Below are 43,103 nucleotides of genomic sequence, written 5' to 3'. Positions count from 1 at the left end.
GGACACTCTTATCGACAAGTCGGTCGGCTGGTCAATCTAAGCAAAAATACCGTGTTGGATATCGTTAAAAGAAGTCGGAGTGAAAATCCTTAGCGTGCTATATTTTCCGTTTCCTGAGACGACCCCTGGTTCAGATCATGGCGAATGGAGTGAACAAGACAGAAAAGATATTGCTCAACTACGTGAATCACACCCTGAACTAGCACACTGGGGCGATTTAGCAATAGGTGTTGCATTTGGTAGCTTCTCCGATGATGTCTTAGAGGTTGGTTGGGGTAATTGGATAATTGGTCAACGTAGTGAAGATTTCTTAACTTATTGTTGTTGGCGACAAATTAAAGGAACTTGGAATTTTGGTATGTTTTTCAAGACACCTAATCAAGAAGTTTTACCAATTTGGAAAAGCTAGGTTTACAACTATATTGTAAAAACTGCTATTTTTCTAAACTGAAAAATTCATTGAGTTTAGAACTGTAATGTAGATTTATTTAATTAGATTTGATGTAAGTTGTTGATTTTACACTTTGCTAGTTTAAGACATTAATGTACAAAGACACAGCCATTTATTTTGTGCTAACTTTTCAATCACAAGAATCCCAGCTCGCTTTAACTTTGCAACAATTCGTTTGATTGTTGAGATGCTGTACACGCCAAGCGTGCTTTGCCACTGTTCATAACTATGGAACCAATATTTTTTTCCATTAAAGGTTTTTCCTTCGTTATTTTCTAAAAAGTAATGCAACTTCTGTAAAAAATTGGCGGCAGCCACGCCAAACGCTTTTGCAAGCGTTGGCGAAGCAATGAGAGGATAGTCTCCAGATACGAGAAGATGATTATTCTTATTGGTCTTGGACATGATTCGCCCCACGTAGCACACGTTGTGCACGTTCAATCATCTTGTGACGTTGATGTGTACGAAATGCCCAGAGCGACGATAAATTGTTATTTTGATTGAGCTTTGCGACTTTAAGAATTTGCTCATCAGTCATTTCATGCATGCATTGACGAATGATTTCATGGGCTTGTTCAAGTTCGTTGAGCAGGGAGTTTGCAGTGTCAACAGCAATATAAAGATTGGCAAGTGTTTGACGTTGAGGATTTGAAATTGATTTGCCCAGTTCAACAATCAGTTGCGAGGCTTGTTGTTTAGATGTGCACGTATTTGCACCATGAAGAATTGCGTTCATAGTCGTTTCCTTGTAGATAAGTTTAATACTTACCCCCATTACTTCTCACGGTAATGGTGGCAGCAAAACAGGGGTGAGAATACCGTTCTACAAGGTACGGCCAGCATAAAGCTGCCCTGTCAAGCTGCCATAACGACTGCTAAACAGTAGACAAAAAAATAGCCGCATAAGCGACATTGTTTTGCGCTTGTAGAATATAACAGGTTCTCACGCCTGTACACAGATTTTGCTGTGTTCAATTAGCTTAACTGGGTATCGCTTGAGCTGTCAACGATGTAATTGGATCTTTTTACATATTTTAACATTAAATAATAGATCTCTTGCGAAAGTCATTATTGAAAATTTATCCGGTTTACCAGTGCAGCGATTAAGTTAATGCGTAAACCGAATCTTTTCCGTCTATTTCGATAGCGTTCACTTAATATTCTAAATGTCTTCAATTGACTATTGATGTGTTCGATCACAACTCGTATTTTTCCAATCATTTTATTGTACTTTTTCTCAACATCAAATAAGGGTATATTCTTCTTTTTCTTTATTGGCATCAATAATTTAAAGCCATCTTGCTCTAATCCGTAGTACCCTAAATCGGTCATAACATATTCACAATGTTTGAATTTCTTAACCGTTTTTCTTGCCAGTTTAATGTCATGCTGACTGCCATTCGATATATCTAGCCCTATGATTTGTTTGCTCTTCGGATGATAGATCACTTGTGCTTTTAGCGTATGTTTCTTCTTTTTACCACTGTAGAACTTACTCTGATTTTTTTTTCGGGCGTTCTATTGAACATTCTGTCGCATCGATAATGACCCAGTTAAAGTGTTCGTCTGCTGTGGTAATGCTTCGTTTTGGCAGAGTAAAACATCTTGATTTCATCAATGCATCTTCAACCTTTTTAATGGTTCGATTCACATTACTTTCAGCGATATGGTAGTGTGCCGCCAATTCCAGTTGAGTACTGTAGTTACGTAAGTAATTGAGCGTTAATAACAACTGATCCTCTATAGCTAAAGTATGAGGACGACCTGATTTCTTTTTGAGTGATTCTGCTTTTTCTAAAACATCTACCATTTCGGTAAAAACTGGTCGAGGTACGCCAACCAAGCGTTTAAATTCAGAATCTGAAAAACGATTTAAGTTCTGATATCTCATGAAACTTAGATTGAGGTGGTTTTTACTTTCGCAAGAGATCTAATGTATTGATTAACCTGAAGATATTTTAAATTTCTGACGGCTAGGAATTTGATTGTGAATCATGTTTGTGGTGGTTTGTTGAGCACAAATTTTAATCTTTGCTGTGTTTTTAACGGAAGTGATGCTAATGATGATCAGAATTTCTAATCAAGCAAATTGAAGCTGATTCGCTAAAAGAATGATTTAAATAAATCATCGATTGTTTAGGGCTTCAACAACTGTTAAGACTTTCTCTAAGCCTTTTCTAGTTTGAATTTGCTGAATCGGGACACCATCGGTTGCGGTATTGAATGCATTCATAAAATAATCAATCCATTCAGAATCATCGCCCGTGAGTGCTGATAAGCTTTGATAAAGGCGAATCAGTAATAATCCAGTTTCACCTTGTGCAGATGCGGGTTCTAATACAGCTGAGAATTCGATTTGCTTCATCGAAGCGAGATCGCGACCTATCACAGCAGCCAGTTGAGTATTACTAAGACCGAGTAAATCCGCAGTTTTCAATATGGCTTCTGCTAAAACCATTGTTGTACTGGCTGAGTTCATTTAATCGACCCGCTGAGCTTTGCTGATTATTTATTCTATCCCATTTAATAGGCTATTTCTGAAGGTGCGTGAGCTTCAGTTTGATCGCTTTAAATCAGCCTGAGCCAATACATTCTTCTTATTAACAGCTCATTAGGCATTGATTCATCTCAATGCGTTGAATGTAAAAGCTGAACTGAGCCTGATTTAATTCTTTATTTTATTGTTTTATTTTAATAGAGAACAACAGTCCATTTTAGCCTCATCCATCAAAGCAAAATGAGCCTATCGATTGGACGAATTTGACCTTATGGGAAAAATCAAAGATTTAATGCGATTACATTTGGCGAATCTAATTGTCTAGATTTTAGTGCTTTGTAAAATTGACTAAAGCGCTGGATAAAATTAATATGAGCTCGCTGGCCTACATTGCCAGTCGGTTTTAGCAGACCGTCCAACACAAGAGCATTAAAGGACTTGTCTTTTAGTGTTTATCCCCTCGTGCCCCTCTGCGGTGGAACGGGAGGGGGACGTCTTCGGACGTGCTGGATTCTTGTGTTCCAGTCTGCTAACCCGCTCTCGTTCTGCCACCATTATTTAGCAGTAATTGGTAGAACTTCTTAACACAAGGAGCTTCTCATGCTGTACCAATCTTTTCTAATTTGTGTTTCACCCCATGTTCAACCTTGTTGTGCTTTGCAACGGGGGCGATACGGCTAATTTTTTATTATTCGTCTGTTATTCAAACAACATTTTTACAAGAACAATCCAACGGTGGACGGCTAAATCACGCCTATAAAAAATAAACCTTTTTATATCTGCTGGTGATTGTGCATTGCATTGAACATGCGGGAAACAACCATGACTGAATTAAGCAAACCCAAAATCATACCCATTGAACACCGTCCACAAAAATCTAAGCTCTTTATAAAATGTGTGGTCTTACCCATCGTGATCTTTCTCATCGTTGCCAAAATCTTCTCCTTTGGTGCTTTCGGTTACATCTTCTTTGGCTTTGACCTGTTCTGGTTTGTGATCCTTTACTACCTTTATGAATATGGAAATACCTACTTTGACGGGATGACTGAACAACTGAAACGTCAAGGAGAAAGCTTTAACTACCAAAACCGTGGTGTTTGGATCAACAGCCAAGATAAAACCATTATTCTGTTTGATCAGTCTGATCAACGCCTCGTCAAATATCCCTTTGATTACATCACTTCCGTTGGACACTACAACTTAGTCGAAGATAACTTTAGAACCACGACCACTGTGATCAGCAATCCAATGATGGGAACACATGTCAATCAACAGGTCCATCGCACACCGATGAAACGAGAGTTTCAAGTCAATATTGGTACACGAGATCCATTCAAACCGAATTACAGCCTAAAAGTCCTATTTCCTTGGCGTAGTCCACAAATGGCCAGTGAAATCCGTCAATTATTATCGGCTGATCATTATCAATAACAACAATATAAAAATTTAAGGCAGTCAATCATGATGATTTCAAAATCGTTCATGCCATCAGTTCTAATGATGGCAATCAGTACAGCAATGGTCGGGTGTGGTAGTGGTTCGGGTGGAGATTCAAGTTCATCCAATGGCGGTGGAACGGATAATCCAGATAATGGCAATCCAATCCCTAAGCCCGTGACCTGTGTTGAAAGCCAATATCTGGAAGAGGGTGTATGTAAAAACAAGGTAGTGCAGAATATTCAGTCACTACCATTCAGTACGCTGATTCAAGGTCAACGCTATCCATTATCGCTGCAAACAGATCAAGGTCTAGTAGTAACGTTTAGCAGTAACACACCCAACATCTGTAGTGTAAGTGGCGGTGAACTTAAAGCGCATAAAGTCGGTCAGTGTAATCTGGTATTGACACAGGCAGGGACGGCAAAAGTTCTAGCACTGAATAGCAGCATGACCGTCAATGTGAGTTGTGCGGCTGAGCAATATCTAGAAAATAATGTGTGCGTGAATAAGCTCAAGCAAACCATTACCCCACTAAAAATCAAATATATCCTGACGGAGAGTGTGTATTCACTGGATACGGAATCCAGTGCCAAACTACCTGTCACGATTAGCAGCCTTTCTTCATCAACCTGTACCTATAGTCAGGGGGAACTCAAAGGGATTGGTGCAGGGTTATGTACCCTTAAACTTACTCAAGAGGGGGATGCTAAAACACTGGCAGCAGAGAGTAAAACCATCAGCTTTGATGTGTTTAAAGCTTCATCTATGGGTGATGCACCCGATATCAATAACTGTTATGCAGGTAAGCTCAGAGCAAAGTTTAGAAATGAGTTTTTACATGAGCTCAATACGGTTCGTGCCTTGCATGGGTTGCCAAGTATTACATACGATTATGCCCATGAAGATGAGATGATGCAGACTGCCCTGATTCTTGCGGCAAACAACATCTTGACTCATTACCCTGAAGCGACCACAAACTGCTATTCAGATATTGGTGCAGTGGGTGCAAAAACCAGTAGTTTGGAAATGGGGGTAAGACAGAATAAATATGACTATTCACCTGCCGAAAGCATTACAAATATGGTGCATGACAAATTAAATCTGTTTGCAGGAGATGTGGGGCATCGCCTCTGGATGCTTAATCCTTTCTTACAAAAATCGGCGTATGGTTCAGTTAATGCGCCATCATTTAAAGATACCCGATTCCCTTATGTGGTCGGTACGTCCTACAAAGTGGTTTATCCCTTCGACAATCCAACCACTGCACCACTCGGTGTGATTGCCTATCCCTACCACAACTATCCAGCCAAATATTATATGGCGGGTTCAATTCTCTCGATTTCAGTTTTAACCGATCAAAAGAATTTCTTTGCCAATCGAAATGTGGATTACGCCAAAGCCACTGTTGTTGTCACTGAACGAAGTAGTGGAGCTAAACAGAAGATCAGCAATATACGCTATGAAAATATCGGAGTTCCTAACCATATCCAATTTAACTTCGACGATTTGAAACTGAATGTGATCTACGACGTCAAACTCAGCAATGTCTTGGTGAATGGTCAGCCTAAAGAATATTCCTACTGGTTTAATGTGAATGATTAATAAGGATAAGAATCAGATGAAAAAATTAATACTCCATCTTGCTGTCGCTAACAGTATGGTAATGACCAGTTCAACAGTATCTGCTGAAACCAAGAAAGTGAACCTGTCGGCAGGACTGAACTATGTACTGTCACAAGTCGTGACCAAAGGAGATAATAATCAAAGTCACCATAATATGGGAATGCTTTACTACTTAGGAAAGAAAGGTGTACCTGTAGATCATAAAAAAGCGGCTGAATGGTTTTCCAAGGCAGCAGTGAATGGTTTTGCTCCTTCACAGTACGCATTAGCAGTCATGTATCTTAATGGGGATGGTGTACCACAGGATGCAAAAAAGGGCGTTACCTTGTTGCAAAGTGCTGCACGGCAGGGACAACCTGAAGCGGTCAAGTTATACAATGTATTGCAGGCTAATAAAGCACAGCAGCTCAATGCTGTTCAAACGACATCAGTACAAACAGCTACAACAGCCATTAAATACTATGATACATCCAAGCTTGAACCTAAGAACTTTAAGCAAGTTGTACTCCCTAACCTAAGTACAGATACCGTTGCTCGAAGTTTTTATAAAGTGACATCATCCAGAGAAAGAGGAAAAGATGATTACTGGGGAAGTGGCAAATACTACTATGTTAATAAGCCTAGCGACTTGGATGATCTCACTGATGCTGTAATCAGTATCGCGCCTATTATTACTTACCAGAATATGCAGGGGGAAGCCCGTTATTTAGTCCCTGTGGAAGTGACTTTAGCAATCGAAGGGAGGATAGAAACTTCACATGCTACACGAGGCACTTTGGAATTATATCTCTTTAAAAAATTGGACAATGGACAATTCCAAATGATTTCAAAAACAGCCCAAGGGGGAATTGAAAGTATAGAGGGATATGGTCGAACCTCATGGAATGCTCAAGAATTTAAAAAGAACTTACAAGCTTTTGGAAACAATACACTAGGAAGCTATACCATTGATGGTTATTACGGCAATGGTTATGGGGAAAGCGTGTGGTCACTTCTTCTGTTAAATGAAGACGACTATATTGTTGAACAAATGTTCGAAGAAGGAAAAGTTTCAGAACAACCAGAGTACGGCTATTCTTCAGCAATCAAAGTTAACAAAAATGGACAACCATTTTATCCATTCCAGATTCAATATCAGGGAACGGATTTGAACGACAATAGTCAGATGGTTAAAGTAAATAAAATTGTACCTTATCAGTATGATAGTAAGAATAAGTTTTATTCAAAGCTGAAATAATACTCGTAAATTAGAATAGCTATATTGATGTCTATCCTCCTGTTTCTAGGTATTGGGAATTGGAGGACACTATAAGAATGAGGAAATATCAGTGAATATTAAACCAATTAAAAATGATGTTGAACTTACTAACGCTTTTATTCGATATTGAAAATAGATGAAAAATATGTGCAACATATTAAAGATGGTAGAATTGGCAATTATTTTGCACCAGTTGGTACTCCAGCAAACCATTTAGGAATTAACCCAGCAGGAAGAGTGCCAATTACTTTTGCTCCAGTAAAGGAAACAGAGGTGCTTAAATCAAAAGCTAAAGAAATTGTTGATACATGGACTGATCCGAATAAACCTTATCCAGCAAAAGGTGGTGGTACACAGTATTTTGTTCCAAACAAAGAAAATTTAAAACAGGTGAAGTGATTAATGAATAAACGGCTAGAACTATTTTATATTGCACTAGAAAAATGCGAGAATCTAATAGGTTTATATCCAGATTTAATTGTGTTGAAATCTATTTATAACCAAATTGAATATTTAATAAGTTTTGAAAAAAATATGGATATTGATAAAAGTCGAATATCTGAAATTATTATTGGGGTACAGACAGTAAGGGAAATTGAACCTTTAGATGATATAGCTTCAGAAATTTTTTATAGGGTAGCTGATGAAGCAAGAAAAATGAATAAATCCATGTGAATTGAAAAACGTGCATTACCTTTTAGCTCATTAAATAAACCTTATAGGCAATATGAAGTTATAAAGCCTATTACTCCTACAGCTGAATCAAAAATCTTACCATGGTTTGGACAACCTGGCCAAGGAACTCAGTATAAGTTGCCAAAATCTGTTCAGGAACTTTTAGATCCTAATAATCCATATTTAAAGGAAATTCGTAATGACAAGAGGTAAGTTAATTCAATATTTGTCTTCGTTGGGAGTGCATGATAGTAGTTATGCTTTCGACAAAATAAAAAATTCTGAGTGCGTAAGCATATTAAAGGAGAGAGAGATGTGGAATGTTTATTATACGGAAAGGAATATTCCTGACTGGCTTTGTTGCATAAATATGTAAGCATCTGATTTAAATAAATTTAATTTTGGATCAAGAAATAATCAAAACTTTTAAAATCATATAGTTATGAAATCTTTGTGCAACAAAGCCCTAATTAATCAAAATTTTTTTGTAGACTCAAGTTTTAGTGCCTGAGTCTATTCTTTCCCAAGGAGGCAATACAGTCCATTGTTCAACGAGGTAATCGATAAACATTCTGATTCTTGGAGACAAATGTTTTTTGCTTGGATAAATAATGCGAATAGGCTCGGGTTCAACTGTATATTTTTCAAGAAGAGGAATAAGTTGGAGCTGATCAATACTTTCTTGTGTGATATAGGTGGGTAGTTGTATGATACCAAACCCTGAAACTGCAGATGCCAAGATAGCATCTGAACTATCGATTTTCATCTTCTCAGGACCTTCAAAAACATAGATCCCCGAGTCTGTCTTGAATTTCCAGCTTCTACGATTGTTGCTACCATTTAGAAAAATTGTATCAAATTTTGCTAAATCTTCTGGAGTTTGGGGGGAACCATGTAATTTAATATATTGTGGTGATGCACATGTCTGCATTTTTTGCCATGCGATGGTCCGTGTTAAAAGTCGAGAATCATCCTTGGGTTCACCAACACGAATACCTATGTCAAAGCCTTCTTCAATGATGTCAACAAAGCGATCTGTAAAAGAAATGTCTGCTTTTAATCCAGGCCATTTTTTTAGAAAGGTGTCTAAAATGGGTAAAATATATCGATTTCCAAGTGAGTGAGGAGCTGTAATTTTTAAAGTACCAATCGGTTCAAGGCGACGTGAAGCCATTACATGATCAACTTCTTCTAAACCTTCTAAACCTTCTAAACCTTCTAAACCTTCTAAAATCTGCTGGCAATAATCAAAGAGAATTTGCCCCTCATCAGTCAAGCTTAAGCTTCGTGTCGTTCGATTTAATAGTCGCACTTTCATTTGTTCTTCTAAACGAACAATACTTTTACCAATAGCAGATCGTGATAAACCTAAATGTTTCGCTGCAAGAGTATAACTGCCATATCTGACTGAAGCTACAAAAGCAGAAATATCACCAATTCTATTGATTTCCATTGCTTTATCCCAATGTGATTATTCATTTGTTGGTAAGGTATTGAATATCCATTAATATTTAATACCTAATTTTTTTAATTTTGAAATCAGTGTCGTTGGATTAATCCCTAAAAGCTTAGCTGCACCCTCATCACCAAAAATTTTACCTTCACATTGTTTGATTGCCAGTTGAAGATTTTCAGTTTCTAACTGTTTAAGCTGTTGTATCGATAGGACTTGCTCAATTGCTGTAGCGTGATTGTGCTGCATAGTCTGAGAGGATTCTTGTTCCAGTAAATATTTAAATGAAACAGCGCCATGTTTGGCAGTAATCAATGCTCGCTCCAACACATTTTGTAATTCTCGAATATTACCCGGCCAGTCATAGTGTTGCAGTTCGAGGATGTGTTTTTGTGAAAAAGGTAAATAAGGCACTTTACGATTTTCACTGATCAGCTTGGTAAAGTGTGAAACTAATAGAGGAATATCTTCTTTTCTATCTCGTAAGGCGGGTGAGTGAATCGGGAATACATTCAAGCGGAAGTATAAGTCTTCACGGAAATTTTTGAGCTTAACTTCTTCTCTGAGATTACGATTAGTCGCTGCAATAATCCTGACATCAACGTGGCGAGTTTTTTCTTCACCAATTCGTTCAAATGTTCCTTCTTGTAATACTCTTAATAATTTACTTTGTAATTCTAGTGGGATTTCACCAATTTCATCTAGAAACAATGTTCCTTGATCTGCAAGTTCAAATCGCCCCGCTCGATCACGCACTGCTCCCGTAAATGCGCCTTTAACATGCCCGAAAAATTCACTTTCAAATAGTTCTGAGGGGATGGCTGCACAGTTAACACGTATAAGAGGTTGTTGTTTACGATGACTAGATTGATGGATTGCACGTGCAATCAGTTCCTTTCCTGTACCAGATTCGCCATAAATCATGACATTGGCATCAGTAGAAGCAACTACTTTAATTTTTTCAATGATTTGTAAAATTGAGGCACTATTTCCCACAATTTCATGATATTGATTCTCTTGTAGTATCTCTTCCTGTAAATATTCATTTTGTTGTTCTAGTCGACTTTTTAAGTCTTGTAGTTCGTTAAGAGCATGGGTGAGTTGTTTTTCTGTATTTAAGCGTTCGCTGATATCTCTAAAGACTACAACTGCACCAATGATCTCGCTTTCACGGATGATTGGTGTACTTGTAAATTCCACAGGAAAAAAACTGCCATCACGTCGCCAGAAAATCTCTTGTATTCCTTCATGTACTACACCATCGTGTACAGCTGCGTAGATTGGGCATTCCTCGACAGGATAGTGCGTACCATTCTCATGAGTATGGTGGTGTATTTTATGGATATTTTTACTAAGCACATCTTCTGGTTTTAATCCTAGCATTCTCGCGCCAACGGGATTTATAAAGGTACATAATCCTTGTTTATCGATACTATAAATTCCATCACCTACTGAGCTTAGCAGCAAATGCTTGCCAGTGTCAGAATCAATAAAAAGTTCTTGTAGAGCTTGCCATTCTTTAAGCCCTGCACGAATGACTTTATCTGCATTTTTATTCAGTTGACGTAGCTCTAAGTCTTTGACATCGACTAAGGACCAAATGAGCAGAGTCTTATTCTTATATGGGATTGAAACAGAGCTGACATCGAATTGAATTTTTTCTCCATTTTTATCAAAAGCATATAGCTCATTATTCCATGCATAGCCTTTAGCTAGTGTTTCTTCTGTAAATGCCACTAAGTCTGGGAGTTGACTAAAATGACCAAAAATAGAGGTGATAGTTTTTTGAATCAGCTCATGGCGTTCATAGCGGAGTAATTTCGTAGCACTAATATTTACATCAATAAACTGATTTTGATGTGGGTCTAAAACGAGTAAGGCTTGAGAGGTGTGTTCAAATGCAAGTGGACGAATTGAATTCTCAGTAGTAACCCAATCGGAAATGAAGTCGGTATTATTCATGCTACGAAATTTCATAGAATAGGTTATGAAATTTCATAATACTACGAAAAATCATAACCTTCCAGCACTATATTTATCATCTAAAAGAGCAGTTTTGAAAATATTAATTATTATATTTCAATGACATAAAAATTAATTCCTACCAGAAAATAGATCTTGGCACAGCTCTCGCAATAACACGGATAGACCAAAACAGTTGGTTGAATCGAAACCGTAGATATGAGGAACGGCTATGCCTAAAGTAGATATTGAACAATACAAAGATGGTGATTTTCTTGTCGATTATGAAGAAAAAGTATTTGAGGATGTAAAAGCTCAGCCGGGTGAAAAAGCATTGGTGACTTTCCACACCGTTGCCTTTGAAGGTTCTATTGGCTTGGTTAATGTCTTACAAGCAAAACGATTATTACGCAAAGGTTTTGAAACCAAAATTTTGCTCTACGGTCCAGGTGTTCAGTTGGGGGTACAACGTGGTTTCCCAACTTTAGGTGCTGAAGCTTTTCCTGGACATTTGGCGGTCAATAATCAGCTTAAAGCCTTTATGGAAGAAGGTGGTGAAGTTTATGCCTGCCGATTCGCATTACAAGCGCTATATGGTCAAACCGAAAAAGCATTAATGCCAGGGATTCGTCCAATCAATCCTTTAGATGTAATGGACTTGAAATTACTGATGCGTCGTGACAATGCACTGATCATTGATACTTGGACTGTTTAAAGATTTAAGAAAGGGGAATAAGACATGAATCAGATTGTAAAAGCAGCAGCAGTACAGTGTAGTCCAGTGCTTTATAGCCAAAAGGAAACCGTACAAAAAATCTGTAATACGATTTTAGAGCTAGGTAAACAAGGCGTACAGTTTGCTGTTTTTCCTGAAACGGTAGTGCCTTATTACCCTTACTTTTCTTTTGTACAACCACCGTTTGCAATGGGTAAGGAACATTTAAAGCTTCTCAATGAATCTGTGGTTGTCCCTTCTGAAGCAACCTTTGCGATTGGTCAAGCCTGTGCTGAAGCAAAAATGGTGGTTTCTATTGGGATTAATGAGCGCGCGGGTGGAACAATCTACAACGCACAGCTGTTATTTGATGCTGATGGCTCGATTATTCAGCATCGTCGAAAAATTACCCCAACTTATCATGAACGTATGGTGTGGGGACAAGGCGATGGCAGTGGGTTGCGTGCGATTGATTCTGCTGTCGGGCGTATTGGGTCACTGGCATGCTGGGAGCATTATAACCCTTTGGCACGTTTTGCCTTAATGGCAGATGGAGAACAGATTCATGCTGCCATGTTCCCTGGTTCATTAGTCGGACAGGTGTTCGCTGATCAGATCAGTGCCACTATTCAGCACCATGCTTTGGAGTCAGGTTGTTTCGTAGTTAATGCGACGGCATGGCTACATCCTGAGCAACAACAACAAATTATGAAAGACACTGGTTGTGAAATTGGTCCAATTTCAGGTGGATGCTTCACTGCTATTGTATTGCCTGAAGGGAAATTTCTAGCCGAACCTGTTACTCAGGGTGAAGGTTATTGTATCGCTGACTTAGACTTTTCATTAATTGATAAACGTAAACGCATGATGGATTCGGTTGGTCATTATAGCCGTCCAGAATTATTAAGTTTATTGATTGATCGTCGTCCGACACAGGTACTACATGAACTTAAAGTCGAATCCTTGGATTTAACAAATCTTGAAAAGATTTCCAGATTTACGGAAGAGCAGGTTTAAGCCTTATTAAACCAATTCTATAGAGAGGGGTGAGTATGTCTGCAATACAACTTTTGACTGATTTGCAATGTAACGGTCTGAAATGGGATGGTGAATTTGGTCTATCTCGTAAAGGCGGTGCAGGGCCAAGTGATCATAAGGCACTCAGCCTAGATGGGCAGACGATGATGATTCCAGTGTTGAATCTAGCTGCACAAGAGTCTCCATACAGTGCCAAAGCTGATCCAGATTCTGACCAAGTGATCGTATTTAAAAACCGGATTCCTGTAGCAACATTAACAGCCCCATCTCGTCCAAAGTTTTATGACTTAACTACAGACGAAGGTATTCCATATGAGCAAATTGCAACTTTGCATAGCCACGATGTCTTGGCAACAACAGTATTACAACATTGCATTCGTATGAATGATAAAGCTACGGCTTGTCAATTTTGTTCGATTGACCAATCTTTAAAAAGTGGTCGTACTTTAATTCGGAAACGTCCTGAACAGCTCGCAGAAGTTGCAAAAGCAGCTGTGGAACTCGATGGTGTACAGCAAATGGTCATTACCACTGGCACACCTAATACTCCAGACCGTGGAGCAGAGATTTTATATGACAGTGTAAAAGCAATATGTGCTGAAGTGAAGTTACCTATACAGGTGCAATGTGAGCCACCCGATGATTTTGCATGGTTTCAAAAGTTAAAAGATGCAGGTGCGGTGTCAATTGGTATGCATCTTGAAGCGGTGAGTGATCGGGTACGTCATAAAATTATGCCGGGTAAAGCAGAAGTTTCAATTAATACATATTTTGCAGCATTTAAGGCGGCAGTTGAGGTATTTGGTCGGGGGCAAGTAAGTACCTATATCTTAGCTGGGCTAGGCGATACAGAAAAAGAAATCATTGAAATGACTGCCAACTTGACCGAGATGGGCGTTTATCCGTTTGTAGTGCCATTTGTACCAATTCAGGGAACAGCACTTGAACATCATTCAAAACCTGAGCAAGCCTTTATGCAGGCACTCTATCCAAAAATTGGTGAGCAACTCCGTCTACATGGGCTTAACTCGGAAGACACTCAAGCGGGTTGTGCCAAATGTGGAGCATGTTCTTCACTGAAAGCTTATGAGTAGGAGAAACAGTATGCAACTTTCTGGTTATCCATGGTTAATAGAATTAAATGAAGACCTTAAACAGTTTGTCACAGATGACATTGTTATCAAGGTGGTCACTGAAGACTGGGAACGTCGTCAATATTATCGCCTGCGAGAGGCAACTTTTCGCGATGAACAAAAGATTCTAAAAGAAGACCGTGATGAATATGACTTTAAAGCTCTAGGTATTGTTGCGATTGGGCAAATGTTTGGTGAGCATGATCATGTCATAGGTGCAGTGCGGATCTTCCCGGATGGAGCAAATACATGGTGGGGTGGGCGTTTATGTGTAGAGCCATTATACCGCCATCATCATGCTATTGGTAAAGCGCTGATTAATGCAGCAGTGTCGACGGCAAAAAATCTAGGATGTCAAACATTCTTAGCGACTGTACAGCAACAAAATGAGCGTTATTTTCAGAAATTATGTTGGAACAGTGTCTGTGAATTAATGGTTGCTGAAATTCCACATATGATGATGCAAGCTCAAATTGAACATTATCCGCTACAGCATGTGGTCATGCAGGCTTATATGCAAAAAGAGGTGGAATGATGATGTCACTCAATCAACTTCTTGAATATTTGAGACAAACTCCAGCTATGCAATCAAAACAGGTGATTGCTAAAAGTGTAATGATCCCAAATCTGGATAAAGTGAATTCTCTGCAAGCTTTATACGCTTATCCTGGAGATGATACTGCCGCTGTTGCTGTCCAAGGACAATATATTTTACATGCGTGTGAAGGGATGTTGCCTGGTTTTGTTGCTAATCATCCTTATTTTGCGGGTTGGTCTGCAGTCATGGCCAATATCAGTGACATTGCAGCAATGGGTGGTCGTGCATTATCTGTTGTAAATAGCTTTTGGCATACAAATGTTGGGCATGCTCAATTATTAATGCAAGGCATGCAAGATGCTTGTACTGCTTATGATGTTGCATTGATTGGTGGGCATAGCAATATCGCTGAAAGTTATCAGCCTGCTTTATCCGTTGCCATTCAAGGAACAGCACAGAAATTATTGTCGGTTTTGCATGTTAAACCACAGCAAAAGATTTTGATTGCTTTAAATCTACAAGGTCAATTTCATCCTAACACTGTCTATTGGAAATGCTTTGAACGTGTATCGGGACGTATTTTGCAAGCACAGCTCTCAGTAATGCCGCAACTTGCACAACAAGGAATCGTATATGCCGCACGCGACATTAGTAATGCAGGCATTTTAGGCAGCCTGCTCATGCTACTTGAGGCAACGCAAAGTGGCGCAGACATAGACCTTCAAAAAATTCCAAAACCACAAAATGTGGACTGGCAGACGTGGCTGCAAATCTTTCCTAGTTATGGTTTTTTGCTGACAGCTGATGAAGGCGAATGCGAAGAAATCATTGAATTATTTGACAGTCAGGGTATCTGCTGTGCAGTGATTGGTGAAAGTAATGCCAGTGGAAAAGTTTATGTGCATGATCAGAAGCAAAATGCTCAATTTTGGGATTTTCATCAGCAAACATTTACTGGTTTTAACTATGCTGAAATTTTAAAAAAGTTAAAGGCTCAGTCGGATCCGATTGAGCCGATAGAGAAGGAGGCAGCATATGCCTAGCGTGAATTTTACCGTGAAATGGCCGAATGGCGAGCTGATTCAATATTACTCTCCATCCACGGTGATTTATGAATATCTAGCTAAAGGACATTCATATCCAGCAATACAGTTTTTAAAGTTGGCTGAAGATGGGTTATCTGCTGCATCAGAACGAGTACGAGTACGTTATGGCTTTGCATGTAGTTCAGCCATGGACAGCCTATCCACGATTAAACGCCAAGCTAACTTATTCGCCTTAAAAGACGAAGACCAAATTGAAATTACTGAAATGCACAATGAATAAGGGGAACAAGATGCTTAATATGCAAATTCAAGATTTACAACCAAATTATGATGTCGTGATTGTTGGTGGTGGCCAGGCAGGGTTATGTATCAGTCATTATTTACAAAAAGCAGGAATTGATCATGTGATTCTAGAAAAAGAATCAGAGTTGACCCATAGCTGGCGCAGTAAACGGTGGGATAATTTCACTTTGGTTACCCCCAATTGGCAATGTTTGCTTCCAGAGCATCCATATAACGGCAATGACCCTGATGGATTTATGAAAAAAAATGAAATTGTTGAATATCTCGACGACTTCATTGAAAAACTGAATCCACCAGTTTTATTGAATGTTCAGGTTAAGCATGTTGCAAAAATTGCACCTCAACACTTTGAAATTGAAACCAGTTTAGGCACAACGACTGCGAAACAATTAGTTGTAGCGGCTGGTGGTTATCACACCCCAATTTATCCAAAACTAAGTGATCAAGTCCCTGAACAAGTGTTGGTAATGCATTCAGAACAATATTTTAATGTGGAACAGTTACCTGAAGGTAATGTCTTGGTTGTCGGTTCAGGACAATCAGGTGCCCAAATTGCAGAAGATTTACATTTGGCAGGTAAAAAGGTTTATCTTTCTACGGGAGATGCACCACGCTGTGCGCGTTTTTATCGTGGTAAAGACGTAGTGAAGTGGCTTTATGAAATGGGTTATTACGAAACAACCGTCAAAGATCACCGATATAGTGAAGAGGTTCGTAACAGCACTAATCATTATGTGACTGGGCGAGATGGTGGTCGTGATATTGATCTACGTAAATTTGCATTAGAAGGTATGCGATTGTTTGGACGATTTGAGGACTATAAGGAAGGACAGTTTGTCTTCCGTCCAGATTTAATCCAGAACCTAGACATGGCAGATGCAACTTACAATCGTATTAATGCCTCTATTGATGACTATCTAGAGAAAAATAATATTGTGACTGAAGAGCCAGCATCTGTATATCAGCCACTTTGGCAGCCAGAACAGGAAATTACCCATATTGATTTAGTTGAAGAGAACATCACTTCGATCATTTGGTGTATCGGATTTAGACCAGACTATTCTTGGATTGATTTAGATATATTCCAGACAAATGGATATCCAAAACATGATCGCGGTATTACCGTTGACCCTGAAGTAAGCTTTATTGGTTTACCTTGGTTAAACACATGGGGTTCAGGACGTTTTATGGATGTTGCTAAAGATGCTGAGTTTATTGCTGATCATCTCATTCAACAATTAAATGTTACACCACAGCATATATCCTCAACATTATCATCATTGGCCTAATTATCAGGTAGCTGAATAGTCTCAACTTTCGGCTGCATCAAATCTCCAATATTGTTAAAAAACATAGGATAGCCATAATGAATCAACAACCTTTTGTAATTAATACTAATACTGAACCATGGGAATTTCTTCCTGTTCCATTTTTAAATAGTGAACTTCCCGTTAAAACCTGCTTAGCATGTCCTGATACAGGAATGATGATTTGGAAACGGCTTTGTTGCACAAAGATTTGAAATGCAAAGCGCCCTAATTGAGCTAAATTTAAGGCGTAACTTAGGTAAGTGGTCGACCTAATTCCGTGTCGAGGCATTTCAATTAATGCCATTTCGCACTTGTTGCAAAATCCAATCCTCATATTCTTGTAGTGTTTCTTGTAGCATATCCATAGGTCGTACGATGTAGTGCCTTACAACTAATGCACTTGGTTTATGACCTGATATCTGTGCTAAAGATCCTTCATTGATTTTTGCCCAAATAGCTAACGTTTTATATGATCTCCTCAATCCATGGGGAGTAAGTTCAATATTTAGTTTTTTACATATTTTCTCTAAGCTATCGTAAGGATTGACAATATGACCGCATTTAGCACCCTTACTGCTAAATATGAATTTAGAATCAGAATTTTTCCTTAGTTCTAAAAATAGGCTTTCAACATATGCCGTCAGAGGAATTAGGCGACCTTCATCTTCAATTTTATCTCTAACTTTTGCTGTTTTCCAACGAAAATCGACATCTGTCCATTTTAATGAAAGCAGCTCATTCTTTCTGCAACCAGTGATTAAACTACATATCAAAAAATCGCTATTTTTCTACTAGTTAACTTATTTACCTCTTCAAACCATGGTTTTAGATGCTGTTTCATCAAACAATCATTCTTGGCTTTTGGGGAAGGGACCTTATCTTTAACTTTTTTTGAGTTGTATGATTTTGGAGGCACTAAGTTTTCATAATCCTCGTGTTCCTCGCACCAATTCAGGAAAGCTCGTGTAAGTCTGTATGCTTTAGCTGATGTTGTTGGACGGAAGTCATTGTGATCAAGCCAATCGCAAAATACATCTTCAGTTAATTCAGAAAGTTTGTACTCAAACAGTTGAAAAATGGGTTGACTGGTATAGGTAATCCCCCCTAAAAATAAAAGGAAGTAAAAGTAGAATTTTCTCTTAAGATTAGAGCAGGAGATTCTGCATGAAAACATCTAAATTTACTGACAGTCAGATCATGTCTATTTTGAAACAGGCGGAGTCTGGCACGCCTGTTACTACCCTGTGCCGTGAACATGGCATGAGTAATGCGACTTTCTACAAGTGGCGTGCTAAATATGGCTGAACCGTACCGGGTTTGTCGGAGAGTCAATATTCTGAGAGACTATCCCGATGACAAAATTAAAATATACCCCTGAAATCAGAGAAAGAGCGGTTCAATTATTGATTGAATCTGAAAAAGATTATCCTTCTACTTGGGCTGCAATCACAGCAATTGCGCCTAAGATCGGTTGTACTCCTGAAACACTTCGTGCCTGGCATCAAAAGCATTTAGATCAGCAAAATCCTATTAAAGTACAACAGATATCTGATCAAGAAAAAATGAAGCAAATGGAACGTGAAATTAAAGAATTAAAGCGTGCCAATGAAATTCTACGTAAAGCAGCCGCTTTTTTCGCCCAGGCGGAGCTCGACCGCCCACACAAGTAATGGTGGATTTTATCCATAACAATAAAGATCAATATGGTGTTGAAGCGATTTGTAGGATTTTACCAATCGCACCTTCAACCTATTACCGGACTCTAGATCTCACAGTAAATCCAGAACATCGAGCGAAACGAGATCTACATGATGAGCATCATGCTGAACAAATTAAACGAATTTGGAAGGAAAGTTTAGGTCGATATGGCGCACGTAAAGTCTGGCAACAACTGAAACGTGAAGGCTCTGTTATTGCACGTTGTACAATTGCTCGATTGATGCAAAAGCTAGGTATACAAGGTGTTTGGCGTGGTAAGAATAAACAAACCACCCGTAACCGAGATGACCAAAAACGGGCAGATGATTTAGTGAAACGTAATTTTAATGCTGATCATCCAAACCCTTGCGAAGCAATGCTTCTCAGGTGGGTGACTTCACGTATATTCAAACAAATTCAGGCTGGGTTTATACTGCATTTATTATTGATGTCTTCTCACGAGCAATTGTTGGATGGAAAGTATCGACACGGATGAATACAGATATGGTGCTCGATGCACTGGAGCAAGCATTGCATGATCGAGGCATGCCAAAGAACGTGATTCATCATAGTGACAGAGGTGTGCAATATCTTTCCATTCGTTATACCAATCGTTTAGAAGCAGCAAATTTACGAGCATCAGTCGGTACGACCGGTGATTCATACGATAATGCTTTGGCTGAAACGGTGAATGGCTTATACAAAACAGAGGTGATTGAATATTTAAAAGCGGATTGGCAAGGTTTAGCGGATGTACAACTTGCGACACTAAGCTGGGTAGATTGGTTCAATAAAAAGCGTGTACATAGTGCACTAGGTTATGTGTCACCTTTTGATTTTGAAGCAATGTACTATCATAAAATTAACCCATTAGGTCAGGTGGCCTAACTTAAATAAAAAAGTCTCCGACAAACCCGGTACGGTTCAGTTCAAAACCTATTTAGGGCATACCATTGTGAAAAAACATACCCAGATTGATAACTGTCACTATATTGATGTCGGTTCCTCTTATACCCAGAAGCTGTGTATAGTCAAAATTAAATAAGGATAAAGACGGTGATATAAAAGATCTCCTTACGAAGAAATGAAAAGCCATCAATATGATGGCTTTATCAAACGATTAATTAATAGGTTTTATAAGGTAAAAACTTGCCAGACAATACGACATTTACCCGGTCACCGTTCGGGTTTTCCTCACGCTGAATATTCATGCTGAAGTCGATTGCGCTCATAATGCCATCACCGAATTCTTCATGGATCAGCTCTTTAATAGTCGAACCATATACATTTACAACTTCATACCAGCGGTAAATTAAAGGGTCCGTAGGCACACTGGTCGGTAAAGAGCCTTTGTAAGGTACAATTTGCAGCCATGCTACTGCCTCATCACTAAGGTCAAAAATCTGACCAATTTTCTCTGCCTGCTGTTTATTAAATGCCATTTGTCCCAGGCAGGCAGCCGTTACCCATTCTTTAGAAAGACCAATCTCTTTGGCAACATCTGACCACTTAATTGACTTTAAAACTTTCGCTGAAATGATCATGTCAGTTACTTGTTGACGATGGGTAATCATAATCCTCTCCAAATTATTATCAAATGAATGTATGCAGAACGCATAATGCAGATATCATGCCAACAGCATTCTAGAGTTCATGCTAAATAGAAAATGAATATTTAAGTGATTGTTAATTATTTGTGGCATAGCTTTTGCTTATATTTCGATATACATGGCAACGACGCCATTCACCATTACCTGTTCTAATATTCAAGGCAACGGCGCCTAAGGTCTTCAATGATCTTAGGCGTCTTTTTTTCGAAAAACAGGTCCGTATATTGAAAAAGAGGACGACAACATGGCATATCTTGCTCCTGCGGAGTTTGCAAAAAAAGTAGTAGATGCGGGTGAATCCAAATTGCATATGGCAACCCGTGATGTATTGATTCGTGCCTTTATGGCAGGGGCCATTCTGGCCTTGGCAGCGGTATTTGCCATTACCATAGCCGTGCAAACAGGATCACCATTGATTGGTGCGCTCCTGTTTCCAGTTGGTTTTTGTATGTTGTATTTATTGGGCTATGACCTATTAACTGGGGTGTTTGTACTTACGCCGCTGGCATGGCTAGATAAACGCCCAGGGGTGACATGGGGACGTATTCTAAAAAACTGGGGCTTGGTGTTTGTAGGGAACTTTACAGGCTGTTTAGTCGTTGCGGTGCTCATGGCAGCGGTTTATACCATGGGTTTTGCAGCGGATCCAAACCCTGTCGGCGTAAAAATTGCGCATATTGGCGAGGAGCGGACATTAGGTTATGCCGAATACGGATTCGCCGGCTGGATGACTATTTTTATCCGTGGCATGCTGTGTAACTGGATGGTGTCATTAGGTGTCATTGGCGCGATGATGTCTACTACGGTGAGTGGCAAATTTATTGCCATGTGGATGCCAATTATGCTGTTCTTTGCCATGGGCTTTGAGCACTCTGTCGTGAACATGTTCCTGTTCCCATTTGCCATGATGATGGGCGGTGACTTCTCGATTGCTGACTACTTCCTATGGAATGAACTGCCGGTTGCTTTAGGTAATCTGGTGGGCGGTTTGGCATTAACAGGTCTGGCACTTTATACCACCCATGTCCGTACTGGTGTTAAAAAAGAATTTTAACATTCATCATTTTATAAAGGGATCATATAGATCCCTTTTTGAGCTTTCAGCATGAAAAAAACATTAAAAGTCACTATTGGGCAATATTCTACTGCCGGAGTTAAACAACAGAACCAGGATTTCCATGGAGTATATCTGCCCGAAGGACATGTGCTGAAACAGAAAGGTATTGCATGTGTTATAGCGGATGGAATCGGTAGCAGTAATGTCAGTCATCTTGCAGCAGAAACAGCCGTTGGTAGTTTTTTATCTGACTATTATTCTACTTCAGATGCCTGGAGTACACAGACTTCAGCAGAACGAGTGATCCGCGCGACCAATTCATGGCTTTATGCACAGACTCAACAAAGTCAAGGACGTTTTGATAAAGACCGAGGGTATGTCTGTACCTTATCTGCACTGATTTTAAAACAGCAACAAGCCCATGTTTTTCATGTTGGTGATAGTCGTATTTACCGCATTCGCGATCATGAAATTGAATTACTAACCCATGATCATCGTGTCTGGTTGTCTTCCAAAGAGCATTATCTTAGTCGAGCCTTAGGTGCGGATTATCGTATTGAAATTGATTATCGAAATATTGAACTCAAAGAAAAAGATATTTTTTTACTAATGACCGATGGGGTCTATGAATTTGTCACAGATCAACAATTATTAGATTTAACTTTAATAGATGCAGATTTAAATCAACTTGCCAAAGGATTAGTTGAAAAAGCTTTAGAACAGGGCAGTGATGATAACTTAAGTTTCCAGGTGATCCGTGTAGAACAGTTGCCTGAACTGAATCAGTTTCATATTCAGCAGGATTATGTATTTCCACAACAGCTCAGTAAAGGTGAAGTTTTTGAAGGTTATGTGATTGATAAGATTTTGCACCAAAATCATCGCAGTTGCCTGTATTTGGCACACGATACTCAGCAGCAGCCTTTGGTCATAAAAACTTTGGGGGTAGATTTACAGCAAGATAAAAATGCCGTAGAGCAGTTTCAACTCGAAGATTGGGTATCGAAACGTCTGAAACATGACAACCTGATGCACTGTTATCCACATAACACTGAGAAAAAATATTTATTCCAATGTTATGAATATTTGCAGGGTGAAACCTTGGCTCAATGGCTGCATCGCCAGGAAAAGCCTTTAAAGCTCGATGATATTTTACCAATTTTGCAACAAACGGCCTTGGCTTTAAATGCAATGCACCGGCTGGAGATGCTGCATCAGGATATACGGCCAAAGAATATCATGGTTTTAAATGCAGAAAATGCCATGAAAATTAAACTGATTGATTATGGTTCAACAGCAGTAAGAGGCCTGGTCGAAATTAATCCTAAAAATGCGAATCGACCACTCGGAACCTTAGCATTTATGGCACCGGAGTATTTTATTGATCATTCGCCATCTGTACATTCAGACCAATTTTCTTTGGCGGTCATGGCCTATTATTTACTCACCAAACAATTACCTTATGGCACAGATTTAGCTCGCTGTAACAGTTTAAAGCAGCTTAAAAAAGTTCAATATCATTCCATCAGGAAATATCGGCCTGATTTACCTATATGGTTAGATAAAATTTTAGGCCAAGCGCTGAGTATTGAACCGACACATCGTTTTGAGGCCTTGTCTGAACTCATTCATAATCTAATGCATCCTTCCAAAGAATTATTAAACTCTAAACCACCAGCAATCATTGAACGAGATCCTTTACGTTTTTGGCAAATGAGTTGCGCCGTATTAGGGCTATTATTTTTACTGAGTATTGCATGGCCATTTATTTGAAAAGATAGGATCAAACCATGCTTAAAATTGAAGGTACATAGATAAGTTTTTATTCAAACAGCTTTGTTGCACAAAGATTTGAAATGCAAAGCGCCCCTAATTGAGCTAAATTTAAGGCGTAATTTGGGTAAGTGGTCGACCTAATTCCGTAAATCTGTTGAGGACTGCTACACGTGCATGAATCTCATTGACTTGGCTATCAAAACGCCTTGCTCTGAGTTTATCTCCTAATAATTTAATGCAGTGCATCTTAGTTTCAACCAAACTTCACCGATGATAGCCTGATTTTTTCCATAGTGTCCTGCCTGAGAAGCACTGCTTCCAAGATTAACTGTTCGAAGTAATTCATTTCGATCTAGCGAGCTGCTCTTTGTATCTTTCCAAGGTTTCGCATTTTTTCTAGGTGGAAACACCGCATGCGCTTGCCGATCTGCAATGACCTCACGGCATTGCTTGGTGTCATAAGCTCCATCGGTATAAACAGAGTCAATCTGCTCATCTTGTGGAATCTGATTAAGTAAATCACCAAGCACCTGTGAATCACTGACATTATTGGTTGTAAGCTGAATAGCGCGTATTTGTAGAGTTTTAGCATCTATGCCAATATGAAGTTTACGCCATTGGCGACGATATTCAGGTCCATATTTCTTGCGTTTCCATTCGCCCTCACCTAGAAACTTCATGCCTGTAGAGTCTATGAGTAGATGCAGCCCATCGCTACTTTTTTGGTAATTGATTGCAATATTAATATGCTTTTGTCTTCTACAAAGCGTGGTGTAATCTGGAGCTATCCAATTTAATCCGCAAAGTTTAATCAGACTTTGCACAAAGCCAGTGACCATACGTAAAGACAGACGGAATAAGGATTTAATCATTAAGCAGCATTGGATGGCTGCGTCGGAGTAGGTTTGATTTCGCCCTTGTTTGCCTTTTGATGGCGCATACCATTGCGTAGCAGGATCAAACCAAATGGCAATATTTCCGCGACTCATAAGTGCTCGGTTATATGCGGGCCAATTGGTTGTGCGGTAGATTTTGTGTGTAGGCTTCTTCATTTGAAAATTATATCGCTGAAAAACCCTTTACAGATAGGTTTGTGCAACAAAGCCGATAACAATTAAAAAATAAAGGAAAGTTTTTATTGGTTTTATTATCGATAAGTATTAATGATAATATATTGTTACATAAAAAATTGGCACCAATTTAGCACCAATTATTCTTTAGTTGTTGATTTTAATATGAAAATATTACGTTGACATCGTAGAGGTCTCCAGTTCGAGTCTGGATATACCTACCAAAATTCACTGTGAAAACAGTATATTAAAGCCCACTCAAAAAGTGGTTTTTTTGTTTTCGGTGAGTTCAATCTATGGGGGCATGATATGATGAGGGCTTTAGATAGAACGTAGATTAATCATAGGTAGATTTATCAGGATCAACGTATTTAATCGATAAATTATTTTAAGCAAACACTGCTTGAAAGTATTCATTAGTATTTAAAATAACGTCATAAGCAACATTAAATTTCATAACTTGACCTTGTACAACGGGTATGGCCTATTTTTGCTGTAGTGAGCGAAGTTATAATAGTTAACTAAGTTTATTAAAAGCTCATCGAATGGTGAGCTTTTTTGTTGTAAGAGTAGTTTATAGAATAGTAAGTAAATTTAATACTTAGATATTACTATTTATAATTAGGCTAATTTTTTAAGTGCTAAATACATATACATGATAACAACAGCAAGACTTAATCACACCTCATCTTTCGGCGGAAGTGGCGATGAACGTAACCCAAAAGAAAAATTTATAGACTATTGTGAATCGAAATATTTTGCTTCTAGTCATTACTCTTATTACTCGAGGAAATTGTCTAAACGGGAATTAACTGAAACTGAATTAGTAGAAAAGCAGAAATGTGAAGACGCAATAAATAAAAAATTTACGACGGAGGACTATTTTTCAATTGGTTTAATTCTTATTGCATTTTTATTTTTTTCGATTTGCAATATGAAGGGATATCTTTCAGTAAAAAAATTTGAACGCGAAACAGGTAAGAAAGCTGACATGTCTACTGAGATGGTACCTATATCTTCGCTCTCATTTGTTTTAACTGCCTTTCTCTGGTTGATACTCTATATCATGTATTATGCATATCTTTATCATAAGTATCCATATTGAGTATAGTTCTGAAAGTAACTTTCCTCTAGATTTGCCGAACGGATTATGGTGCACAAAGCCTCACTAACACAGATGTGATAGCGGGGCTTTATATTTTATGTGTTAAGCTGAGATTCATAATTATGGATTCTTAAAATGTATATTTGTATTGGTGGCGATTTAGATGGGGAAGTAGTTATAGGTCGTGAAGGCACATATTTTGAAGCGAGTGAAATTAACGCCGAAAAAAAGTCTACATACAATCGTCAGACTTATATTATTGGTGAAAACATTTATCGTTTTTGGCTTTGCGCGGAAATGACCTACGCTGAAACAACCAGAATTGCGAATAACTATTTAGCTCAAGAACATTCTTATCTTTCGTAACTCAAATATTTAAAAATAAGCCCGCCCATTTTGGTGGGTTTAATTTATATAGAGTGAGTTAGTCGGATAAATATTGGTAAAAAAAACCAATTAAAAAAGCCCCTCATATCTGAGAGACTAGTTATATCAATTATCTGGTATGAATGGCTGCAATTTCTTAAATAGCTAAACAAATCAAATTGATAAAAGTAGTTAATAGTATAATAAATCAGTGCACTAATTTATTCTTTATAGTATCAGAGCCTCAAAACTGATTCTAAGGCGCTATTAATAAGAAATTATTTGTTATTTGGATCAGGTTGTTCATTATTCTCAGGCAGATCCTTTACGGTGCCAGGAACTTGTGTGGGTGGTGTTTCAGTAGGTGGAGTTACTGCAGAATGCTCCATTGCTTGAGCTTTGATAACTTTTGCATGGTTTGTTGTATTTTGAGAAAAACTTTTGAAACCTGACATTTTTATCTTCTTAACTTCACTGTGGAGAACCCATAGTACGCTTTATAAACCGTTATACTACAGTTGTTTTAAGAACTATATGTGTTGATATGTGCTAAAAAAGATGTTTATCTCGAGGAAATATTTCATAAATAAAATCAATTATATATAACTGCTTGAGTAGTATCGTTTAAAGCTTGAAACTACACTGTGCAAATTTCAAGTGCGAGTACATAAAACACACATATATATTTTGATAAGAGATTTACTAAACAAACAATAAAACCTAAAGGTTGTAAAATTATAGTTTGTATTCGATAGCCGCTAAGCATAGTATGATTGATTAAACAGGAGCATATGAATGCTAAAAGACATTACAATTATTGATTTTCAAGGCAAAGAAAGAAGAGCACAGGCAAACTATACGGAAGTAAATGCTAATAAAATCAATCATTCATCGAGAGTTCGGAAACCTAACGTTGAATATATTTTATTTAAAGGAGAATTTATCTTTCCTACTTTAGATTTAGTTTTCAACAGCTCTGATGGCAATAGCTATTATATAGAGTGAGCATAACCCACTTCGGTGGTTTTTTAATGCTTGACGCTTGAGATGGAAAGAAATGAGCAGAGCAGATTAGCGCTTACTCTCATTAGTGCAAAGCGATTCAACTTTCTGAACTGATTACGGCGCAGAAAGCCTTGCTAAGACAGATGTGATAGCGGGGCTTTTTCTTTTTCATATTCGAGGATCAATCTATGAAATTTGTAAATTGTCAGGGTTATGAACAACGGAGAGAATGGCTACATGACCTAGCAAAACAATCATTCAGTTCAATCCAGCGAGCAATTGAAGTTCTCTCACGTGTTGGAACGGTAATTCCCCCGAAAAATAAAAAGATCTAAAAAGTAGAATTTTCTCTTGCGGTAGAAGCAGGAGGTTCTGCACAAAATATATAAATCCACTGTGAAATCAGTATATTAAATCCAAGTCAAAAGTGGGGTTTTTGTGATTGTATGATTGTAAAAACAATCTTAGAAGGGCGATAGGGGTATCTATTCTAATTCAATTTGATGGTCGTCTTTTGTCACTTTAATTTTCAATTTTTTATATTTTCGCTTATTGGGATCAAGTGCTGAGTTTTTCACCTCTGTTGCAAACACGGAATCTTTCATCAAGGTCCCATATGCTTTATATCCTAAGATTATACGATTTGGCGGTTGACTATTTCTAGAAACGTAATAATCAATCATTTGATTTAATTCATTTAAAAGACTTGTATCGCTCATGGTTTAGATGCATCACTTTTAAGAATTTATTAAATAATAATATAATTCAACTTTGTTATTTATTTGAAAAATAGAAAAAATTTATTAAATCATTGTCATAAAATTGAAACATAATTGAAATAATTTTTTAAATTACATGATATTTCAACCTATCTAAATCCTTTAACGATTTCTTGAAATTTAGATCGATAAGCTTAATAAAGAATTGTTTAAAATAAGAGATTCTTAAAAGTGGTTAAGCATTTTAAGCAAATTTCAGGTAGAAAAATGAGAGGGCTTATGCGGATAATTGAGTTTGAGCCTATATACCATCTTTTAGATGGGGAGGATGAATGTAACACAAAAGAGAAATTTATAGGTTTTTGTGAGTCAAAGTTATTCGCGTCTAGCGATTAGTATTATTGTATGTGTTACTTCAAAACTGGTAGGAGTTTAACCCCCTTGACCCGAATAAAAAATGGTGATAATTTAAACAATAAGGAAGTCATATACGATTTGGGATTTAAGAGAAATCTTGCCTAGATAATAAACGTTATGACAAACCCGTATATATCAGCTAACAACGAACGAAACGGTTCTGATCGTTTTTAAAAATGTTCAAGGTTGTAGAAAAGCCCGTAAATCGGGCTTTTTTAATGTCTACAACTTAGAAGGACCATTAAGGCAAATCAAACCAAATCATTTGACTGTCTTGTGATGCGGTAATGGTTGCAGTTTCATCAAACAGTAAAGCATCACCAGCTTTGACTACATGATCAGCAATCATAACTTCACCAGAGATCACATGAACATAGTTCACTTTTTTCTTTGCACTGATCTCTAATTGTTGACCCTTTTCAAGAACAGCAGTTTTCACTTCTGCATTTTGACGAATCAACATTGGTGCAGACTCATCACCTGCAATCAAATGCCATTGGTTAGGATGATCTTTCGGATTTAAGTGAATTTGCTGATAAGTTGGTTCAGCATCTTGTACATTCGGTTGAATCCAAATCTGTAACAGATGTACCGCTTTATCATGCTTATTCATTTCACTATGGGTAACGCCTGTACCCGCACTCATCAACTGCCATTCACCCGCATTGATTTGACCCTCATTGCCCATACTATCTTTATGAGAAATGGTACCATCAAGAACACAAGTTAAGATTTCCATGTTGTCATGAGGGTGAGTACCAAAACCATTATGTGCAGCAATGGTATCGTCATTAATCACGCGGAGAGCACTGACACCCATATATTTCGGATTGTACCAGCTCCCAAATGAAAAGCTATGGTAGGTGTCTAACCATCCTGCTTTTACATGGCCACGGTTTTCACTACGATGTAGATAAGCATTCATCCTTCATCTCCTAAATTATTGTGTTTTGCTTAATGCTTATATTATTGATTCATAATAGTGATAGATAGTCTTTAATTGCGACATATTGTTCTATAAATGCAATGATTAAATATGATGTATTTTTATGAGTTGAATAAAAAAGGCCGAATAAAATATTCAGCCTTTTCAAATTATTAAGCTAATTTACCAATTTATTATTTTGATTTATTTCCAAGTTGCGGAATCGCAGAACCTTGACCTACAGAAAGTAAACCAGTTTCTGTATAAAGACCAAGTTTTGCACGGGTATCAGTAATATCCAGATTACGCATTGTTAACTGGCCAATACGATCCATTGGTGTAAATACTGAATCACCTTTCTCCATTGTTAAACGTTCAGCTTCATAAGTGAGGTTAGGAGATTCAGTGTTCATAATCGTGTAGTCATTACCACGACGTAACTCTAAAGTAACCGTACCCGTAATAGCTTTAGCCACCCAACGTTGTGCTGTTTCACGTAGCATAAGTGCTTGTGAGTCGAACCAACGACCTTGGTAAAGCAAACGACCTAAACGTAAACCGTTAATACGATATTGTTCAATCGTATCTTCGTTATGAATACCTGTCACTAAACGCTCATAAGCAATGTGCAATAAAGCCATACCAGGTGCTTCATAAATACCACGAGATTTGGCTTCGATAATACGGTTTTCGATTTGGTCAGACATACCTAAACCATGGCGACCACCGATACGATTCGCTTCTAAGATAAGTTCAACAGGATCTTCGATACGTTGACCATTTAATGCAACAGGGAAGCCTTCTTCGAAAGTGATTGATACTTCTTCAGCATCAATTTTTACATCATCTTTCCAGAATGCAACGCCCATGATTGGCTCAACGATTTTGATACCAGCATCAAGATATTCTAAATCTTTTGCTTCGTGAGTAGCACCCAACATGTTTGAGTCAGTTGAGTAGGCCTTTTCTTTTGACATTTTATAGTCAAAACCATTGTCGATGAGGAATTGTGACATTTCCGCACGACCACCCAACTCATCAATAAAGGTTTGGTCTAACCATGGCTTGTAAATTTTAAGCGCAGGATTAGTTAATAAACCATAACGATAGAAACGCTCAATATCGTTACCTTTATAAGTCGAACCGTCACCCCAAATGTTCACATCATCTTCTTTCATTGCAGTGACAAGCATTGTACCCGTTACTGCACGACCTAAAGGTGTAGTATTGAAATAAGGAACACCACCAGTGCTGATGTGAAATGCACCACATTGAATCGCAGCAATACCTTCAAGCGCAAGTTGTAAACGACAATCGATTAATCGAGCTTTGACTGCACCGTATTGTTCAGCTTTCTTTGGAATCGCATCATAGTCATCTTCATCAGGTTGACCTAAGTTTGCTGTATAAGCATAAGGCTCTGAACCCTTTTGCTTCATCCACAATAAAGCTGCTGAAGTATCGAGACCACCAGAAAAGGCAATCCCAACTTTTTTGCCTACAGGTACGTGCTGCAAGATAGTTGCATTATCAGTCATTGCTTGTCCTAACGTTTATTAGTAAAGACCCCAATTCGGTGGTCTTGAGAATAAAAAATCGGAGCTATTGTAACACTTTTCATTGAGCTTGTTTTCTCCAAAGAAAAACTAAGCAGAAAAATTATCTGTTCTTCATGGGGAAGATTGAATTTTTGAGATGTAAATCATAACGGTTACATTTGTTTTGACTTTAGTGTCAGCATTTTCTTAAAAAAAGCCATAAACACAGATAAAAATTCAGTTAAAGTACTATGCAACAAGTTGCAAAGCCAAAAATATAGAAGGAAAATCATGACTAGCTATGCAAATATTTTAAAACCATTACATTTGGGATTTACCACCATTAAAAATCGTGTGGTAATGGGCTCTATGCATTCAGGCTTAGAAGATCGGTTCTTTAACTATCCTAAACTTGCTGCTTACTTTGAAGAAAGAGCCAAGGGTGGTGTTGGACTAATCATTACAGGTGGTATTTCTCCTAATCGTCAAGGTTGGTTGTTGCCTGCTGGCGGTACTATGAATAGTTTGGCTGATATTCCTCACCATCGTCTGGTAACCCATGCCGTACATAAACATGGTTCAAAAATTTTAATGCAAATTTTGCATTCTGGTCGTTATGGTTATCATCCATTTTCCGTTTCTTCATCTGCGATTAAAGCACCGATTAATCCGTTTAAACCGCGCCAAATGTCAGATTCTCAGATTTTGGCAACTATTAGTGATTATGCGCGCTGTGCTAGCTTGGCAAAGAAAGCGGGTTATGATGGTGTGGAAATTATGGGTTCAGAAGGTTATCTGATTAACCAATTTCTAAGCAATCATGTAAATAAACGTACAGATCGCTGGGGCGGGGACATTGAAAATCGGATGCGTTTCCCTGTTGAGATCGTAAAAGCAATTCGCGCTAAAGTCGGTGAAAAATTTATTATCGCTTTTCGTTTATCGTTGTTGGATTTAGTACACGACGGTAATACCATGCAAGAGGTAATTACTGTAGCCAAAGCATTAGAGAAAGCTGGTGTAACGTTATTAAATACAGGTATTGGTTGGCATGAAGCACGTATTCCAACGATTGTAACGTCGGTACCTCGTGCAGCATTTGTAGACTATACCGCAGAAGTTAAACAGCATCTTTCAATCCCGGTCATTGCATCTAACCGTATCAACATGCCTGATGTGGCTGAAGAGATCGTTGCATCGGGTAAGGCAGATATGGTGCAAATGGCACGTCCATTCTTGGCTGATCCATATTGGGTGAATAAAACCGCGACCAATCGTGTTGACGAAATTAATACCTGTATTGCTTGTAACCAAGCTTGTCTGGATCATGCATTCAAAAATCAGCGAGTGACTTGTTTGGTCAATCCGCAAGCGTGTTTTGAAACAGAACTTGTTTATATCAAAACCAAAAAGCCAAAGCGGATTGCAGTTGTGGGTGGTGGGGTAGCAGGAATGTCAGCTGCGACCGTTGCTGCAAGTCGTGGACATGCGGTGACTTTGTTTGAAGCCAATAATGATGTTGGTGGTCAGTTTAATCTAGCTAAAGTTGTGCCTGGAAAAGAAGAATTTCATGAAACGATTCGTTATTTTAAAGTACAACTTCAGCAAACAGGTGTCGACGTTCGTTTAAATACGCGCGTAAGTCGTGAACAATTAGAAAGCGAAGGTTTTGATGAGGTTGTGGTTGCAACAGGGGTTGTACCGCGCGAGTTGAAAATTCAAGGCAGCACAGCACCACAAGTCTTGTCTTATGCAGAAGTTTTAAGAGGTGCAGAAGTCGGACGTAAAGTTGCAGTGATCGGTGCGGGTGGTATTGGTTTTGATGTGTCTGAGTATTTATTAAAACCACCACATCAGCCTCAACCACAACCTTTAGCGGAATGGCAGCGTGAGTGGGGGGTGGATCCTGAAGCAAATTATATTTCAGAAGGTGGTATGCAACGCCCTGAAGTTGAAGCACCTGTTCGTGAGATCTATTTATTACAACGTAAGACTACGCCACTCGGAATTGGTTTAGGTAAAACCTCTGGTTGGGTTCATCGTGCGCAATTGAAAAAACACGCAGTGCGTATGCTTCGTGGTGTGCAATATAAAGCAGTGACTGATGAAGGATTGTGGGTTGAACACAATGGGCATGATCAATTATTGCGTGTTGATACCATTGTTGTTTGTGCAGGGCAAGAATCTGTGAAGGATTTGATGCCTAAAGAGGGTGAGAATACTTTTGCGAACTATCATATTATTGGTGGTGCGAAGCTTGCGGCTGAGTTAGATGCTAAACGAGCGATTCGAGATGGCGCAGAGTTGGCAGCAAGACTCTAGTAATTGATGAAACATTATGCATTTGAATATATTGCAGTTAAATTTTTCTTGAATAAAGGAAACAAGCTTTGTATTCTTACGCACATGGAAGCGTGGCAGAGCGGTTTAATGCACCGGTCTTGAAAACCGACGAGGGTGTGAGTCCTCCGTGAGTTCGAATCTCACCGCTTCCGCCAAATATCTAAATAAGCCCTTGTTTTTACAAGGGCTTATTTTTTATCTGTGCTTTTACCCCTCAACTTATCACCTATAAAGTTTTGGGCTAGAAAAATAAGAATCAAATGGCAGAAATTGTAATAATTAATTTGAAAGCTCAAAATGTGATTTGTATTCTAAATTTTATAATTGCGAATAAGTAATTAATTTCATAGAAATTTTAAATAGTTATAGTGGTCGACTAATGAACTAAGTGATGAATAGGGGGCACCATGACTTTTTGCAAGTAATGGTGCGGTTTAAAATGGTTTTGATCATCTCAATAATGAATTTGAGATAAAACGATGTGAAATAGTAGTTGGGTTATGTCTGATATAACGCAATTTCTGATTACCACTTATGGCTATAGGTTACCTTCAGTGTTACACCATTCGCGACTAAGTGACTTGTATTATTGCCAGATCTTAATAATTGGCTGTAGAGCGGATAGTACTTGCGGTTAAACATATTCTCTAAACCAATCGTCATCGTATCCTTTTTATTGAGTGCAAAACTACTCAATAAATCGGCAGTGGTATAAGATTTCACATCATAGCGACCAAAACTATTCTTGCCCTCTAGACGATAATCCTCTGAACCGAAGTAAGTTGCTTGTAGACGGTTTGTCCAAGTTTCAGTTGGGCTATAAGAAATGTAAGCTGTTAATTTTAATGGTGGGATGCGGAAACCAGTCATATCGCGGTCTTTATCACTGCCTTGAGGTTTTTCACGACCATTCATCCATGTGAGACTACCGCCAGTTCCCCAAATACTTGCATCGTCAAGATAATCTACAGTTGCTTCAACACCCGTTACTTTCTCTTTAGTTCTAATCATATCCAAACTATTACTTACTGGCTGCACAGCACCAAGGTCAGAAGTGGAGTGGAATACAGCTAAACTTGAAGAGAAGTTATTGAAATTTCCTTTCCAGCCCAACTCATAGTTATCAACTTTTACTGGTTCTAAAAATGATGAGCCAAGATTAAAGCCTTCACCAGCGTTCCGGATGACTACACCGACATCAGGCAATTGAAAACCTTGGTTAAACGATGCATAAATTGAGTGTTGATCGTTTGGAGAGAAGGTCATATTAGCATTATATAACCATGCATCAGCTTTCACTTTTCCGCCTGGAACGGTGTAAGGGTTAGATTTACCTAATTGTGATAATGGCACAAAGCTATCAATTTTCGCATAGCTATCTTCATAACGCGTACCAGCTTCAGCTGACCATTGGTCATTAAATCGGTGTTTTAATTGTACAAAGCCACCAACACTTTGTGTGGTGAGTTTAGGTAAATAAATAAGTTTGCCAATTTTTACAAACTCTAAACCTCCAGATCGATCATAAATGTCAGGATCGAAAATATCTAAAGGCATTTCGCTTTTTTCACGGCTAAAGTCACTACCCCAAACCAATGATGTATCACCTAAAAATTCGAGTGGTGTCGTCACAGTTAAACGGCTACCCAGTACATTATTTTCTTGATAGATTTGATCAACTTGCCCACCGCGTGGGCTGACCTTGTCTGGAGCAACACGAGCGTCAAAGGGTGAAAAACGAGTGAAGAAGTCGCGGTAATAAATTTGAGTATCAACCTTATTGCCAAAAAAATCTTTATGGTTATAAGTCAAATTGTATATTTGGTTTTCATTTTTAGTTTGATCTTTTAGCTTTAAGCCTTTAATGGCTTTCGCTGGTACAGTTCCGGCAGGGGCATTCTTCACACTTGTGTCAGATGCATAATCAGAGTCTTGCTCAGCATTATAATAATTTGCTGCAAATTGTAGATATTGATTGTCATCAATATGATAACCCAGCTTACCGCCTATGCTATATGCATCAGCATCGAATAAATCGCCCTGACTTGGTTCAGGCGCAACACGTTTGCCCCGTGCATCGTAAGGACTACCAATACGTTGATAACCAAAGTCTAAAGCGTAGTCGAAATTATTTAAACTGCCCGAAAAGTATTGATGAATATTTCCACTTAATGCATCAGAACGAAACTTTGTCAAAGGATTTTGCAAGCCAATAACCGTTTTAGCCGTAGGTTCACCTCCAGCAGCTTTTGTTGTAATTGAAATCGTTCCACCAGCAGCACCGCTACCATAAATTGCATTACTACCGCGGATGACTTCTATACTGCTAATACTTTCAGGATCGATTGACGATAGACCTCTAGAGGTATCTCGAGTTAAATTCATGGGAACGCCATCTACTAAAATAAGCGCATTACGACCACGTAAAGTTTGACCATAATCAGTAATGGTGCGGCTTGAATCTGATAAGCCTGGGACAGCTTTTGCGAGGACAGTCGCAATATTGCCAGAAGATGCATTTTTTAAAAGATCAATTTGCTGCTCATCCAGCTTAGTCACTTGTTTAGCAGAGGAAGAAAGCTCATCTGCACGTGAAGCAGTAATGGTAATAGTAGGGAGGGTTTCAGATTTTTTTTCAACTTCTGTTGTTTCAGAAGGCGAAGCTGCAAAAGCTGTATTTGAAATAAAAATAAATCCACTAAGTGAAAGAAGTGGGAGGAAGTTATTTATTTCAGACTTTCCATTAAAAAAACCATAACTTTTTGTCTTATTGCCCATTATCTCGCCCTGAGAGTAATTTTAAGTTGGCCGAATTATATTTGAGAATGATTGTAATTTACAAACCAGATTCACGCGTTCGATGAGAATTTCTATTCAATAGCGTGAGTAGCTAGGTTTAGGTGCTAGCTATATAAAGAGGGCGATGAAAAATATTTTTGAAGTCAGGTCGCTACATAGTAAGTATTTTAATGGATGGTGCAATGTTGTTTAACTTATTCAAGTTCTAGCTGATGATCATCTTTGGTAACTTTAATCTTGATTTTTCTATACTTGCGCTTATGTGGGTTGAGTGCTGAATCAGTAACCTCATTTGCAAAAGTTTTATCGTTCATTAATGTAGAGTAGGACTTATAGCCCAAAATGATCCGTGCTGGTTTCTGATTGTGTTTTTCAATGTGTGCATCAATTATCTGGTTTAATTCCTTTAGAAGGTTTAGATCACTCATTTTCGGGTACATCACTTTTAAGAATTTATTTAAGAATAGTTAGGTTTTAAAAGAATATCTACATGATTTTTATTGTTATTTTAAATGATATTTTTCATTAAATTGCAATCTTTCTGTGTTCTATCAGGAGGGTTAAATCAATTCGGTAAAGCCATTTGTTTTTTTAAGAATGATGAACAACGATATGCAAAGACTTAGAGTGAAAGTTATAAAATGACAAAAATTGTCACAAATAGACGGGACGGTCTGAACATCTGATTGAATTTTCCTGTAAAATGCCCTCACGTTTAAAAAAACTCAATAAGAAGCGATGTTCAAGACTATCTTTGCTGCATTAGAACAACTCGGCTTAACCGCACAAAAACGTGCGATCCACATACAATTTGCCAATCCGAGCTTAAATCAACAAGTCTTCCTCCAAAAAATTCAAGGTCAGCATGCCATTAATCAGGGCATGACTGCAGAACTGATCTGCCTATCCACTAACGCCCACATCCCATTAAAACAATTCATCGGCTGTCAGGCAGCGATAGACCAAGTCACCGATACAGGCACACTATTTAGAACCACAGGGATTATCACAGAAGCCGTACAAGGACAATCTGACGGTAGCCTCACGCTGTATAAACTCAAACTACAAGATGCAACTGCGCTGTGGCATAAACGCCGAAACAGCCGCGTGTTTATGAATAAAAATGTACTCGACATCGTACAAACCTTATTCAAAGAATGGCAACAACGCAGCCCGCTATTTGCATCGAGTCTTACACTCGACCTGGGTGGGATCAAACAAGACTACGACATCCGTCCCTTTGTGATGCAAGCCAATGAAAGCGACTACGACTTCATTACCCGCTTACTCAGAAGTGAAGGCATTAACTGGCTGATTGACGAAACCCAACTGAACGTTGCCAACAGCACCAGTCCAATCCAAGCCCAAAAACTCCGCTTGATCGATGACAACAGCCAATACCAAGCCTTAAATCGAAGAACAATACGCTACCACCGCAGCAGTGCCACCGAACAATACGACAGCATGACCAGCCTCATTGCAGAACGTTCGTTACAACCGACCGCAGTCCATATCCAACGCTGGCAAGCCGATGCCCTAGAACAAGAAGATGGGGCAGGTAGCGTCCAAAGCAAACACCAACATAGCCAACAACACGACAACGCCAGCTTAGGACTCGAAGACGCATGGCACTTCACTCCAGCATGGATGCAAGACCTCAACGGTGAAGATGGTGCAACCGCTTCAGGCAACACCCAAATCGAAAAACTGAACCAACACCTCAGCCACTACCATGATGCCCAAGCCAAACAATTTATCGCCAATACTACCGTGCGAGACACCCAAGTGGGCTACTGGTTTAAACTCAACGAACACCCAGAGATCGACCAACACAAAGGATCTGATCAGGAGTTCTTAATCACAAAGAAGGATTGGTTTAATCAAAACAACCTCCCTAAAGATTTAAACCAACAAATCCAAAGTTTGATCACACAAAGCCAATGGCAAGATCACCAAAACACGAATAGCGCAAATTCAGAAGAACGCCAAGCCAACCAACTGACGCTACAACGCCGTAACATCAAAACTGTACCCGAATACCATCCACTGCAACACCGTCCAACTGCTCACCCACAACGTGCAAGAGTAGTGGGATCTGAAAGCGAAGAAATTCATGTCGATGAATGGGGGCGCATCAAAGTTCGCTTCCTATTTACCCGAAATGATGACCATAGTCATGATGGTGGCGCAGGCAGCAACAACAACGATACCGACTCAGCATGGGTGGATGTACTCACTCCTTGGGCAGGCGAAGGCTATGGCGCACGCTTCCTACCACGCATTAGTGAAATCGTGGTCATCGACTTCTTTGATGGCAACATCGACCGTCCCTTTGTCACAGGACGACTCCACGAAGCACACCGCAGCCCAACTAAATTCGATGACCAAGGACAACTGCCTGACACCAAAAAACTGGCAGGGATCAAATCCAAAGAATATCAAGGCAATGGCTACAACCAACTACGCTTTGATGACACCACCGGACAGATCAGCGCTCAACTGCAAAGTAGCCATGCAGCCAGCCAACTCAATCTCGGTAAACTGAGTCATCCCAAAGCTCAAGCAGAAAGCGAAGACCGAGGCGAAGGCTTTGAACTACGCACAGACCAATGGGGCGCGATCCGAGCAGGCGAAGGCTTACTCATCACCACCCATGCACAAGCGCAAGCCGAAGGCGAACACCTTGAAGCGCAAACAGCCAAACAACAACTCGAAGGCAACCAAAACAGTGCCAAAGCCCTGAGTGAAGTGGCAAAGAACCAACAAACGGATGAACTCGAAGCCTTAGAACAACTCAAAAGCTTTGCAGAAGAAATTCAGCAAGATATAGCCAAATTCAACAAAGCCTTATTACTACTCAGCTCACCGAATGGGATTGGGCTTAGCACCTCAGAAGATATTAATCTATCCGCGGATGGACAACTGAACCAATTTGCAGGGGACAGTATTAACCTGACCACGCAAAAGAACCTGATTGCCCAAGCCAGTCAAAAGATCAGTTTATTTGCAGCGCAAAATGGAATTAAACAAGTTGCAGGCAAAGGCAAGGTTGAGATACAGGCACAAGGAGATGGCGCTGATTTTATTGCTCGTAAAGACATCCAGATTATTTCCACAGAAGATACGATTTATATCACTAGCCCAAAAGAAATTGTATTTACCGCTGAGAGTTCGCAGCTCAAATTGAATGGTTCAGGGATTTTCCCAACGACAGGTGGAAAGTTTGAGGTAAAGGCGGGGCAGCATTTGTTTAAGAGTGGGGCAAGTGTAAGTGCCAATGTCCCTCAATTACCAAAAGCTAAACCAATGCAAGGGGCTTTGGAGTTATTACGAAGCTATGGTGGCGAAAACTTCTTTAAGCAGAATAGTTATAAAGTAGTTGATTCGCTCGGCAAGCAAATTACAGGCAAACTCAATGCAAATGGTTTTGCTCAGGTGACAGGTATTGCACCTGGTCCAGCAAAAGTTGTTTTTGAGAAAGATGACACGAGTGCATGGCTACAAAGTAGTGATTTTAGCCGTGATTATACGTGGGCTGAACCTGTTTCAGGCGTTGCTGCAATGATGCAAAATGCTTTGGGTTCATTGGGGCAAAATGCAATGTCCCAATTGAAAAGTAACCTTCTTTCGATGGACAAAAATAACTTTAAAGACTTAGGTAAAAATACTTTAAATAACTTAGTTGGACAAACAGTAGGACAGATTAAAGATCAGGTTACAAATAGCGCGCTCAATACAGTCTCCAAACAACTTAATCTCAATCTATCCGTCAATCAAATGAAAAGTCTTGGTCAAATGGCAATAAATCCAAATCAATCTCTTGAAATGCTCAAAGAGCAAGGCAAAGATTTTTTCACTGATCAAGCAACCGCAAAGTTATCTCAATTCACAAAAGTAGACTCTCCGATTAAACAAGGTATGGTCGACACCTTCTCTAGATCGAAAAAGTAGATGGGATAAAAAAGCTCGAAGTGAATTAAAACATAATGATGTAATTGAATGAATTAAAGGTTTTATATTAATGGCTACTGAAAAGACACAACAGACAGAAACTACAAAACAACCCGCTGTTGAACTTGCTGTTTTTAATTTAGAGAGTGTAACCAATGTGACTGATTTGCAAATGATTGCAAATCAAATTCAACTTTATTTACAAGTATGCGGTAACACCACACTAGAACAAGTCAAAAGTAATGCGAATGTTCCGACGGTTGCTAATATTTTTGCATTGACAGGCAGTGTCTTAGATTTACTTTTGTATGCAACAACACCGAAGACTGGCGATGCTGATATGCAGCGTGGTGCTTTACTCGGAGCTAATTTAATTGGATTGTTTCCTGAACCAAATAATGAAGCCCATGCTCGTATGGCGTTACGACCAATGTTTGGTTTAATGGCAGAATGTTTATACCCTGAAAATGGGAAAATTAAAGAAGCTGATATTAAGCGTTTGGGCCTACATCTTAATGCAATGGTTGCAGGGGATTTAGAAGTATTTTTAAAAGAAACCCAAGCAAAGTTAAGTGGACTACTGACCCAAGCTGCAACTTTGGGTGCAAGTATTTTACAGAGTATGGCAACCCCAACTGCAGCTATTAATGCAGGTGTTGTAGCTCCAACAGGTGCCTCGGCAGAGAAACGGGACCCCAAGCTTAAATTTAGCAATTGGGCCGTGCCATTAATTGATCTCATCGGAACACCGAGCCAAGCAAATCTGACACCGAAGATTGAGCCGAATATGCAAAGTCGTTTGCAGCAAGAAGCAACTCAAACGATTAAAAGTTTAAGCCAAACGCTGCAACAGCAATCGAATGCTAGCCAAAAATATACTTTGGCATGGTTAATACAAGAAACTTTGAAAGCGATAAAAGCGTTACAAAATAAAGGCAGCGCTAGTGTGCCGATGAATCAAACAGGGGAATATGAACGGCATACCAAAGGAGATACTTTAGAGTTCGTGAGTTTACAAGCCGATGCTTTAAATGCTCCGCCATGTGAGGGTAAAGGGTCAGATACAGGGCAAAGTATTAGCTATTCAATTGGTGCTGAACGAGTGCAGCATGCAGATTTCTATTTGCCGAAAGTTGGTTTTTCCTTTATCCGTCAATATAACTCACAAATGAATGAGTTTGATCACAGCATGATTGGTGCACGTTGGATGATGCCATTTTCCAACATGATTCAACCCACCGCTCAAGGCTATCTATTTATTGACAGTAAAGGGCGAAAGCATCAACTTCCAGCTTCGATTACATTTGAAACTTATGAAGTACCGTATGAAGGTATAACGGTACAACCCATTGAAAATAGCGATCTCATTTTAAATTTTAGTGGAGAATGGTCTTTTCAATTCCATCAATTTTCGGCTGGTCAGCCTTATCAGTTGATTCAACAATTTAATGAAAATACACAAGAAAAGGTTGTTTTAAGCTACCTTATTTTAGATGAAATTGCCTATCTGCAAAGCGTTGATTTCCAATTAGAACATGCCCAACATCAATTAAAATTTGCTTTTAATGAGCAAGTTAAAATTATTGCTGTATTTGTTGATGAACAGGCTGAGCCTTTAGCGCGTTATCAATATGATACACAAGGCAATTTAATTGAAGCCATTGATCAAAATGGTCATGTCCGAAACTATGAATACAACCATTTCCATCAACTTACACGTTATACCGATCGTACAGGACGTGGGCAAAATATTCGCTATGAATCTAGCGATGCTCAAGCCAAAGCGATTGAAGAATGGGCAGATGATGGTAGTTTCCATACCAAACTCAAATGGCATCCTCGTTTACGCCAAGTTGCTGTTTATGACGCCTACGATGTCCCGACCTATTACTATTTTGATCTGAATGGATTTACCTATCGTACACGTTTAGCAGATGGACGTGAATCGTGGTACAGCCGTGATAGTCAAAAACGTATTACCCGTCAAATTGATTTTGAAGGGCGAGAGACCCAACAAGAATACAATGATCAAGATCAACTCATCAAAATCGTACAGCCAAATGGTGGGGTAATCCGTTTTGCCTACGATGAGCAAGGCAATTTGCTCGAAACAAAAGATCCTGAAGGCAATATTTGGAAACGAGAATATGATGCTAAGGGTAATATCAGCAAAGAAATAAATCCTTTGGGACATATCACCCAATATAAATACAACAATGACAATCAATTGATCGAAGTGATTGATGCGAAAGGCGGTGTCAAAACCATTCAATATAATGAATTGGGACAAATGACAGCATATACCGATTGTTCAGGCAAAAGCAGTAGTTGGGAATATGATGAAGAGGGTTCGCTAACAGCTGAACAAACAGCGAACCATAAAGTCGTGCAATACCTTTACAGCACCCAGGGTCGAGATAAAGGACAACTCCAAAGTATTGTTTATCCTGATGGGTTAAAAGAATACTTTGAACATGATGAAGAAGGACGTTTACTTAAACATATAGATACCAAAGGCTTAGTGACCGAGTATCATTACAATAAATTTGGCTTGTTAGCACAGCGACTTGATGCTAATCGACATCGCATAGCTTATCAATGGGATAAACAGGGACGTATCAAAAAACTGATTAATCAGAATCAAGCAGAATATTTATTTGATTACAATCAATTTGGTTCTTTGGTACGTGAACAAGCCTTTGATGGAGAAGAAAAACACTACAGCTATCATGATGAGAGTGGTCGATTATCTGAAATCCGACAGCCTAATATCCTGACCCAATTTGATTATTACGCAGATGGACAAATCGCATCGAAAAGCTTTACCCATTTAAATACGGGAAAGAAGCAAACAGAACAATTTGATTACAACCTGAACAATCAACTGAGCCGAGCCAGTAATGAGGTTAGCCAAATTGATTTTTATCGCAATGCCCTTGGGCAATTGGTGAGAGAGCATCAGCACTACAAAATCGCAGGGCTTCGTCCGCTTACTGCGGTGTTACGTTATGAATATGACGAACTTGGTAATTTAGTTAAAACAATCCGCCCAGATGGACAGGAACAGGCCAATTTGAGTTATGGCTCAGGACATTTGTATGCGATTGCCCTGAATAAACAGGATGTGGTTTCATTCCAACGAGATGACTTACATCGAGAAACAATACGCCTATTGGCAAATGGACTCATCCAAACTAAACACTATAATGACGTTGGTTTACTCAGTTCACAACTGATTCAGCCTGAACAAGAAACGCAAGACTATTTACAGTACCAAGCGCA

At 38.9% G+C, this 43,103-nt stretch carries 35 protein-coding genes, 1 tRNA gene, 6 pseudogenes and 1 other annotated feature (1 of these 43 running past the window's edge); of the genes and pseudogenes, 26 read left to right on the top strand and 16 right to left on the bottom strand.

Annotation, left to right across the window (positions count from 1 at the left end; all coding sequences use genetic code 11):
- Window positions 1-79 precede the first annotated feature (79 nt).
- On the top strand, window positions 80-409 hold the full coding sequence (locus DK207_RS03535; protein ID WP_016660660.1) for a hypothetical protein: 330 nt from the start codon (window positions 80-82) through the stop codon (window positions 407-409).
- Between the two features lie 147 nt (window positions 410-556).
- On the opposite strand, the pseudogene DK207_RS03530 reads toward DK207_RS03535, so the two are convergent.
- The 4 genes and pseudogenes from DK207_RS03530 to DK207_RS03515 form a co-directional block, all read right to left on the bottom strand.
- Window positions 557-856, bottom strand: a pseudogene (locus DK207_RS03530) (replication protein); the annotation flags it as partial.
- Window positions 840-1,187, bottom strand: a complete 348-nt coding sequence (locus DK207_RS03525) for a hypothetical protein (protein WP_016541972.1) — start codon at window positions 1,185-1,187, stop codon at window positions 840-842. The gene DK207_RS03525 and the pseudogene DK207_RS03530, both read right to left, overlap by 17 nt.
- A 332-nt stretch (window positions 1,188-1,519) precedes the next feature.
- A protein-coding gene (locus DK207_RS03520) for an IS5 family transposase (protein WP_109439987.1) occupies window positions 1,520-2,342 on the bottom strand; the annotation gives its coding sequence in 2 pieces (ribosomal slippage) (window positions 1,520-1,960 and window positions 1,962-2,342; 822 coding nt in all).
- Between the two features lie 234 nt (window positions 2,343-2,576).
- A complete protein-coding gene (locus DK207_RS03515) occupies window positions 2,577-2,930 on the bottom strand; it encodes an antitoxin Xre/MbcA/ParS toxin-binding domain-containing protein (RefSeq protein ID WP_016660659.1) in 354 nt (117 codons plus the stop codon).
- A gap of 840 nt (window positions 2,931-3,770) precedes the next feature.
- On the opposite strand from DK207_RS03515, the gene DK207_RS03505 reads away from it, so the two are divergent.
- The 6 genes from DK207_RS03505 to DK207_RS16055 all read left to right on the top strand — a co-directional run bounded on the left by DK207_RS03505 (window position 3,771) and on the right by DK207_RS16055 (window position 8,157).
- Entirely contained in the window at window positions 3,771-4,379 is a 609-nt protein-coding gene (locus DK207_RS03505; protein ID WP_004679652.1) for a hypothetical protein, read from the top strand.
- Window positions 4,380-4,409: 30 nt separating this feature from the next.
- Window positions 4,410-5,990 carry a CAP domain-containing protein gene (locus tag DK207_RS03500; protein ID WP_016541975.1) on the top strand — a complete coding sequence of 527 codons (1,581 nt, stop codon included), beginning with the start codon at window positions 4,410-4,412 and terminating at the stop codon, window positions 5,988-5,990.
- A gap of 16 nt (window positions 5,991-6,006) precedes the next feature.
- Complete coding sequence (locus DK207_RS03495) at window positions 6,007-7,248, top strand: tetratricopeptide repeat protein (RefSeq protein WP_004682117.1); 1,242 nt, start codon at window positions 6,007-6,009, stop codon at window positions 7,246-7,248.
- A gap of 168 nt (window positions 7,249-7,416) precedes the next feature.
- Window positions 7,417-7,668 (top strand): polymorphic toxin type 46 domain-containing protein, encoded by a 252-nt coding sequence (locus DK207_RS03490; protein WP_010589574.1) that lies wholly within the window; start codon window positions 7,417-7,419, stop codon window positions 7,666-7,668.
- Window positions 7,669-7,671: 3 nt separating this feature from the next.
- Window positions 7,672-7,944 carry a hypothetical protein gene (locus tag DK207_RS03485; RefSeq protein ID WP_008941961.1) on the top strand — a complete coding sequence of 91 codons (273 nt, stop codon included), beginning with the start codon at window positions 7,672-7,674 and terminating at the stop codon, window positions 7,942-7,944.
- Window positions 7,945-8,157 (top strand): TNT domain-containing protein, encoded by a 213-nt coding sequence (locus tag DK207_RS16055; protein WP_081377758.1) that lies wholly within the window; start codon window positions 7,945-7,947, stop codon window positions 8,155-8,157.
- A 280-nt stretch (window positions 8,158-8,437) separates the two neighbouring features.
- Here DK207_RS16055 and DK207_RS03475 read toward each other — a convergent pair whose 3' ends face one another.
- Both DK207_RS03475 and DK207_RS03470 read right to left on the bottom strand, forming a co-directional pair.
- Complete coding sequence (locus DK207_RS03475) at window positions 8,438-9,397, bottom strand: LysR family transcriptional regulator (protein ID WP_109439986.1); 960 nt, start codon at window positions 9,395-9,397, stop codon at window positions 8,438-8,440.
- 51 nt (window positions 9,398-9,448) lie between these two features.
- Window positions 9,449-11,374 (bottom strand): sigma 54-interacting transcriptional regulator, encoded by a 1,926-nt coding sequence (locus DK207_RS03470; RefSeq protein WP_016660412.1) that lies wholly within the window; start codon window positions 11,372-11,374, stop codon window positions 9,449-9,451.
- A gap of 217 nt (window positions 11,375-11,591) precedes the next feature.
- On the opposite strand from DK207_RS03470, the gene DK207_RS03465 reads away from it, so the two are divergent.
- From DK207_RS03465 to DK207_RS03435, 7 genes are read left to right on the top strand one after another with little or no spacing between them, the layout of a single operon-like run.
- Entirely contained in the window at window positions 11,592-12,074 is a 483-nt protein-coding gene (locus DK207_RS03465; RefSeq protein ID WP_002058090.1) for an MSMEG_0572/Sll0783 family nitrogen starvation response protein, read from the top strand.
- 24 nt (window positions 12,075-12,098) lie between these two features.
- Complete coding sequence (locus DK207_RS03460) at window positions 12,099-13,091, top strand: Nit6803 family nitrilase (RefSeq protein ID WP_109439985.1); 993 nt, start codon at window positions 12,099-12,101, stop codon at window positions 13,089-13,091.
- Window positions 13,092-13,126: 35 nt separating this feature from the next.
- Window positions 13,127-14,206, top strand: a complete 1,080-nt coding sequence (locus DK207_RS03455) for an MSMEG_0568 family radical SAM protein (RefSeq protein WP_002058083.1) — start codon at window positions 13,127-13,129, stop codon at window positions 14,204-14,206.
- Between the two features lie 10 nt (window positions 14,207-14,216).
- Entirely contained in the window at window positions 14,217-14,780 is a 564-nt protein-coding gene (locus DK207_RS03450; protein WP_016541979.1) for an MSMEG_0567/Sll0786 family nitrogen starvation N-acetyltransferase, read from the top strand.
- Window positions 14,780-15,826 (top strand): sll0787 family AIR synthase-like protein, encoded by a 1,047-nt coding sequence (locus DK207_RS03445; protein WP_016541980.1) that lies wholly within the window; start codon window positions 14,780-14,782, stop codon window positions 15,824-15,826. The genes DK207_RS03450 and DK207_RS03445 overlap by 1 nt, the downstream gene beginning before the upstream one ends.
- Entirely contained in the window at window positions 15,819-16,109 is a 291-nt protein-coding gene (locus DK207_RS03440; protein WP_008941947.1) for an MSMEG_0570 family nitrogen starvation response protein, read from the top strand. The genes DK207_RS03445 and DK207_RS03440 overlap by 8 nt, the downstream gene beginning before the upstream one ends.
- 10 nt (window positions 16,110-16,119) lie before the next feature.
- Window positions 16,120-17,421, top strand: a complete 1,302-nt coding sequence (locus DK207_RS03435; protein WP_016541981.1) for an MSMEG_0569 family flavin-dependent oxidoreductase — start codon at window positions 16,120-16,122, stop codon at window positions 17,419-17,421.
- Window positions 17,422-17,503: 82 nt separating this feature from the next.
- Here the strand turns inward: DK207_RS03435 and DK207_RS15750 are convergent, their stop codons facing one another.
- Window positions 17,504-17,746: a hypothetical protein gene (locus DK207_RS15750; protein WP_017396274.1), complete on the bottom strand. Its 243-nt coding sequence runs from the start codon at window positions 17,744-17,746 to the stop codon at window positions 17,504-17,506.
- A pseudogene (locus DK207_RS16035) lies at window positions 17,733-18,535 on the bottom strand (tyrosine-type recombinase/integrase); the annotation flags it as partial. The gene DK207_RS15750 and the pseudogene DK207_RS16035, both read right to left, overlap by 14 nt.
- 71 nt (window positions 18,536-18,606) lie before the next feature.
- On the opposite strand from DK207_RS16035, the pseudogene DK207_RS03420 reads away from it, so the two are divergent.
- The 3 pseudogenes from DK207_RS03420 to DK207_RS15920 all read left to right on the top strand — a co-directional run.
- Window positions 18,607-18,744 (top strand): annotated as a pseudogene (locus tag DK207_RS03420) (transposase); the annotation flags it as partial.
- A 50-nt stretch (window positions 18,745-18,794) separates the two neighbouring features.
- Window positions 18,795-20,028: pseudogene (locus tag DK207_RS03415) on the top strand (IS3 family transposase).
- Window positions 19,070-19,186 (top strand) — a sequence feature (AL1L pseudoknot). (Overlaps the previous pseudogene by 117 nt.)
- A 49-nt stretch (window positions 20,029-20,077) precedes the next feature.
- Window positions 20,078-20,185, top strand: a pseudogene (locus tag DK207_RS15920) (serine/threonine-protein phosphatase 2); the annotation flags it as partial.
- A gap of 79 nt (window positions 20,186-20,264) precedes the next feature.
- Here the strand turns inward: DK207_RS15920 and cynS are convergent.
- Window positions 20,265-20,714 carry a cyanase gene (gene cynS, locus DK207_RS03405; protein ID WP_008941922.1) on the bottom strand — a complete coding sequence of 150 codons (450 nt, stop codon included), beginning with the start codon at window positions 20,712-20,714 and terminating at the stop codon, window positions 20,265-20,267.
- Between the two features lie 280 nt (window positions 20,715-20,994).
- On the opposite strand from cynS, the gene DK207_RS03400 reads away from it, so the two are divergent.
- On the top strand, window positions 20,995-21,804 hold the full coding sequence (locus DK207_RS03400; protein WP_008303564.1) for a formate/nitrite transporter family protein: 810 nt from the start codon (window positions 20,995-20,997) through the stop codon (window positions 21,802-21,804).
- Between the two features lie 51 nt (window positions 21,805-21,855).
- On the top strand, window positions 21,856-23,580 hold the full coding sequence (locus DK207_RS03395) for a bifunctional protein-serine/threonine kinase/phosphatase (protein WP_008941921.1): 1,725 nt from the start codon (window positions 21,856-21,858) through the stop codon (window positions 23,578-23,580).
- Window positions 23,581-23,691: 111 nt separating this feature from the next.
- Here the strand turns inward: DK207_RS03395 and DK207_RS03385 are convergent.
- Window positions 23,692-24,635 (bottom strand): annotated as a pseudogene (locus DK207_RS03385) (IS5 family transposase).
- A 1,258-nt stretch (window positions 24,636-25,893) separates the two neighbouring features.
- On the opposite strand from DK207_RS03385, the gene DK207_RS03375 reads away from it, so the two are divergent.
- A complete protein-coding gene (locus DK207_RS03375) occupies window positions 25,894-26,124 on the top strand; it encodes a hypothetical protein (RefSeq protein WP_109439983.1) in 231 nt (76 codons plus the stop codon).
- Window positions 26,125-26,402: 278 nt separating this feature from the next.
- On the opposite strand, the gene DK207_RS15805 is transcribed toward DK207_RS03375, so the two are convergent.
- Window positions 26,403-26,579: a hypothetical protein gene (locus tag DK207_RS15805; RefSeq protein WP_171293617.1), complete on the bottom strand. Its 177-nt coding sequence runs from the start codon at window positions 26,577-26,579 to the stop codon at window positions 26,403-26,405.
- A gap of 340 nt (window positions 26,580-26,919) precedes the next feature.
- Here DK207_RS15805 and DK207_RS03370 point away from each other — a divergent pair, with 340 nt between their 5' ends.
- On the top strand, window positions 26,920-27,129 hold the full coding sequence (locus DK207_RS03370) for a hypothetical protein (RefSeq protein WP_004639604.1): 210 nt from the start codon (window positions 26,920-26,922) through the stop codon (window positions 27,127-27,129).
- A 188-nt stretch (window positions 27,130-27,317) separates the two neighbouring features.
- Entirely contained in the window at window positions 27,318-27,464 is a 147-nt protein-coding gene (locus tag DK207_RS15745; RefSeq protein ID WP_162540200.1) for a hypothetical protein, read from the top strand.
- Between the two features lie 150 nt (window positions 27,465-27,614).
- Here the strand turns inward: DK207_RS15745 and DK207_RS15870 are convergent, their stop codons facing one another.
- The 3 genes from DK207_RS15870 to argG form a co-directional block, all read right to left on the bottom strand.
- Window positions 27,615-27,848, bottom strand: a complete 234-nt coding sequence (locus tag DK207_RS15870; RefSeq protein WP_109439982.1) for a hypothetical protein — start codon at window positions 27,846-27,848, stop codon at window positions 27,615-27,617.
- 658 nt (window positions 27,849-28,506) lie between these two features.
- Complete coding sequence (locus DK207_RS03360) at window positions 28,507-29,190, bottom strand: pirin family protein (RefSeq protein ID WP_109439981.1); 684 nt, start codon at window positions 29,188-29,190, stop codon at window positions 28,507-28,509.
- Between the two features lie 194 nt (window positions 29,191-29,384).
- Window positions 29,385-30,728 (bottom strand): argininosuccinate synthase, encoded by a 1,344-nt coding sequence (gene argG, locus DK207_RS03355; protein WP_075315351.1) that lies wholly within the window; start codon window positions 30,726-30,728, stop codon window positions 29,385-29,387.
- Between the two features lie 291 nt (window positions 30,729-31,019).
- On the opposite strand from argG, the gene DK207_RS03350 reads away from it, so the two are divergent.
- Both DK207_RS03350 and DK207_RS03345 read left to right on the top strand, forming a co-directional pair.
- Entirely contained in the window at window positions 31,020-33,050 is a 2,031-nt protein-coding gene (locus tag DK207_RS03350; RefSeq protein WP_109439980.1) for an NADPH-dependent 2,4-dienoyl-CoA reductase, read from the top strand.
- Between the two features lie 86 nt (window positions 33,051-33,136).
- Window positions 33,137-33,226, top strand: a tRNA-Ser gene (locus tag DK207_RS03345).
- Window positions 33,227-33,596: 370 nt separating this feature from the next.
- Here the strand turns inward: DK207_RS03345 and DK207_RS03340 are convergent.
- Together DK207_RS03340 and DK207_RS03335 are read right to left on the bottom strand one after the other, a co-directional pair.
- Window positions 33,597-35,849, bottom strand: coding sequence for a TonB-dependent receptor (locus tag DK207_RS03340; RefSeq protein ID WP_109439979.1), 2,253 nt, complete (start codon window positions 35,847-35,849; stop codon window positions 33,597-33,599).
- A 215-nt stretch (window positions 35,850-36,064) separates the two neighbouring features.
- Entirely contained in the window at window positions 36,065-36,298 is a 234-nt protein-coding gene (locus tag DK207_RS03335) for a hypothetical protein (protein WP_109439978.1), read from the bottom strand.
- Window positions 36,299-36,608: 310 nt separating this feature from the next.
- On the opposite strand from DK207_RS03335, the gene DK207_RS03330 reads away from it, so the two are divergent.
- Together DK207_RS03330 and DK207_RS03325 are read left to right on the top strand one after the other, a co-directional pair.
- Entirely contained in the window at window positions 36,609-39,821 is a 3,213-nt protein-coding gene (locus tag DK207_RS03330; protein ID WP_109439977.1) for a type VI secretion system Vgr family protein, read from the top strand.
- A 70-nt stretch (window positions 39,822-39,891) separates the two neighbouring features.
- Window positions 39,892-43,103 carry the 5' portion of an RHS repeat-associated core domain-containing protein gene (locus DK207_RS03325; protein WP_109439976.1) on the top strand. It continues 1,438 nt past the right edge of the window, so the window shows 3,212 of its 4,650 coding nt (coding positions 1-3,212); it begins with the start codon at window positions 39,892-39,894; its stop codon lies off the right edge, out of view.

The sequence above is a fragment of the Acinetobacter haemolyticus genome (assembly GCF_900406815.1).
In the GTDB taxonomy this organism is placed as follows: domain Bacteria; phylum Pseudomonadota; class Gammaproteobacteria; order Pseudomonadales; family Moraxellaceae; genus Acinetobacter; species Acinetobacter haemolyticus_A.
Note: the sequence above shows the minus strand (reverse complement) of the source record. Positions and strands in the feature narration are given on the sequence as shown.

Excerpts from the sequence above, each read along its gene's own strand:
- DK207_RS03505 (WP_004679652.1), top strand. The coding sequence starts at position 3,771 with ATGACTGAATTAAGCAAACCCAAAATCATACCCATTGAACACCGTCCA.
- DK207_RS03485 (WP_008941961.1), top strand. The coding sequence starts at position 7,672 with ATGAATAAACGGCTAGAACTATTTTATATTGCACTAGAAAAATGCGAG.
- DK207_RS15750 (WP_017396274.1), bottom strand. The coding sequence starts at position 17,746 with ATGGCATTAATTGAAATGCCTCGACACGGAATTAGGTCGACCACTTAC.
- DK207_RS03330 (WP_109439977.1), top strand. The coding sequence starts at position 36,609 with ATGTTCAAGACTATCTTTGCTGCATTAGAACAACTCGGCTTAACCGCA.
- DK207_RS15870 (WP_109439982.1), bottom strand. The coding sequence starts at position 27,848 with ATGAGCGATACAAGTCTTTTAAATGAATTAAATCAAATGATTGATTAT.
- DK207_RS03435 (WP_016541981.1), top strand. The coding sequence starts at position 16,120 with ATGCTTAATATGCAAATTCAAGATTTACAACCAAATTATGATGTCGTG.
- DK207_RS03395 (WP_008941921.1), top strand. The coding sequence starts at position 21,856 with ATGAAAAAAACATTAAAAGTCACTATTGGGCAATATTCTACTGCCGGA.
- DK207_RS03360 (WP_109439981.1), bottom strand. The coding sequence starts at position 29,190 with ATGAATGCTTATCTACATCGTAGTGAAAACCGTGGCCATGTAAAAGCA.
- DK207_RS03335 (WP_109439978.1), bottom strand. The coding sequence starts at position 36,298 with ATGAGTGATCTAAACCTTCTAAAGGAATTAAACCAGATAATTGATGCA.
- DK207_RS03525 (WP_016541972.1), bottom strand. The coding sequence starts at position 1,187 with ATGAACGCAATTCTTCATGGTGCAAATACGTGCACATCTAAACAACAA.
- DK207_RS15805 (WP_171293617.1), bottom strand. The coding sequence starts at position 26,579 with ATGTCAGGTTTCAAAAGTTTTTCTCAAAATACAACAAACCATGCAAAA.
- DK207_RS03450 (WP_016541979.1), top strand. The coding sequence starts at position 14,217 with ATGCAACTTTCTGGTTATCCATGGTTAATAGAATTAAATGAAGACCTT.
- DK207_RS03470 (WP_016660412.1), bottom strand. The coding sequence starts at position 11,374 with ATGAAATTTCGTAGCATGAATAATACCGACTTCATTTCCGATTGGGTT.
- DK207_RS03495 (WP_004682117.1), top strand. The coding sequence starts at position 6,007 with ATGAAAAAATTAATACTCCATCTTGCTGTCGCTAACAGTATGGTAATG.
- DK207_RS03515 (WP_016660659.1), bottom strand. The coding sequence starts at position 2,930 with ATGAACTCAGCCAGTACAACAATGGTTTTAGCAGAAGCCATATTGAAA.
- cynS (WP_008941922.1), bottom strand. The coding sequence starts at position 20,714 with ATGATTACCCATCGTCAACAAGTAACTGACATGATCATTTCAGCGAAA.
- DK207_RS15745 (WP_162540200.1), top strand. The coding sequence starts at position 27,318 with ATGAAATTTGTAAATTGTCAGGGTTATGAACAACGGAGAGAATGGCTA.
- DK207_RS03440 (WP_008941947.1), top strand. The coding sequence starts at position 15,819 with ATGCCTAGCGTGAATTTTACCGTGAAATGGCCGAATGGCGAGCTGATT.
- DK207_RS03500 (WP_016541975.1), top strand. The coding sequence starts at position 4,410 with ATGATGATTTCAAAATCGTTCATGCCATCAGTTCTAATGATGGCAATC.
- argG (WP_075315351.1), bottom strand. The coding sequence starts at position 30,728 with ATGACTGATAATGCAACTATCTTGCAGCACGTACCTGTAGGCAAAAAA.
- DK207_RS03460 (WP_109439985.1), top strand. The coding sequence starts at position 12,099 with ATGAATCAGATTGTAAAAGCAGCAGCAGTACAGTGTAGTCCAGTGCTT.
- DK207_RS03375 (WP_109439983.1), top strand. The coding sequence starts at position 25,894 with ATGTATATTTGTATTGGTGGCGATTTAGATGGGGAAGTAGTTATAGGT.
- DK207_RS03455 (WP_002058083.1), top strand. The coding sequence starts at position 13,127 with ATGTCTGCAATACAACTTTTGACTGATTTGCAATGTAACGGTCTGAAA.
- DK207_RS03445 (WP_016541980.1), top strand. The coding sequence starts at position 14,780 with ATGATGTCACTCAATCAACTTCTTGAATATTTGAGACAAACTCCAGCT.
- DK207_RS03370 (WP_004639604.1), top strand. The coding sequence starts at position 26,920 with ATGCTAAAAGACATTACAATTATTGATTTTCAAGGCAAAGAAAGAAGA.
- DK207_RS03465 (WP_002058090.1), top strand. The coding sequence starts at position 11,592 with ATGCCTAAAGTAGATATTGAACAATACAAAGATGGTGATTTTCTTGTC.
- DK207_RS03340 (WP_109439979.1), bottom strand. The coding sequence starts at position 35,849 with ATGGGCAATAAGACAAAAAGTTATGGTTTTTTTAATGGAAAGTCTGAA.
- DK207_RS03400 (WP_008303564.1), top strand. The coding sequence starts at position 20,995 with ATGGCATATCTTGCTCCTGCGGAGTTTGCAAAAAAAGTAGTAGATGCG.
- DK207_RS03350 (WP_109439980.1), top strand. The coding sequence starts at position 31,020 with ATGACTAGCTATGCAAATATTTTAAAACCATTACATTTGGGATTTACC.
- DK207_RS03475 (WP_109439986.1), bottom strand. The coding sequence starts at position 9,397 with ATGGAAATCAATAGAATTGGTGATATTTCTGCTTTTGTAGCTTCAGTC.